The organism is Blastococcus sp. SYSU D00695 (genome assembly GCF_054050555.1).
In genome coordinates, this window is sequence record NZ_JBJGZP010000001.1 from 220036 (window position 1) to 276451 (window position 56416).

Here is a 56416-nt window from a genome sequence, read left to right on the forward strand (position 1 = left end):
GACCGGGGCCGGGCCATGGCGGCGCTGCGCCGGTACGGCCTGGCCGATCAGGGCGACCAGCCCTTCCGCACCCTGTCGGGCGGCCAGCAGGCGCGCTTCCAGGTGCTGATGCTGGAGCTGTCGGGCGCCACGCTGCTGCTGCTGGACGAGCCGACCGACAACCTCGACGTGCTCTCGGCGGAGTCGCTGGAGGAGGCGCTGGCCGCCTTCGACGGCACCGTGCTCGCCGTGACCCACGACCGGTGGTTCGCCCGCTCCTTCGACCGGTTCCTGGTCTTCGGTTCCGACGGGCGGGTGTACGAGTCGGGTGAGCCGGTGTTCGACGAGACGCGGGTGGTGCGCGCCCGCTGACGCCGGTCAGGCCGGCGGGCGCCGCCCGGACCGGAGCACGGCGCGGACGGCGAGGCCGGCGACCAGCGCCCAGAAGGCGGCGCTGACCCCCGCGATCGCGAGGCCCGACGCGGCGGTGGCGAAGGCGACGACCGCGGGGACCCGGTCCGCGGGCTCGTCGAGCGCGGCCTGCAGCGACGCGGCCAGCGTGCCGAGCAGGGCCAGGCCGGCGACGGCGGGGACGACCCCGGCGGGTGCGAGGGACACGAGGGTGCCGAAGGCGGCCGACGCGATGCCGAGGACGACCAGGACGGTCCCGGCGGTCACGCTGGCCACCCAGCGCCGGGAGCGGTCGGGGCCCGCGTCGGGGCCGGCCGCCAGGGCCGCGCTGATGGCGGCGAGGTTCACGGCGTGCCCGCCGGCCGGGGCGCCGGCGATGGTCGCGGTGCCGGTCACCAGCATCGAGCGCCGCCACGGCACCCGGTAGCCCAGGCCCGCCATCACCGCGACGCCGGGGACGTTCTGCGAGGCCATGGTCACGAGGAACAGCGGCAGGGTGATCCCGACCAGGCCGCCGAGGGTGAACGCCGGCGCGGTGAGCTCGACCCGCGGCAGCAGCGATCCGGCGTCGACCGTCGCGCCCGACGTGGCGACGTGCACGGCGATGACGACCGTGGCGGTGGCGAACGCGGCCGGGGCGGACCAGCGCGGCGCCAGGCGCAGGGCGAGCAGCCACGCGAGGACGACGGGGGCGACCGCGGCGGGGTTGACCGACAGGCCGGTGACCGGGCCCAGGCACAGCTGGAACAGGACGCCGGCGAGCATCGCCTGGGCCACCGGCACGGGGATCCGGGCGATCAGCGCCCCGAGCGGCGGCACGAGGCCGGTCGCCAGGACGAGCACGCCGGTGAGGAGGAAGGCGCCGACCGCGGCGGGCCAGCCGCCGTCGACCACCCCGGTGGAGGCCAGCAGCGCCGCTCCCGGGGTGGACCAGGCGACGGTGATCGGCGTCCGCGTCCAGGTCGCCAGCAGCACCGAGGACAGGCCCACCGTCACCGTCACCGCGAGCAGCCCGCTCGCGGCCTGGTCGGCGTCGGCGCCCACGCCCGTGAGCCCGCCGAGCACGACGACGAAGGCGCTGGTGAAGCCGACCAGCGCGGAGACCACGCCCGCGGACACCGGCCGGGACAGGCCCTCCGCGCGCGGACTCACCGCCGCGACGGTAGTGGCCCGTGGGGGCGGCCCCCGCCCCGAGGGGTGGGGTGTCGCGGGGCGGCGGGGATGCGGCAGTATGGGAGTGAGAATCATTCCCATACCGTTGGAGCACCCACATGCGTCGCCGTCCCACCGTCCTGGCCCTCACCGGGGCCGCCGCCCTGCTGCTCTCCGCCTGCGGCAGCGACGACGGCGGTCCCTCCACCAGCGCGGGCGACGCCGAGGCCTGCCCCGGCGAGGTCGTCGACGTCGTCGTCTCCGTCGGGCAGTGGGGCGACGTCGTCCGCAGCCTCGGCGGCGACTGCGCCTCGGTGACCACGGTGGTCGACTCGGTGGCCGTCGACCCGCACGACTTCGAGCCGACGACGGGTGACGTCGCCGCCTTCGAGGACGCCGACCTGGTCGTCCTCAACGGCGCCGACTACGACCACTGGGCGGCCGACGCCGCCGGCAACGTCGACCCGGCACCGGTCGTCCTCGACCTCGCCGACGCCGTGGGCGCGGAGTCCGGTGAGCGCGCCGGGGAGACCGGCGCCGCGGTCGAGCACGCCGAGGAGGACGAGGAGGAGCACGGGCACGGCGGGGTGGACCCGCACCTGTGGTACTCGCCGGAGCTCGTGCAGCAGGCGTCCGCCGCGGTCACCGCGGAGCTCACCGAGCTCTCGCCCGACGCCGCCGGCTACCTCGCCGAGCGGGCGAGCGCCTGGGGCGAGCAGCTCGCGCCGTACCGGGCCGAGGTCGAGGCGCTGCGGGTCGTGGCCGCGGGGCGCACGTATGCGGCCACGGAGTCCGTCTTCGACCGCATGGCCGGCGAGATCGGCCTCACCGACGTCACGCCCGAGGGCTACCACGACGCCGCCGGCAACGAGACCGAGCCGGCCCCGGGGGACGTGGCCGAGTTCGAGTCCGCGCTGCGGGGCGGCGGGGTGGACGTCCTCGTCTACAACACCCAGACCGAGGGCGGGGTCCCCGAGCGGCTGCGGTCGGTCGCGGAGGCGGCCGGGGTGCCGGTCGTCGAGGTGACCGAGTCCGTGCCGGAGGACGGCATGTCGTTCGTGGACTGGCAGCTCGCCCAGCTCCGGGCGCTCTCCGACGCCCTCGCCCGGGGCTGACCGCCCGGGGCCGCGGCGTCCACCGTGCCGGCCGGGGGGTCCACCCGGCCGGCGCGCAGGGCGAGTACGCGGTCGGCCCGCACCACGGCGGCGGGCTCGTGCGTGGCGTGCACGACCACGGCCCCCCGGCACGCCTCCTGTGCCAGGGCCTCCAGCACCACCGCCTGCGTCCCGGCGTCGACGCCCGCCGTCGGCTCGTCGACCAGCAGGACGTCGGCGCGGGCGACCAGGCCCTGGCCCAGCAGCGCCCGCTGCCGCTGGCCCCCGGAGACGGCCGACAGTGGCGCGGCCAGCAGCGGCGTGAGCCCGAGCCGCCCGGCGACCTCGGCGACCAGTGCCCGGTCGGCCGCGCGCAGCCGGCGCCACGGGCCGCGCTCCCGCCACCGGCCCATGGCGAGGGTGTCCCCGACCGTCAGGGGCAGCTGGTCGGGGACGGCGCTGCGCTGGGGGACGTAGGCGAGCGTGCGCCCGCGCAGGCCGGCCACCCCGCCCGACGTCGGGGCGCGGACGCCGGCGAGGACGTCGAGCAGCGTGGACTTGCCCGCGCCGTTCGGGCCGACCAGCGCGGTCACCGCCGAGGGGGGCAGGCGGGCGCTGACGCGGTCGAGCGCCAGGGTCTCCCCTCGGCGCACGCTGAGGTCCCGGAGGTGGATCGGCGGCACGGGGAGACGCTAGCAGTAACGATTATCGTTCCCGTTAGGCTGCCGGGGTGTCCTGGTTGCTCGAGCCCCTCGCCGTGCCCTTCATGCAGCGCGCCCTGCTCGGTGGCCTGCTGGCGGCGGTGACCTGCGCCGTCGTCGGCACCTGGGTCGTCGTCCGCGGCATGGCCTTCCTCGGCGAGGCGCTGGCCCACGGCATGCTCCCCGGCGTCGCCGTGGCCACCCTGGCCGGCTGGCCGCCGGTCGCCGGCGCGGCGGTCAGCGCCGGCCTCATGGGGCTGGGGGTCGGGGCGGTCGCCCGCCGCGCGCGGCTGTCGCCGGACACCGCGATCGGGCTGCTGTTCGTCGGCATGCTCGCCCTCGGCGTGCTGGTCGTGTCCCGGTCGCGCTCGTTTGCCACCGACGTGACGGCGATCCTCTTCGGCGACGTCCTCGCGGTCCGCCGGTCCGACCTGGTCCTGCTCGCCGCCGGGCTGGTGGGGGTCGTCGCCGTCTGCGCGGCCGGCCACCGGGCCTTCGTCGCCCTCAGCTTCGACGAGCGGACGGCGGCCACGCTCGGCCTGCGCCCGCGCCTGGCGCACGCGCTGATGGTGCTGGTCGTCAGCGCCGCCGTCGTCGTCTCCTACCAGGCGCTGGGCACCCTGCTCGTCGTCGCGCTCCTGCTGGCCCCGGCCGCGGCGGCCCGCCAGTGGACCCGCCGACTGCCCTCGACCATGGCGCTGGCCGCCGCCGCCGGTGCCCTGGCCGTCCTCGCCGGCCTGCTCGTGTCCTGGCACGCCGGCACCGCCGGCGGCGCCTCCATCGCCTCGTGCGCGGTCGCCCTGGTGGCCCTCTCGGTCGCCGTGCGCGCCGCGGTCCCGCGCTGACTCCCCCCTGACGTCAGGAGATCCCGTGTCCCGTCCCTCGCGCCGCCCACCCGGCCGGCGTCCCCTCGTTCCCGCCGGCGCCCTGGCCGGCCTCCTGCTGCTGACCGCCTGCGGCGCCGGTGACGGCGGCCCCGCCGCGACCGACCCCGCACCGACCGGCGGGCACGGCTCCGTCGCCGGCGCCGAGGAGCTCGCCGAGCCGCAGCCGCAGCTGGCCCACCTCGACGACGCCGGCTCCGTGCGCACCGTGGACCTGCTGACCGGACAGGCGGCCGAGCTGGCCGACGTCGGGGCCGTCTCCGCGGCGGCCACCGACGGCCGCTTCCTCTTCGCCGCCTCCCGGCCGTCCGGTGAGCTCACCGTCGTCGATACCGGGACGTGGACGGTCGACCACGGTGACCACGTCCACCACTACCGGGCCCCGGCCCGGGTGGCCGGCACGCTCGAGTGGTCCGGCGGCGTGCGGGCCGCCTCCTCGGAGGGCCTCACCGCGCTCTTCTCCCCCGAGACGGGCGCCGGCGTGGTGCTCGACCGCGCCGCCCTCGGCCAGGGGGAGGTCGTCGAGCTGGCCCGGGTGGAGGCGGAGCCGCACGACGGGGCGCTGGTGCCCCTGGGCGGCCGGCTGGTCGCCACGACCGCCGACGCCGTCGTGGTGCTGGACGCCGACGGCGAGCCGGTGCCCGGCGCCGAGGCCGGGTGCGCCGAGCCGCGCGGCGGGCACGCGACCCGCGTCGGGGTGGTCGTCTCCTGCGCCGACGGCGCCGTCCTGGCCACCGGGACCGGCGACGACGTCGCGTTCGAGCGCATCGCCTACCCGGCGCCGGTGCCGACCGGGGAGCGGGCCGGTGTCCTCGCGAACCGGTCGGGCCGGCCCGCGGTCGCCGCACCCGCGGGCGGGCGGGGGGTCTGGCTGCTCGACACCCGGGCCCGCACCTGGCGGTTCCTCCCCACCGACACCCCGTGGGTGCAGGCGGTGGCGGCCGACGACGACGCCGACCGGGTCGTTGGCATCGACGCCGGCGGGCGGGTCGTCGTCCTCACCCCGGACGGGCCGGCGGCGGCGACCGGGCCGCTGCTGCCGGTCGACCGGCTCGACGAGGTGGACCTGCAGGTCGACGCCGACCGGGCCTACGTCAACGACCCGGCCGGCCACCGCCTGCTCGAGATCGACTACGCCGACTCCGCCCGCCTGGCCCGCACCTTCCCCACCGAGGTCGCGCCGCTGCACCTCGCGGAGACCGGGCGGTGAGGCGGGTCCTGCCGGCCCTCGCCGGCCTCCTGCTGGCCGCCGGTGCGACGGCCGGCTGCACGGCCGGCGGCGAGGACCGGCCGCTCGTCGTCGTCACCACGAACATCCTCGGCGACGTCGTCGGCGAGCTGGTCGGCGACCAGGCCGAGGTGGTGACGCTCATGCCGCCCGGCGCCGACCCGCACTCCTTCGAGGTGTCGGCGCAGGAGGCGGCCCGCATGCGCGAGGCCGACCTGCTCGTGGCCAACGGGCTCGGGTTGGAGGAGGGCGTGGCCCGGCACGTCGACGCGGCCCGGGAGGACGGGGTCCGGGTGGTCGAGGCGACGGCCGCGATCGAGCCCCTCCCGTGGGCCACCGAGGACGACGACGGCCTGGACCCGCACTTCTGGACCGATCCGCAGCGGGTGCTGGCGGTGGTCGACGCGCTGTCGGCGGAGCTGGCCGGCGTCGAGGGCGTCGACGCCGACCGGCTGGCCGCCGACGCCGCCGGCTACCGCGCCGAGGTCGCCGAGCTGGACGCGTGGATGGCCGCGCAGTTCGCGCAGATCCCGCCCGGGCAGCGGGCCCTGGTGACCAACCACCACGTCTTCGGCTACCTCGCCGACCGGTTCGGCTTCACCGTGGTCGGCGCGGTCGTCCCCAGCGGGTCGACGCTCGCCTCGCCGAGTGCCGGGGACCTCGACGAGCTCGCCGGCGCCGTCCGGGAGGCCGGTGTCCGCACCGTCTTCGCCGACTCCTCGCAGCCGGACCGGCTGGTGCAGGTGCTCGCCGAGCAGGCGGGGGTGGACGTGGCCGTCGTCCCGCTGCACACCGAGTCGTTGACCGCCGAGGACGGGGGAGCCGGGACGTACCTGCAGATGATGCGGGCGAACACCGAGGACATCGTGGCCGGACTCCGCTGACCCGTTCACAGGAATGGGAATCATTCCCACTAGGCTTCCGGCATGACCTCCGCACGCACGTCCCTCGTCCGCCTGTCCGCGCTCGGCGCCGCCGGCCTCCTCCTGGCCGCCTGCTCGTCCGACGCCGACGCCGCCGGCTCGTCGTCCTCCCCGTCGCCGGCCGGCTCGTCCCCCGCCCCGGCCGCGACCGAGCTGGCCGCTCCGCAGCCGCGCGTCGCGCTCACCTACGACGGCGGCGTGCTGGTCCTCGACGCCGCGACCCTCGAGGTCGTCGGCGACGCGGCCGTGGAGGGGTTCCTGCGGGTCAACCCGGCCGGGGACGGCCGGCACGTGATGGTCACGACGGAGGAGGGCTTCCAGGTCCTCGACGCCGGCGTGTGGACCGACGGCGGCACCTCCTACGCCGCCGACCCCGAGCTGACCGACGACGTGTTCGAGGCGCAGGAGGCCGGGCACGTCGTCGTCCACGGGGACCGGACGGTGCTGTTCGCCGACGGCACCGGCGACATCACCTCGTTCGAGACCGCCGACCTGCTCACCGCCGACGGGCTCCCCGAGACCGAGGAGCGGACCTCCGAGGCGGCCCACCACGGCGTCGCCATCGAACTGGAGGACGGCACGCTGCTGTCCACCCTGGGGACCGCGGACGAGCGCACCGGCGTGCGGGTGCTCGACCCGTCGGGCGAGGAGGTCGCCCGCAACGAGGAGTGCCCGGGCGTGCACGGCGAGGGCACCGTCGCCGGCGAGGTGGCGGTCTTCGGCTGCGAGGACGGCGTCCTGGTCTACGACGGCGAGTTCACCAAGCTCGCCGCGCCCGACGCCTACGGCCGCACCGGCAACGTCTTCACCACCGAGTCCTCCCCGGTGGCGCTGGGCGACTACGACGCCGACCCGGACGCCGAGGGCTACCTGCTGTCGGCGGTCACGCTGGTCGACACCGCCGCCGGCCGGCTGCAGGTCGTCCCGCTGCCCGAGGGCGTGCAGTACACCTTCCGGGACCTGGCCCGTGGCCCGCAGGGTGAGGGCGTGGTGCTGGGCACCGACGGCAGCCTGCACCTGCTCGACGTGCGGACCGGGGCCGTCACGGCCTCCCACCCGGTCGTCGCCCCCTGGGCGGGGCCGGCGGAGTGGCAGGACCCGCACCCGGCCGTGCGGGTGCTCGACGGCGTCGCCTACGTGACCGAGCCGGCGGCGAACGCCGTGCACGCCGTCGACCTGGCCACCGGTGAGGTCCTCGCGACCGGCGAGCTCGACGTGACGCCGAACGAGATCGCCGTCGTCACCGGCTGACCGCCGGCCTGCCCGGCCGCGGGCCTCCCGGGAGTTCCGGGAGGCCCGCGGCGGGGTGCGGCCGGCCGTGAGTCCCGTCACCTCTCCCGCCCGCGGGAACCGCGCGGACGGCGGGGGCGACTACAGGGGGGCGCGCGGTCCCGGCACCCGGCCGGCCGGCGCCCGACGAAGGAGTCGCCCGTGCACGTCCGTCCCCTCCGCGCCGCGGTCGCGGCCACCGTCGCCACCGCCGCCGTCCTGGCGGCCGGCGTCGGCACCGCCTCGGCGCACGTCCGCGTCTCCTCGGCCGACGCGGCGCCCGGCGGCTACGGCGAGCTGACCTTCCGCGTGCCGAACGAGAGCGACACCGCCTCGACGATCTCGCTGCGCGTGCAGATCCCCGCCGACACCCCGCTCGCCTCGGTGAGCGTGAAGCCGGTGCCGGGCTGGACGGCGACGACCACCACCGGCCCGATCGACCCGCCGGTCGAGGTGCACGGCAGCGAGGTCACCGAGGCCGTCACCGAGATCACCTGGACCGCCGACCCGGGCGCGGGCATCGCGCCCGGGCAGTACCAGACGTTCTCGATCAGCGCCGGGCCCATCCCGGAGGTGGACCAGCTGGTCCTGCCGGCGGTCCAGACCTACGACGACGGCAGGGAGTCGGCCTGGATCGAGCCCACCGTCGCGGGGCAGGAGGAGCCGGAGAGCCCGGCCCCGGTCCTCGCCCTGACCGGGGAGGGCACCGACGCCCACGGAGGGGACGAGGGCGGTGACGACACGACGGGCGGGGGGGGGGGGGGGGGGGGGGGGGGGGGCGCGGGCGGGGCGGGCGGGGGGGGGGGGGGGGGGGGGGGGGGGGGGGGGGGGGGGCGGGGGGGGGTGGGGGGGGGGGCGCGGGGGGGGGTGGGGGGAGGGGTGGGTGTCGGGGGTGAGCGGGGGGGGGGGGGCGCGGTGCGGCGCGGCGGGCCGCCGGCGGCCCGCGACGAGCCGGCCGGTGGCCAGGAGCTCCTGCACCCGCCGGGCGAGCGCCGCGTACCGCGGGCCGGCCGCCGACTCGAGCGACCCGACCAGGGTGGCCAGCTCCCGGGCCGAAGTGGACTGCTCCATCCGCGGTGGCATGCAGTCCACCGTGCCGCACTGGACTCGGAAATGCCAGTCCATTCGCTGCCACCCTCCTCCCATGACCTTCGGTGGAGTCCTCGTCCTGCTGTTCCTGCTGGGTCTCGGCGCGCTGGCCGTGAGCACGCTCGTCGTGGCCGTCCGCGGCGGGCGCGGCCCGGCCGACCCGCCGGCCAGCCACGCCCGGGTCGACCCGGCCGGTTTCCCCGTGCCGCCGGCCCCGCGCGGCGCCCTCGCCCCGCGCCCGGCGCGCCTCCCGGCCGGCGGCGCCCCCGTCCCCGCGCCCGCCCGGGCCCGCCGCCGTCCCGCGTTCCGCTTGAGGTCGGCGGCCGGGATGCCGATGCACCACCGGTGAGGGAGGAGCGGCCGCTCCTCCGCTCGCGCGCTCGTGTCCGGAGGAGGGGTCGGTGGCCGACGCCCACGCACGCCCCGAGGGGCGGCCGCTCGTCCTCGTCGCCTACGCGGTCGCGCTCACCGGCGCCGCGCTGGCCTTCGGGGTCGACCCGGTGCTCGGCGTCCTGGCCGGTGCGCTCAACGTCGTGTTCGGCATCTACTTCTGCCGCCACCTGGCCTTCGCCGTCGCCGCCGCCCGCTGGGCCGAGAACGACATGCTCGCCGCCGACGTGGGCCTGGAGGGCTACCTCCCGCAGGTCGCGGTCTTCGTCGGCTGCAAGAACGAGGAACTCGTCGTCGACGGGATGGTCACGGCGCTGCTCGCCCTGGACTACCCCGCCGACCGGCTGACGCTCGTCGTCGTCGACGACGGTTCCGACGACGGCACCGGCGCCAAGCTGGACGCGTGGGCGGCGAGGGAGCCGCGGCTGCGGGTGCTGCACCGGGCCGTCGGCTCCGGCGGGGGCAAGTCCGGGGCGCTCAACGACGCGCTCGCCCTCGTCGAGGCGGAGGTCGTCCTCGTCTTCGACGCCGACCACGAGCCCGAGCCGACGGCGCTGCGCCGGCTGGTCCGGCACTTCCGCGACCCCTCGGTCGGGGCGGTCATGGGCCGCTGCGTGATCCGCAACGGCAAGGACTCGTTCATGGCCGGGACGGTCTTCGTCGACTACCTGTCCGGCTACCTCGTCAACGAGTACGGCCGGCAGGCGCTGTTCGAGCTGCCCGCCTACGGCGGCGCCAACTGTGCCGTCCGCATGTCCACGCTGCGCGCGCTCGGCGGCTGGAACCCCGAGACCGTCACCGAGGACACCGACCTCACCCTGCGCATCCTGATGGCCGGCCAGCGGGTCCGGTACGACGTCTCGGCCATCGACTACGAGGAAGCCGTCGTCAGCGCGCAGCGCTTCTGGAAGCAGCGCTACCGGTGGGCCCGCGGCCACCAGAAGTGCATGCGCGACTACTGGCGCCCGCTGATGCGCTCGCCGTACCTCTCGCTGCTCGAGAAGTTCGAGACGACGCTGTTCCTGCTCGTCTACCACGTGCCCGTGCTCAGCGGCATCGGGGTGCTGCTCACCGTGCTGCGGGCCTTCGGCATCGGCGACCTGCCGGTCGTGGCGGTGCTGCCGCTGTCGATGCTGCTGTTCGTCGGGCCGCTGGCCGAGCTCTGCGTCGGCCTGCTCATCGGCCGGGTCGAGCGCCGCTCGGCCTGGCGGCTGCTCGGCTTCCTGCCGGCGTTCGCGCTGTCGATCTGGATCACCAGCCGCGCCTACGTCGACGGCATGCTCGGCCGCCCCTACTCGTGGGTGAAGACGACCCGCTCGGGCGCCACCTCGACGGTGCGCCCCGCCGCGGCGGGGACCGCGCTCGTGCCGGCCGCGCCGGCGGCCGCCGCGACGCCCGGGAGACCGCGCAGCTTCGCCCTGACCGGACCCGCGGCCGCTGCGCCCGCCCCGCCCCGTCCCGCCGCCGGGGAGGACGGCCGGTGACCGCCGTGCCCGCCCCGCTGCGCCGGCCCGGCCTGATCCGCCGGGGGAGCGGCCGCCGGCTGCTGCCGATCCTGGCCGACCTGGTCCTCGCCGCGGCCATCTGCGTGCTGGGCTTCCGCTTCCTGTCCCAGCGCCTGCAGGACGCCGAGGCCCTCGGCCTGGCCACGGTCCTGTCCTGGATCTACCCGGGCCGCGCCTCCGACGTGGTGCCCGGCCACGTGCTGCTCTTCCTCGACGACGGGCAGATCATCGACGCCGTCGTCACCGCGTCCTGCTCCTCGATCCTGTCGGTCCTCGGGCTCACCGCGCTGACCGCCGTGGTGCTGCGCGGCCGCAAGCTGCACGCCCTCGGCGGCCTGCTCGTCGCCGTCGCCGCCCTGCTGCTGCTCAACCACCTGCGGCTGCTGCTCTCGGCGCTGGCCGGCATGTGGTGGGGCGACGGCGCCCTGGTGCTGTTCCACGACTGGGTCGGCACCCTGTGGAACCTGATCGCGACCCTGGGCGGCTTCCTGCTCATGGTGTGGCTGACCCTGCCCACGCTGGAGCGGGCCGAGCAGGACGTCGACGGCCGGCACACCGCCAAGCGCCCGGACAGCTGGGCGCGCCCCGGCCTGGGCTACCGCGTCGTCGAGGAGCAGACGGCGCCGGCGGCGGGCCGCCGCATGACCCTCACCGGGCTGCTGCACCGCTACGTCTACCCGCGGTGGCTGTCCCGGCGGCTGGCGGCGCGGCGCGAGAGCGGCCGCATCGACTACCGCATCGGGCACCTGCCCGCCCCCGCCCGCATGGACCGCGTCCGCGCGCTGGCCGCCGACGGGCTCGGCGCCCACACGGCCTCGCTGCTCGCGGTCGCCACCTACGACGAGGACCCGTTCGTCCTGGACTGCCTCGCCCAGGCCGTGGCCGCTCGGCAGTGGGAACCGGTCACCAACCACCGGGTGGCGGCGCTGCGGCTGTGGGCCCGCGGGTGGCTGCTCGCCCGGGGCCCGGAGCACGACGCCGACGGCCTGCCCGACGCGTTCACCGAGGCGTCGCCGCCCGCCGTCGACACGTCGGGGCCCGTGGCGGTCACCCGGATCGCCGTCCCCCTGCCGCCCCCGCCGCCGGGAGCCGGCCGGCACAGCCGCCGGCCGGGCCGCCGGCTCAGCTTCGCCCGTCCCCCCGCACCGCCCCACCCCGAGGAGATGCCCCGGTGACCTCCACCCTCGACGCGCGGCCGGCCCCGTCCGGCGGCGGCGCCCCGTCGGCCGGGGCCGTGCTGGTCACCGGCGCCGGCGGCCCGGCCGGGATCGCCGTGGTGCGGCGGCTCATGGCGCTGGGGCACCGGGTCGTCGCCGCCGACGCCGACCCGCGGGCCACCGGTTGCGCGCTGGCCACGGTCGGGGTCCTCGTGCCCCGGGCCGACCACGCCCACTTCGTCGCCGCGCTCGTCGGCGTCGCGCGGGCGCACGGCGTCGACGCGCTGGTCCCCACGGTCGCCGAGGAGCTGCCCGCGCTGGCCGCGGGCGCCGCGCAGTTCGCCGCGGCCGGGGTGGGCACCTGGTTCGCCGACCCGGTCAGCGTCGAGCTGTGCTGCGACAAGGCCGCCTTCGCCCGCACCCTCCGGGTGGCCGGCGTGCCGCACCCGCCCACCACCGACACCCCGGCCGGCCTCGTCGAGGTGCCCGGGCCCTGGCTGGTCAAGCCCCGCGCCGGGCGCGGCAGCCGCGGCGTGCAGGCGCTGGACAGCCGGGCCGCCGTGGTGGAGGCGCTGCGCACCGACGCCTCGCTCATCGCCCAGACCCGCCTCACCGGCCGCGAGTTCACCGCCGACGTGCTGGTCTCGCGCACCGGCGAGCTGCTGACCGTCGTCCCGCGCTGGCGGGAGGAGACGAAGGCCGGCATCTCGGTGAAGGGCACCACCTTCGACTCGCCGGCGGTGACCGACGTGGTCGCCGACGCGATCGAGGCGGTCGGGCTGACCGGCCCGGCCAACGTGCAGGGCTTCGTCGCCGACGACGGCCGGGTCAGCGTGGTCGAGATCAACCCGCGGTTCTCCGGCGGGCTGCCGCTCACCCTCGCGGCCGGTGCCGACGTGGTCAGCGCCTACCTCGCCGGGGTGCGCGAGCCCGGCCGGCAGCTGGGCCACCTGTGGTTCACGCCGGGGATCAGCATGCAGCGCTACTTCGCCGAGGTGTTCACCACCGAGGACGGCAGCCCGGTTCTCGACCCCGCCACGCCGCTGGGGGTGCGCGCGTGACCCGCCGCCGCTCGGTCCTGGTGCCCTTCGGCACCCGCCCGGAGGTCGTGAAGCTGGCGCCCGTCGTGACCGCGCTGACCGCCGCGGGCCACCGCGTCGACGTCGTCGACACCGGCCAGCACACCGACCCGGCGCTGTCGACGGAGCTGCAGGAGACCCTCGGCCTGGCCCCGACGCTGCGCTGCGCGCTGCCCACCGACTCGCCGGAGAGCCGCCTCGGCGCGCTGTACGCCGACGCCGCCCGCGCCGTCGCCCGGTTCCGCCCCGACGTCGTCCTCGCGCTGGGCGACACCAACACCGTGCCCGCGTACGCGCTGGCCGCCCGCGGCGCCGGGGTGCCCTTCGCGCACCTGGAGGCCGGGCTGCGCAGCCTCAACCCGCGCAGCGTCGAGGAGGTCAACCGGCGGGTGGCCGCCGCGGTCGCCGCGCTGCACCTGGCCCCGACCCGCCGCGCCGCGGCCTTCCTCGCCGCCGAGGGCGTGCCGGCCGAGCGGGTGTTCGTCGTCGGCAACCCCGTCGTCGACACGCTGGTGGCCCGCGGGGTCCGGCCGGTGCCCGTCGCCGACCGGCGGGGCGTGCTGGTCACCGCGCACCGCCCGACCAACGTCGACGACCCGGTGCGGCTCAAGCGCCTGGTCGGCGTGGTGCGCTCGCTGGCCGATCAGGTCGGGCCGGTGACCTTCCCGGTGCACCCGCGCACCGCCGCCCGGCTGGCCGCCACCGGCCTGGACGCCGAGCTCGACCACCCGCGGATCTCCCTGTCCGGGCCGGTCGGCTACGACGAGCTGCTCGCGGCGCTGGCCTCGGCCCGGCTGGCCGTCACCGACTCCGGCGGCATCCAGGAGGAGGCCGCCTTCCTCGGCGTCCCCGTCGTCGTCCTGCGCGGGTCGACGCCGCGCTGGGAGGGGGTCGAGGCCGGCACCACCACGCTGGCGGGCCTCGCCGACGACACCGCCGCCGACGCCGTCCTCGCCGCCGCGGCCCGGCACACCACGCCCGAGGGCCAGGCCCTCGCCGCGACCCTGCCCTGCCCGTACGGCGACGGGACGACGGGGCCCCGCGTCGCCGCGATCCTCGCCGACCCGGCGACCGACGCGCTGCTGGCCATCGAGGAGCCGGACTTCACCGACGGCCGGCTGCCGTGGTGAGGCCGCTGGGCGTCGTCGTCGACCTCGACGACACCCTCTACCCGCAGGCGGAGTACCTGGCCGGCGCCGCGCGCGCGGTCGGCGTCGCCGCGGGTCGGCTGGGCCTGGACGGCGCGGCCGTGCACGCGGCCCTCGCCGGCGAGCTGGCCGCGGGCTCCGACGCCGGCGGCACCATCGACCGTGCGCTGCTGGCCGCCGGGGTCGCGCCCACGGACCTGCCGCGCCTGGTCCCGCAGCTCGTCGCCGCCTTCACCACGCACGCGCCGGCGCGCCTGAGCCCCTACGACGGCGTCCCGGAGGCGCTGGCCGCCCTCGCCGCGGCCGCGCCGCTGGGCTGCCTCACCGACGGCAACCCGGTCATCCAGGAGGCCAAGCTGGCCGCGACCGGGCTGGGCCCGCTGCTGCCGGTCGTCCTGGTGACCGACACCCTGGGCGGGCGGGCCGCCCGCAAGCCGGCCCCGGCCGGCCTGCTCGCGCTCGCCGGGTCCCTGGGCGTCCCCGCCGACCGGCTGCTGGTCATCGGGGACCGGCCCGGCAAGGACGTCGCCGTGGCCGCCGCGGTGGGCGCGCGCGCGATCCGGATCCGCCAGGGGGAGTACGCCGCCGCGCCGGACGAGCCCCGCGCCGAGGCGGTCGTCGACTCCTTCCCCGCCGCCGCGGCGCTCGCGCTGGAGCTGCTGGCCGGCGCCGGAGCCGGGAGGGCCCTGCTCCCCTCGGGGTGAGGCCGTGCCCGGGCCCCGCCGGTCCGGTGACGCGCCGCGGCGCCTCCCTCGTCGGGGTGGGCCCGGCCCGCGGACGCTCCACTCCGGACCGGGACCGTCCGATGTCCCTCGGGTGGAGCGGGATGGCCGCTCCCGGAGCACGGGGGTCGACACCATGGCAGGGACCAGCACCACGACCGGCGCACGCATCCGCGCGCGGCTCGCGCGGCTCGCGGCGATCGGGGTGATCGCCGCGCTCGGGCTGGTCTCCACCCCAGGGACGGCGTCGGCGGCCGGCACGGTCACCCCGGTCGTGGACTGCTACCGCGACAACGGCGACGGCACCTTCTGGGTGGTCCTCGGGTACAAGAACACCGGGGACTCCCGGAACATCGCGCGCGGGGCGTCCAACCAGGTCTACCCGACCCGGCTGCAGGGTCAGCAGCCCGCCGGCTTCGCCGGCGGCACCGTGCACGGGGCGTGGACGGTGAAGCTCACGTACCAGGAGATCTTCGCCCAGAACGCCCGCTGGGTGCTGGACGGCACGACGCTGCAGTACTCGCAGTACGTGCAGTACGCGACGGTGTGCCCGCCGACCACGCAGCTGCCCGCCGACGGCAACGGCATGGGCACCGTGATGGCGCTGGGCGGGGCCGGGGTGGTCGGGGCGCTGCTGCTGGTCCGCTCCCGCCGCCGGGCGGACCGCGCCGCTGCCGGCACCGCGGCCTGACCCGTGCGCAGCGTCCTGGCGATCGGCGCCCACCCCGACGACGTCGAGCTCGGCTGCGGCGGCACGCTGCTGGCCCACGCCGCGGCCGGGGACACCGTGACCGTGCTGGTCGTGACCGGCGGGGAGAGCGGTCCCGGGGAGCCGGAGCGCCGGCGGGAGCAGGAGGCCGCGGCCCGCAGCCTCGGCGCCCGGCTCGTCTGGGGCGGCCTGCCCGACTGCGGGCTGACCGCGGACGCGGCGACGGTGGCGCTCGTCGAGCGGGTGCTCGCCGAGACCGCCGCCGACGTCGTCTACGTGCACGCCCCCGACGACAGCCACCAGGACCACCGGGCGGTGGCCGCGGCGACGCAGGGGGCGGCCCGGCGGCTGTCACGGGTGCTGCACTACCAGAGCCCGTCGACGCTGACGTTCTCCCCGACCGTCTACGTCGACGTGACCGCGCACCTGACCGGCAAGCTGCACGCCCTGGCGGCGCACGCCTCCCAGGTGGAGCTCTCGCCGATGGTGGAGCCCGACGCGGTCGTGGCCTCCGCCCGGCACTGGGGCGCGCAGGCCCGCATCGGCTACGCGGAGGCGTTCGCGCCGACGCGGATGGTGCTGGACATGCGCCCCCGGCCCCGGCGGCGGGCCGGGGACGTGCCCGCCGGGCACCGCCTCGTGCCCGCACCCCGCCTCGCCGGCTGAGCCCGGCCCCGCCTGCGACGCACCGGCCCGGCTCTCACCCCGAGGGGGGAGGGCCGGGCCGGTGCGTTGCAGGCAACCGAACCGCGTGCCGATGCACCTGTGACGGGCGGGACGACCCCGCCGGTGGAACGGGAGGACACGGGGCCATGGACGACACGGGGAGCGCGGGACTGAACGTCCTGGCCATCGGGGCGCACCCCGACGACATCGAGCTCGGCTGCGGCGGGGCGCTGCTCGCCCACGTGGCGGCCGGGGACTCCGTGACCATGCTGGTCGTCACCGGCGGCGAGAACGGCCCCGGCGACGGTGCCCGGGGCGCCGGCCGCCGCGAGGAGCAGGAGACCGCGGCGCGGATGATCGGCGCCCGGCTGGTCTGGGGCGGCCTGCGCGACTGCGAGGTCGTGCCGGACTCCGCGACCGTGCGGCTGATCGAGCGGGTGCTGCGCGCCACCGCCGCCGACCTCGTCTACGTGCACGCCCCCGACGACAGCCACCAGGACCACCGCGCCGTCGCCTCCGCCACCCTGGGCGCCGCCCGCCGCCTGCCCCGGGTGCTGCACTACCAGAGCCCCTCGACGCTGTCGTTCACGCCGACCGTCTACGTCGACGTCACCGCCCACCTGTCGGGCAAGGTCGCGGCGCTGGCCGCGCACGCCACCCAGGTGGAGATGTCGGCGATGGTCGAGCCGGACGCCGTCGTGGCCTCGGCCCGGCACTGGGGGTCGCAGGCCCGGATCGGCTACGCCGAGGCCTTCCAGCCCACCCGGCTCGTCCTCGACCTCTCCCCGCTGCCGGGCAGCGGCGCGGTGGCCGCCGTCCCCGCCGCCTGGCAGCTGACGCCGTCGCCGTTCGCCGCGACGTCCTGACCGCCCCGCCCCCGCGCCGGCGGGCGGGCGGTCACCGGCCCGGCGCGCGCCGCCGGAGCCGGGCGAGCGTCGCCAGCACGGCGGCGGCGGTCCACACCGCCCGGGACAGCCGCACCGCCCGCGGGACGTCGGCGGCCAGCGGCGGCCGCCCGTCGCCCAGGTGCGGGCGCACCTCGACCCGGCTGCCGTAGACGTTGCGGCCGCCCAGCCGCAGCCCCAGCGCCCCGGCGAGGGCGGCCTCGCACCGCCCCGAGTTCGGGCTCGGGTGGGCCGCGCCGTCGCGCCACCACGCCCGCAGCGCACCGGTCGCCGACCCGCCCACCAGCGGGGCCGCGGCCACCGTCAGCGCCGCCGTCAGCCGCGCCGGCAGCCAGTTGGCGACGTCGTCCGCGCGCGCCGACGCCCAGCCGAACCGCGCGTACCGCGGCGAGCGGTGCCCGACCATCGCGTCGAGGGTGTTCACCGCCCGGTAGGCGGCCAGCCCCGGCAGCCCCGCCACCGCGCCCCAGAACAGCGGCGCCACCGCCGCGTCGGATGTGTTCTCCGCGACCGACTCGACCGTCGCCCGGGCGAGCTCGCCGGCGTCCAGCCCGGCCGGGTCGCGGCCGGCGAGGGAGGGCAGCTGCGCGCGGGCCGCGGGCAGGTCGCCGCGGACCAGCGGCACGTACACGCCGCGGGCGGCGCGGCCGAGCGACGTCCCGCCCAGCACGGTCCAGGTCACCGCGGCGGTGACCAGCGTGCGGGCGGCCGCCCGGCCCCGGGTCGCGCGGTCCAGCGCTCCGCCGAGCGCCCCGGCGGCGCCGACCAGCACCGCCGCGTACCCGGCCCCGGCGGCCCGGGAGTCGCGCCAGGCGCGCCGCTCCAGGGCCGCCGCCGCGCCGCCGAAGCCGGCCACCGGGTGCCACCGGCGCGGGTCGGCCAGCAGGAGGTCCGCGGCGGCGCCCAGCGCCAGGCCGGCCGCGGTCGCCCCGTCCCGGTCCGCGCGCACGGGGGCCATCCTGCCAACCGCCGGTCCCTAGGATCGCCGGCATGCGTCTGCCCGGCCGTTACGACGGCGTCGCCCGGCCGATCGTCACCTACGGCAGCGACCCGGTCCTGCACCGGGCGTGCGCCCCGGTCACCGAGTTCGGGCGGGACCTGCGCCGCCTCGTGCTCGACATGTTCGCCAGCATGGAGGCCGCCGACGGGGTGGGCCTGGCCGCCAACCAGATCGGCGTCGACGCGCGGGTGTTCGTCATCGACTGCCCCGACGCGGCCGGGGAGGACGTCGTCGGCTACGTGGTCAACCCCGTGCTCACCATCCCCGAGCCGGTGGGGGAGGAGCCGGCCGAGGAGGTCACCGAGGAGGGCTGCCTGTCGGTGCCCGGCCCCTACGCCGAGCTGCCGCGGGCCTTCCGCGCCCGGGTCGACGGCGTCGACGCCAGCGGCGACCCGGTGAGCATCGAGGCGACCGGGATGGCCGCGCGCTGCCTGCAGCACGAGGTCGACCACCTCGACGGCACCGTCTACGTCGACCGGCTGCCCGCCGAGCAGAAGGAGCGGCTGCTCGCGGAGGCCGGCCGGTGACCGCCGCACCCGTGCACACGCCGGTCGTCGTCGTCGGCATCGGCGCGGACGGCTGGGAGGGGCTCGCGCCCACCTCCCGTGCCGAGGTGGAGCGCGCCGACGTCCTGCTGGGCAGCGAGCGGCAGCTGGACCTGGTCCCCGCCGAGGTCGCCGCCGAGCGGGTGCCGTGGCCCTCGCCGCTGACCGAGGCGCTGCCCGAGCTGGTCGAGCAGTACGCCGCGCGGGCCGTCGTCGTCCTGGCCAGCGGCGACCCGATGCTGTCGGGCATCGGGACCACGCTCACCCGGCTGCTGGGCGCCGAGCGGGTGCGGGTGCTGCCGGCGCCGTCGTCGGTGTCGCTGGCCTGCGCCCGGCTGGGCTGGGCCGTCGAGGACACCTGCGTGGTGAGCCTGGTCGGCCGGCCGCTGGAGCTGCTGCACCCGCACGTGCAGCCCGGCGCCCGGCTGCTGGTGCTGGGGTCGGACGGCGACACCCCGGCCCACGTCGCCCACCTGCTGGCCGAGCGGGGCTACGGGCAGAGCCTCGTCACGGTCCTCGGCGGGCTGGGCGGCCCGGAGGAGACGGTGCGCACCGGCACCGCGGCCACCTGGTCGCAGCCGGCGCCGGCGCTGGTGGTGACCGCCGTCGAGTGCCGGGCCGAGCGCGGCACGATGCCGCTGCCCACCACCCCCGGCCTGCCCGACGCCGCCTACGAGTCCGACGGGCAGCTCACCAAGTCCGAGGTCCGGGCGGTCACGCTGTCCCGGCTGGCCGCCGTCCCGGGCCAGCTGCTGTGGGACATCGGCGCCGGCGCGGGCTCGATCGGCATCGAGTGGATGCGCGCCCACCCGACCTGCCGCGCGGTCGCGGTGGAGGCCGAGGAGGACCGGGCCGCCCGGATCGCCCGCAACGCCGCCCGCCTCGGCGTGCCCTACCTGCGGGTCGTGCACGGCTCCGCGCCCGACGTCCTGGGCCGCCTCGGCCGCCCGGACGCGGTGTTCGTCGGCGGCGGGCTCACCACCCCGCTGCTGCTGGAGACCTGCTGGGACGCGCTGCCGCCCGGCGGCCGGCTGGTGGCCAACGCGGTGACCGTGGAGAGCGAGGCCGTGCTGGCGTCCTGGCACGCGCGGGTCGGGGGCGAGCTGGTGCGGGTGTCGGTGCAGCGCGCCGAGCCGGTCGGGACGTTCACCGGCTGGCGGGCCGCGATGCCGGTGACCATCTGGAGCGTGACCCGCTGACCGTCTTCTTCATCGGGGCGGGCCCCGGCGCGCCCGACCTGGTCACGCTGCGCGCGGCCCGGCTCATCGCCTCGGCCCCGGTCTGCCTCTACGCCGGGGCGCTGGTGCCGCGCGAGCTGCTGGACACCGCCCCCGCCGGGGCGCGGCTGGTCGACACCGCCGACCTCGACCTCGACGCCATCACCGCCGAGCTGACCGCCGCGCACGAGGCCGGGCACGACGTCGCCCGGCTGCACTCGGGGGACCCGTCGGTGTACAGCGCGATGGCCGAGCAGATGCGCCGGCTCGACGCCGCGGGGGTGCCCTACGAGGTGGTCCCCGGCGTCCCGTCGTTCGCCGCCGCGGCCGCCGCGCTGAAGCGGGAGCTGACCGTGCCGGGGGTGGCGCAGACCGTCGTCCTCACCCGGACCTCGGCGCGCTCCACCCCGATGCCGCCGGGCGAGCAGCTGTCGGCCTACGCCGCGACCGGCGCGACGCTCGTGCTGCACCTGGCGGTGCAGCGGCTGGACGAGCTGGCGCCGCAGCTGGCCGAGCACTACGGCGCGGGGTGCCCGGCCGCCGTCGTCGCGTACGCCAGCCGCGCCGACGAGGTGGTGCTGCGCGGCACGCTGGCCGACATCGCGGGGCAGGTGGCCGAGGCGGGGATCCGGCGGACAGCGATCGTCGTCGTCGGCCCGGCGCTGGCCGCGGGTCAGTTCCCCGACAGCCACCTGTACTCGACGACGCGTGCGCGTTAGCCGGGACCGGTCCTCAGGCGCGGCCGACGATCGTGCCGGCGCGGTCGATCACCACGACGTCCACCTCGACGGGCGCGCCGCGCAGCACCCCCAGCGCGGTGTCCCGGGCGCCCGCGGCCACCAGGTCGCCCAGCGGGAAGCCGGCCCCGGCGCACTGCTGCAGCGCGTCCAGGGCGGTGTTCGCCCCGCGCACGCCCTCGACCAGCCCCGGTGCGCCGCCGCCGTCGCGGACCAGCGCCGCCAGCGCCTCGAACGACACCTGCGAGCGGCCCGAGTGCAGGTCCAGGTGCCCCTCGGCGAGCTTCGCGAGCTTGCCGATCCCGCCGGCCACGGTCAGCCGCGGAACCGGGTGCCGGCGCAGGTACTTGAGGACGGCGCCGGCGAAGTCGCCCATGTCCAGCAGCGCGTCCTCGGGCAGCCCGTGCAGCTCCTGCGCCACCCGCTCGCTGGTCGAGCCGGTGCAGCCGGCCACGTGCGTCCGCCCGGCCGCGCGGGCGACGTCGATGCCGCGGCGGATCGAGTCGATCCACGACGAGCACGAGTAGGGGACGACGACGCCGGTCGTGCCGAGGATCGACAGCCCGCCGAGGATCCCCAGCCGCGGGTTCCAGGTGCGCCGGGCCAGCTCCTCACCGTGCTCCACGGACACCTCGACGACGACGTCGCCGGTGCCCCCGTGCCGCGCCGCGACCGCCGCGACGTGCTCGCTGATGAACGTGCGGGGCATCGGGTTGATCGCCGGCTCGCCGACCGCCAGCGGCAGGCCCGGCTTGGTCACGGTGCCGACGCCGGGGCCCGCGCGGAAGACCACCCCGGTGCCGGGTGCGCCGAGCAGCACCCGGGAGGAGACCAGCGCGCCGTGGGTGACGTCGGGGTCGTCGCCGGCGTCCTTGACGATGCCGACGGTCGCCTCGGCCCCGGGCACCAGCGCCTCGCGGGCCAGCGCGAACGAGGGGTGCCGGTCGTTCGGCAGGTCGATGGTCACCGGGTCGGGGAACTCGCCGGTCAGCAGCGCGGTGTAGGCGGCGGTGGCCGCGGCGGTCGCGCAGGCGCCGGTCGTCCAGCCGTGCCGCAGCCCGCTGCCCTCCCTGCTCACGGGTCCAGCATGCACGGGGGTCGCGGGGCAGTGGGGGACCGCCCGGATGCGCCTGGCGGCGGCCACGCCCGCCCGGGAGACCGCCGCGATGCGCATGCGGGCGCGCACCGCCGCCTTCGCGCGCTCCCGCGCCCCAGCGCAGCCCCCCGTTGCCACCTGCGGGACGACGCCCGGGGGAGCGCGTGACCCGCCGGGTGCTGGTCCTCGGGGGCACCGGCGAGGCGCGGCGGCTGGCCACCGCGCTGGTCGAGCGGGGGGACGACGTCCTGAGCTCGCTCGCCGGGCGGGTGGCCGACCCGGTCCTGCCGCCGGGACGGGTGCGGGTCGGCGGGTTCGGCGGCGTCGAGGGGCTGGCGCAGGCCCTGGCCGAGGTGGACGCCGCCGTCGACGCCACGCACCCCTTCGCCGCCGGCATCACCGCGAACGCCGCCGCCGCGGCCGCGACCACCGGCACCCCGCTGCTGCGGCTGCAGCGGCCCGGCTGGACGGCCGGCCCCGGCGACGACTGGCGCTGGGTGGACTCGCTGGACGAGGCAGCCGCGGCGGTGCGGGCGGCGACCTCGGTGTTCGTCACCACCGGCCGGCAGGGGCTCGCCGCCTTCGCCGGGCTGCCGGGGGCGGTGCTCGTCCGCTCGGTCGACCCGCCGCAGGCGCCGCTGCCGGCCCGCTGCACCGTCGTCCTGGCGCGGGGGCCGTTCACGGTCGAGGAGGAGACGGCGCTGATGCGCGAGCACGCCGTCGACGTGCTGGTCACCAAGGACAGCGGCGGGTCGATGACCGCCGCGAAGCTGACCGCGGCCCGGGACCTCGGCGTCCCGGTGGTGCTGGTCCGCCGCCCGCCGCTGCCCGCCGGCGTCCCGGTCGCCGCGACCGTCGCCGAGGCGCTGACCTGGATCGCGGAAAAGGACTCGCGCCCGGGGGGAGACTGAGCCGGTCCCTCCCCGCGACACCAGGAGCGCAGCACCCGTGGAACCCCTGACCGAGCAGCAGGTACGCCGGTCGTTCGTCAACTGCTCCAAGGGCGAGGCCACCGCCATGACCCTGCCGCGGGACTTCGACGTCCTCCCGTGGGAGGAGCTGGAGCTGCTGGGCTGGCGGGACCCCAAGGCGCCGCTGCGCGGCTACCTCGTCGTCCCCCGGGAGGGCCGGACCGTCGGCGTCGCGCTGCGCGCCGCGGACACGAGGATGTCCAGCCGGACGGCGGCGATGTGCCTGCTGTGCCAGACCCCGCAGACCGGCGACGCCGTCTCGCTGTTCACCGCCCGCCGGGTCGGCGAGGCCGGGCGCAACGGCAACACCGTGGGCACCTACATCTGCGCCGACCTGCAGTGCGCCCAGCGGACCCGCACCGAGATCCCGCCGTGGCTGGCCGAGCGCGACCCGGACGAGGTCGTCGCCGAGCGGTCGCTCGAGCTGCGCCAGCGCGTGCAGGGCTTCCTCGACTCGGTGCACCGGCCCTGACCGCCCGGCTGGTGCTGTTCGACCTCGACGGCACCCTGGTCGACTCCACGCCGGGCATCTGGGCGTCGGTGCGGGTGGCGGCGGAGGCACTGGGCCTGCCGGAGCCGACGCCGGCGCAGCTGCGCGCGATGGTCGGCCCGCCGCTGCAGGACGGGTTCGCGATCGTGCTCGGCGTCGCCCCGGACGACGTCCCGCGGGCGGTCGCGGCCTACCGGGCGCACTACGCCGCCGGGGCGCTGCTCGACGTCACCGTGTACGACGGCGTCCGGGAGCTGCTGGCCGGCCTGCGGGAGGCCGGCGCGGTCCTGGCGGTCGCCACCAGCAAGCCCGAGCCGTTCGCCGTCCGGGTGCTCGAGCACACCGGGCTGCTCGGGGCCTTCGCCTCGGTGCACGGGGCCACCCTCGACGGCCTGGTCCGGCACAAGGACCAGGTGGTCGCCGCGGCGCTGGCGGCCCACCCCGGCGGGCGGGCGCCGGTGCTCGTCGGCGACCGGGAGCACGACGTGCTGGGCGCCGCGGCGCACGGGCTGCCGTGCATCGGCGCGGGCTGGGGCCCGACACCCGACGAGCTGCGCGCGGCCGGCGCCGTGGCCGTGGCGAGCACCCCGGCCCAGGTCAGGGCACTGCTCGGCGACGTGTGACGCCCAACCGGATCGGGCAGGAGGCGGTCATGACCGAGACCGCGCCGCCGCTGTCCGCCCTCGCCCTCGTCTGCACCCTCTCGCCGTCGCCGAAGCCCTCCAGCAGCGAGAAGATCGCCCGCGAGGTGCTCGACGCCCTCGCCGCGCACGGGGTGAGCGGCGACGTCGTCCGCGTCGTCGACCACGACGTGAAGCCCGGCGTCGAGGTGGACATGGGCGACGGCGACGCGTGGCCGGCGATCCGCGAGCGGATGATGGCCGCCGACATCCTCGTCGTCTCCACGCCCACCTGGGTCGGGCACATGAGCAGCGTCGCGCAACGGGTGCTGGAGCGGCTGGACGGCGAGCTGTCGGAGACCGACGACTCGGGCCGCCCGCTGGTCACCGGCAAGGTCGCGGTCACCGCCGTCGTCGGCAACGAGGACGGCGCCCACAAGATCACCGCCGACCTCATGCAGGGGCTCAACGACATCGGGTTCACGATCCCCGCGCAGGGCGGCACCTACTGGAACGACGAGGCGATGGGCAGCCGCGACTACCTGGACCTCGACGAGACCCCGGAGGCGGTGGCCTCGACGACGGCCACGCTCGCCGAGAACGCCGCGCACCTGGCGCGGGCGCTCAGGGCGACCCCGTACCCGTCGAGCTGACCGTGGCCAGCCGGCGGGCGGGCTCGGGGGCGTCGGCCTCCCCGCCCGCCCGTCGCAGGGACCGCCGGCGCAGCCGCACCCCGGCGACCGCACCCAGCGCCAGGACCACGAGCACGGCGGCGTACACCTCGGCGACCGTCTCCAGCCCGACCGAGGAGGAGACCGTGCCCGCGACGATCGCCGGGATGCTGAAGCTCAGGTAGCCGACGACGAACACCGCCGACAGCAGCCCGGCCCGCTCGGCCGGGGACACGCCGGCGGTGATGACGGCGACCGCGCCGAGGAACGCCATGCCGAAGCCGATCCCGGAGACGACCGCGGAGACGAACAGGACCGCGACGGAGCCGGTGACCAGCGCGGCGATCGTGCCGAGCACGCCGGCCGCGAACGCCAGCGCGCCGCCGACCATCGCGCCCTCCGGCGCCAGCGGCCGGCCGAGCACCGCGCCGACCGCGGCCGACCCCTGCATGGCCAGCACCAGCAGGCTGCCGACCAGGTGGTCGTCGATGCCGAACACGGTCGCGGTGAGCGACGGGCCCAGGGAGAGGTACAGCCCGCCCAGCGCCCAGGCGGCCACCATGACCGGCAGGGCCAGCAGGAAGCCGGGCCGCTGCGGCCGGGGGACCCGCACCGAGGGTCGCAGGGAGGCGAGCGCGCCCGGGGCGCGCGGCGAGGTCTCGGGGAGCAGGAGCACGCACGCGGCGGCCAGCACCAGCGCGACCGTGAGGACGGCGAACACCCAGCGGGTCGGCTCGGCGACGTACTCGACCACCAGACCGGCGCCGACGGCCCCGAGGGACAGCCCGAGCCCCGGTGCCGCGCTGTTGACCAGCGCCCCGAGCGGGCGGTCCGCGCGCTGGGAGTCCAGCAGCGCCGCCCCGAGCGTGCCGGTCAGCCCGCCCATGGACACGCCCTGCACCACCCGCGCGACCAGCAGCCAGCCGACGCCGTCCGCGGCGAGGAACAGCACCATCGCGACCGCCATGAGCAGCAGCCCCCCGGCGAGCACCGGGCGGCGGCCCACGTGGTCGGACAGGCCGCCCACCACCAGCAGCGCGGCGAGCAGCGCGAACGCGTAGATCCCGAAGACCACCGTCAGCGTGCCGGGCCCGAAGCCGAAGCGCTCGGCGTACACCCGGTACAGCGGCGTCGGCACCCCCGAGGCGGCCAGCGCGAGCAGCAGCAGGCCCGCCGCCGTCCAGAACGCGGGTGTGCGCGGGAGCGTGGGGAGGGGCACGACCGTTCGCAAGGGGAACGACCTCGGCCGCATTCCCGCCCCGGGCGTGTCCCCGGTCCCGGTGCAGGACCGCGGTCCCGCACCGGGAGGGGTCAGTAGGTGCGCGGGGTGTAGACGGCGCCGTTCGGGCCGACCCGGGTGCGGGAGGAGCCGACGAGCACCAGGCAGCGCATGTCGACCGTCTCGGGGTCCAGCTCGCCGAGCGTCGTCACCCGCACGCTCTCCTGCGGCCCGCCGACGTCCCGGCCCACCACCACGACCGTGCCGGCGTCGCGGACCTCCAGCAGCGCCGCGAGCGCCTCGCCCAGCTGGTGCGGGCGCGCCTTGGACCGCGGGTTGTACAGCGCCAGCACGAGGTCGGCCTGCGCCGCGTGCCGCAGCCGGTCCAGGACGACGTCCCACGGCTTGAGGACGTCGGACAGGCTGACGACCGCGAAGTCGTGGCCCAGCGGCGCGCCCACGCGGGAGGCGACGGCCTGCGCGGCGGTCAGCCCGGGCAGCACGCGGACCGCGACGCCGTCGTACTCCGGGCGCTCGGCGACCTCCAGCACCGCGGCGGCCATCGCGAAGACGCCGGGGTCGCCGCTGGAGACGACGGCGACCCGGCGCCCGGAGCGGGCCAGCTCCAGGGCGTGCGCGGCCCGCTCGGCCTCGACGCGGTTGTCACTGGCGTGGCGGGTCTGCCGCGGGTTGGCCGCGACCCGGTCCAGGTAGGGGCCGTACCCGACGAGGTCGTCGGCGGCCGCCAGCGCCGCGGCGACCTCGGGCGTCGTCCAGGAGCGCTGGCCCGGGCCCAGGCCGACCACGACGACCTCGCCGGTCCGCGGCAGCGCGTCGTCGTGCTGCTCGGGGCCGGGCGCCGGCTCGGTCAGCGGGCTGGGCAGCAGGGCGAGGGAGAAGTAGGGGACGGTCTCGGGGGCGACCTCGGCCAGCGGCATCGTGCGCTGCCGGTCGGTGGTGGCCCGCTCGACGTAGAGCGCGCGGTCGAGCACCCCGGCCGCGTCGAAGGCGTCGCGCACGGAGCGGAAGGTCCGCCCGAGCTTCATCACCGCCGCCGAGTCGGTGGTCGCCAGCCACTCGGCCAGCTCGTCGGTGGGCAACGTGCCGGGCAGCACGGTGAGCACCTCGTCGCGCTCGACCAGCGGCCGGCCGGTGACCGCCGCGGCGCCGCTGACGCTGGTCACGCCGGGGACGACCTCGGTCGGGTACCGGTGCGCCAGCCGCTTGTGCATGTGCATGTAGGAGCCGTAGAAGAACGGGTCGCCCTCGGCGAGGACGACGACGTCGCGCCCGGCGTCCAGGTGGGCGGCGAGCCGGGCGGCGGCCGCCTCGTAGAACTCGTCGATGGCGCCCTGGTAGCCGCCGGGGTGGTCGGTGGTCTCGGTGGTGACCGGGTAGACCAGCAGCTCCTCGACCTGGCCCTCGCGCAGGTAGGGGGCGGCCAGCGCGCGGGCGACCGACCGGCCGTGCTGCGCGGCGTGGAAGGCGACGACGTCGGCGGCGCCGATCAGCCGGGCCGCCTTGACGGTGACCAGCTCCGGGTCGCCGGGCCCGAGCCCGACCCCGTAGAGACGCCCGCTCACCGCACCCTGTCCGCTCATTCCGCGTCGCTCGCGATCGCGTTGACGGCGGCCGCGGTCATCGCGCTGCCGCCGCGCCGGCCGCGCACCACCAGGTGCTCCAGGTCGGTGGCGGCCAGCGCGTCCTTGGACTCGGCGGCGCCGATGAAGCCGACCGGGATGCCGAGGACGGCGGCCGGCCGGGGCGCGCCGGCCTCCACCATCTCCAGCAGGTGGAACAGCGCGGTGGGGGCGTTGCCGATCGCCACGACGGCACCCTCGAGCCGGTCGCGCCACAGCTCGAGCGCGGCCGCGGTGCGGGTGGTGCCGAGCTCCTGCGCGAGCGCGGGCACCCGCGGGTCACCCAGCGTGCACACCACCTCGTTGTCCCGCGGCAGCCGCGCGCGGGTGATGCCGGAGGCCACCATGCGGGCGTCGCACAGCACCGGGGCGCCGGCGTCCAGGGCGGCCCGGGCGCGGGAGACGACGGCGGGGGAGAAGGCGACGTCGGGCACCAGGTCGACCTGCCCGCAGGCGTGGATCATCCGCACGACGACCCGGGAGACGTCCTCGGGGAGAGCGGCCAGGTCGGCCTCGGCGCGGATCGTGGCGAACGACTGCCGGTAGATCTCGGCGCCGTCCTTCTCGTAGGCGTACATCGGCCAGCAGGCTACGTCGTGGGGTTCGGCGCCCCGTCGCCTGCGGGTAGGGGCGCCCGCATGGCGCTCCCCAGGGTCCTCGTGCTCGTGCTCGCCGGCGGGAAGGGCAACCGGCTGGAACTGCTCACCGAGACCCGGGCCAAGCCCGCCGTCCCCTTCGCCGGGGTGTACCGGCTGATCGACTTCCCGCTGTCCAACTGCCAGCACGCGGGCATCGCCGACGTGTGGGTGTCGGTGCAGTACCAGCCGCAGTCGGTCGCCGAGCACCTGGCCAACGGCCGGCCGTGGGACCTCGACCGCACCACCGGCGGCCTGATGCTGCTGCCGCCGTTCCAGGGCAACGAGCGCGGCGGGTGGACCGAGGGCACCGCCGACGGGCTGTGGCGCCAGGCCGAGCACGTCCGCGGGTTCGACCCCGACGCGCTCGTCGTCGTCAGCTCCGACGCCGTCTACCGGCTCGACTACCGCGAGGTCGTCGACGCCCACCTGGGCTCCGGCGCCGAGGTCACGATGGTCACCACCGAGGTCGCCGCCGACGACGCCGCCCGCTACGGCATCGTCGAGGTGGCCGACGACGGCCGGGTCGCCGGCTACGCCTACAAGCCCGACGAGCCGGCGACGACGACGGCGACCAACGAGGTCTTCGTGTTCAGCCCGCGGGAGACCCTCGACCGGCTGGAGGCGCTCGCCGCCGAGGTCGGCGACGAGGGACTGGAGGACCTCGGCACGCACCTGCTGCCGGCCCAGACCCGCGACGGCGCCGCCCGCGCGTACCCGCTGGCCGGCTACTGGCGCGACGTCGGCACGGTGACCGCGTACTGGGAGGCCCACCAGGACTTCCTCACCGACGACCCGCCGCTGGACCTCGACGAGCGCTGCTGGCCGGTGCACACCCGCGGCGGCCGGCACAGCGCGGCCCGGGTGCTCGACGACGGCCGGATCGAGAACAGCCTGCTGTCCGGGGGCACGCGGGTCTCCGGCGACGTCCGCGGGTCGGTGCTGTCGCCGGGGGTCGTCGTCGAGCGCGGCGCGACGGTCGTGGACTCGGTCCTCCTGCCGGGCGTGCGGGTGCGGGCCGGCGCCACGGTGACGAGGGCGGTGGTCGACGACGCCGTCGACGTCGGGGAGGGCGCCACGGTCGGCGGGGACGGTGAGATCGCGCTGCTCGGTCGCGGCGTGCGGATCGACGACGGGGCGCAGGTCCCGGCCGGCGCCCGGTTCCCTGACCCCGAGCAGGACTGACCGCGCCGTGCGCGCTCTGCCACTGCCCCGCCCCGGTGGGCAGTGGCAGAGCGCCCGAGGTGCATCCTGCCGCCCGAGGGGTCAGCCGCGGGACGGGTCCAGGTCGTAGCCGCTGCCGTTCGCGACGACGTCGACGACCTCGCCGCGCGGCCGGCCGCAGCGGCGCGCGCACCCGGCCCAGTGCTGGCGGGCGCCGCCCGCGGGCAGCGTGCCGGTGACGACGGCGTGCGCGGCGTCGGCCCGGACGTCGGCCAGCGACTTCGCGCAGCCGGGCCGCCCGGCGCAGGCGGTGACCTGCAGCCACGGACTACCGGGGTCGAGCACCAGCCCGGCGGCGGTCAGCGCGGCGGCCGCCGAGGCGTCGGGCAGGTCGGGGACGGCGACCGCGCGGCCCGGTGTGACCTGCAGGCCGCTCGTCGCGGTGTCGGCGAGCAGCTCGGCCTGCCCGGCGGGGAGCCGGCCCAGCGGCACGAGCGCGACGAGCGCCGTCCGCCCGTCCGTCTGCGGGTGCACCCCGGCCGCCGGGGAGGCCGACGCGTGCGGGAGCACTCCCGCGGGCGGGGCGCCGGGGGCTCCGAGCCGGGCGGCGACGCGGGCCGGGCCGTCGTCGAGCTCGGCCAGGCGCCAGGCAGTGCTCTCCTGGGCGGTGCGCTCGGCGAGGAAGGCGCGGGTGGCGGCGAGGGCCAGCGCCACCGCGCCGTCCGGGCCGGCGCGCAGCCCGGTGTCGGCGCCGGCCAGGGTCAGCGCCACCGTCCGTTCGTCGAGCGCGACCAGGCCGACGTCCCCGCCGAGGCCGGCGACGTCCCCGCGGCCGTCGTCCAGCGTGGCCAGGTAGCGGCCGGGCAGGCCGGCCAGGGCGGGGTCGGCGCACAGCCCGGCGTCCAGCGCCGCCACCCACGGGGTGACGTCGAGGACCCCGCCCGCGGTGCGGCCCGACAGCGCGCTGGCCAGCACGTTGCGCACCCGCTCGTGGGTGGCGCTCGGCAGCAGCCCGGCCGCGGCGAGGCGGTCGCCCAGCTCGGTCTCCGCGCCCGCCGCGAGCCCGCGCAGCTGCAGGTTCGCGCGGCTGGTCAGCTCCAGCGCGCCGTCGCCCAGGTCGCGGGCGGCGGCCGCCAGCGCCCGCAGCTGCGCGGCCGACAGCAGCCCGCCCGGCACCCGCACCCGGGCCAGCGCGCCGTCGGCGGCGGCGTGGGTCTGCAGCGCGCCCGGGCAGGCGTCGGGACGGGAGCGGGAGGTCATGGCGGCCGCGAGACTACGTCGCCGCGGCCGCCCCGGGTCAGCGGTCGAAGGACATCCAGACCTGGCGCCGCTCCGCCCTGCCGCGGACCTCGGCCATCGCGGCCACCCGGCGCTGCTGGTCGGGGGTCGCCAGGTGCTGGACGACGGCGACCTCGGCGTCGCGCATCGCCTGCTCGGCGGCGTACTCCGCCGGCGTCGACGGTGAGTCGTCGACCGGCTCGGGCTCGTCGTCCTGCGGCCGGGCGTAGGGGCTGTCGGCCGGCAGGTTGCCGCTGACCCGGCCGTAGGCGCCGAGCACCAGCAGCACCAGGCCGGCGACGACGGAGAACACGACGTTGGCGAACCGGAACGCCAGGATGTTCCAGTCGGTGCGCAGGACGGCGAGGTTGGCCAGCGCCGACAGCAGGAACAGCGAGCCGACGACGATCATCACCGTCGAGGCGGTGCGGGGGCTGCGGAAGGCGGCGACCACCAGGACCGCGGCGGTGACCACCGAGATCGTCGACAGCAGGCCGTTGGAGCTCAGCCCGAGGACGCGGTCGCCGTCGGTGGAGAAGAAGTCCAGCCCGTTGAGGAAGCCGAGGACGCCGAAGACGGCGATCACGGCGGCCACCGCCAGGGCGCCGACGCGGTGCACCACGGGCACGCGCTGCCCGGGGGTGAGCGCGGTGGCTCCCGACGACGGGGTCCGGTGCGGGCGGGAGAGGTGCAGGGTCATGGCGGTCTCCTCGCGGTGGTTCGGGACGACACCCGTCCTTCCGCGGGGCCTCCTACCCCGGATGCGCCCGGATAGGACGTGTGCCACGAAATTGTTCGCCACCCGGGCGTGTTGTCCGGGCATGACCCAGCCGTTCGAGCTCGACCTGCACTCCGAGTACCTGCGCGCGGACCTGTTCCTCTCCCTGGGGCAGCCGACCGAGGCCGCCCGGATCCTGGTCCCGGTGGTCGAGGCCGAGCCGGCCAACGAGGCCGCGCTCGAACTCCTCGCCCGCAGCTACTTCGCCTCCGCCCAGCTGGCCCGCGCCGAGGAGGCGCTCGGCCGGCTCGTGGAGCTGGCCCCGGCCAACGCCTGGGCCCGCCGCGCCCTGGCCCGCACCCTCGAGCGGCGGTCCCGGGCCGAGGACGCCGCCGTCCACCACCGGCTGGCCGACGCCCTGGGCGCCGCCCGCTGACCCCCGGACCCACGGGCCCGTGACCGGCCGGACACGGGCCCGTGGGCTCCTCCCCGTCGGGGGTCGGGGTGAGGCGCACGAGCGAGATCCGCCGGGAGACGCGGGCCTGGTAGTCGTCGTAGGTGGCGCACCGGGCCATGAGGGCGTCCCACAGCCGCTGCCGGTCGGCCTCGGCGACCTGGCTCGCCCGCACCTCGGTACGTACCCCGCCGACCTCGACGGCACCTCGCGGGTCGGCCTGCAGGTTCAGCCACCACTGCGGCTCGGCGTCGATGCCGCCGTTGGACGCGGCCACGACGTAGTCCGTCCCGTCGCGCACGAACAGGGCCGGCGTGGTGTACGTCCGCCCCGACGTCCGCCCCGTGTGGGAGAGCAGCAGGAGGTCCCCGCCGCGGAAGGTGCGCACCAGCCGGCCGCCCGAGCGCCGCACCAGCCCGACGTGCACCTTGGCCGCGTACCTGCTGACGACGGTCAGCGCGCGGTCCCGGCGCGTGGCGCGCGTCGCCGTCGTCACCGGGCACCGCCGAACACGCGCGCGTCGCGGCGGGCGGCGCGGCGGCCCATGACCCGGGCGATCGCCAGCAGGACGGGCCCGCTGTCGGGCATCCGGCGCAGGACGTCGTCGGTCAGGCCCTGGGCGACCCAGCCGGCCACCGCCGGGATCTCGCGCGGGGCGTAGTCCTTCTTGAACACCTCGCGGTCCAGGCGCTCCCAGTCCTCCTGGGTGAGGTGCTGCTGCACCAGGGCCATGCCCTCGCTCTCCTCGCGGGCGAGGTGGGTCTTCAGCGAGTCGCGCAGCCCGACGGCCGTGGCGGTGAACCGGTCGCGGACCTCGGTGCCCGCGCCGGCGGCCAGGGCGTCCAGGTCGGCGCGCATCGCGTCCAGCAGGGGGTCGATGCCCGCGTGGTCGGCCTCCAGCGCGGCGAGCACCGCGGGGTCGGCGCCGCGCTCGGCCAGCAGTGGCCACATCGCCCGGTCCTCGCCGGAGTGGTGCCGGTGCAGCACCGAGCAGAAGAACGCGAAGCGTCCGGCGACCCGCCGCCAGCGCCGGCGGTCCCCCGCGGTGATGGTCGGTCCCACGGCGGCGAAGGCGTCGACGTCGCGGCGGAAGGCGTGGTGCATCAGGTGCATGGGCGCGATGTCGACGGGACCCGCGGGGGCGGCGGCCTGGCCCGGGAGCAGCAGCTGCGGGACGGCGGTCGGGAACGTGGCGGTCATGGTCCTCACCTTATTGAGTAGAGTGGCGCTCTAACGAACAGCGGCAGGCTAGGGTGAATCCATGACGGAGCGCAAGAGGTCCTACAACTCGCCGCTGCGGGCCGAGCAGGCGCTGCGCACGCGGGCCGCCGTCCTCGACGCGGCGGGCGCCTGCTTCCTGGAGGCGGGGTACGCGGCCACGACCATGAAGGACGTCGCCGCGCGGGCCGGCGTCTCGGTGCAGACGGTGTTCGGCCAGGGCACCAAGTCGTCACTGCTGCTGGCCTGCGTGGACCGGGCGGTCGTCGGCGACGACGAGGAGGCGCCCCTGGCCCAACGGGAGCTGTTCGTCCGGCTGGTCGAGGCGCCGGACCGGGCGGGGAAGCTGGCGGCGGTGCGCGAGCTCGTCCTGCGCTACGTGCCGCAGACCGTGCCGATGATCCAGGTCTTCGCCGCCGCGGCCGCCGGTGACCCGGAGGTCGCCGAGGCCTGGGCGGAGTACGAGCGGCGCCGCTACACCGACCAGCGGGTGCTGATCGGCTCCCTCGGACCGGAACTGCGCGACGGGCTCGACGTCGACCGCGCCACCGACATCGCGTGGGGCCTGTTCACCCACGCGCCGATCGCCAACCTCGTGGGCGTGCGCGGGTGGAGCGTCGAGCAGTACGCGGACTTCCTCGCCGACGCCCTGGAGCGGCTGCTCCTCCGCTGATCGCGCGAGACCCGGGGCGGGCCGGGGCGCCGGGGGTGGGGGGTGGGGCGTCCTGAGGCAGGGGTTGACCGCCGGGATGCGCATGACGGCGGTCTCCGGGCTCGGGTTGACCGCCGTCGTGCGCATGGGGGTGAGGGGGCCGGGGGGTGAGGCGGGCTCGCGGGCGCCGGGGTGCGGGCGAGGGCGCCAGGGGGCCCGCCCGCCGAGGGGCCCCGAGGGGTCAGCCCACGGCGTCGGGGACCGGGGCCAGCGCCGCCAGCACCTCCCGGTCGAGGAAGGCCAGCCGGGCGCGCTTGTGCTCCAGGTCGACCTCCGGCCCGAGCTCGAAGCCGGTGCGGCCGGCGCGGCCGATCGCCCGGTCGTTGGCGGCGTCGGGCTCGACGACGACGCGCCGCACCGCCGGGTCGCGCAGCACCACCGCGCCCAGGGCGGCGACCAGCCGCTCGGTGAAGCCCGGCTCCGGCGCGTCGGCCGGCGCGAGGAGCAGGTGGACGCCGAGGTCGCCGTCCTGCACCGGGTAGACCTCCGCCACCGGGTCGTGCTCGGGTTCGTAGGTCTGCAGCAGCGCGACCGGCGTCCCGTCGACGTGCAGCAGGTAGGCGTGGTGGGTGTCCAGCGAGTCGACGAAGCCGTAGATCTCGCGCACCTGCTCGACGGTGTGGTCGGTCATCCCCCAGAACCGGGCGCGCTCGTCGCGGACCCAGGAGTGCACGAGCGGCGCGTCGTGCTCGGGGTCCAGACGGCGCACGGTCAGGGTGCGGCCGTCGCCGAACGGGGCGTCACCCTCGGGCAGGCGGGCGTCGGTCACGGGTTCTCCTCGGATCGGTCGGGAACGGGGTCGGACGGCGGGACGGGGACGAGCGACCCGGCGGCCCACAGCGGCGCCTGGTCCTCGGCGTGCGGGCCGGGGACGCCGTCGGCGCCGAGCGGCACCACCCAGCGGCCGGCGTCGCGGTCGGCGAGGTCGAAGACGTAGCGGGCGACCGGGCCGCGCAGGCACAGGTCGGTGAGGCCGGGCAGGCTGACCGTGGCGCGGACGCAGTCGGTGTCGCCGTCCAGCGGCGTGCCGTCGGCGTCCCGGGCGACGGTCTCCTCCCAGGCCGTGCCGTCGAGCGAGTGCACGGTCCGCAGCCGGTGCGTCGCCCCCCACGTGGGCGCGGCGGTCGCGTCGGCCAGCGCCCCGGCCACCAGCGCGCCGACGTGGACCCCGTGCCCGGGCAGCACCGCGAGCAGCGCGGCCAGCCCGGTGCCCACGCGCTCGACCGGCGAGAGCCACGGCGCCAGCACCGCGGGCGCGCCGGCCGGCTCCTGGAGCGGGGCGAGCAGCGGCAGCCCGACCACCCGCTGCACCAGCGCCGCGCGCCAGGCCGCGAACGCACCCGCCCCGGCGCTGCCGGCGTCCATCCGGCCGTCCCAGGCCAGCACCCGGTCCCGCAGCGCGGCGGCCGGGGTGCCGGGCGCCGGCGGGTCCGTCGCGCGCAGGAGGTCCAGCAGGCCCGCGGCGGGGGCAGCCGTGTCCAGCAGCACCGCGGCCAGGTCGTCGGCGGTGAGGCCGGTGCGGTCGCCCAGCAGCGCGCGGATCCGCTCCGCCCGGTGCGGCGGGGCGAACACCGAGCCGTACGCCGCGGTGTCGGGTCGCTCGTCGTTGGCGGTCACGGCCACGCCGTCGGTCACCCGCAGCCCGGCCGGCAGGCGGCAGGTGCCGCGCCAGGCGTGCACGGCGTCCCAGGCGGGCACCGGCCGCCACCGGTTGGCCGCGGCCCGGTCGGGGACCCGGCCGGCCACCAGCTGCCGCACGTCGCCGGCCGCGTCCGCGACGAGCACCGCGTTCACCGGTTCCACCCACGACTCCAGCGCCGCCTCGACGTCGCCCGCGGTCCGCGCCCGCAGCAGCCGCGGCAGCGCATCGAAGCCGAGCGCGGCGTCGACCCGGCTGGGCGCGCGGAGGCTGAGCGCCTCCGGCTCGCCGCCGGGCACCGCCCAGGTGGGGACGACGACGGGGCCGCGCGCGGTCTCGACGGTCAGCACGTCGACCGGCTCGCCGTCGCGGACGTGCAGCCGCACCGTCGCGACGTCGGTCTCCTCCTCGCCGGCGGGCCCCAGCGCGAGCAGCCGGTCGCCGTCGGGCCGCAGCCGCTCCCGGTAGAGGTCCTGGTGGTCGGCCATCGCGTTGGTCACCGCCCAGGCGACGGTGCCGGTGTGGCCGAAGTGCGCGACGCCGGGGACGCCGGGGAAGGCCAGCCCGACCACGTCCACGTCCTCGTCGGTGGCGACCAGCCGCACCTGCTGGTAGATGCCGGGGCGTTCCAGCAGCCGATGCGGGTCGCCGGCGACCAGCGGCAGCCCCGACGCCGTCCGCGAGCCGGTCACCGCGACGGCGTTGCTGCCGTCGGGCGGGCCGAGTCCCAGGGCGGCGGCCAGGTCGCGGCCGAGGCCCGGGCCGAAGACGCGCAGCAGGTGGCCGCGCCACACCTTCGACCCGAGCGAGCCGAACAGGACGTGGTGCACGAGGAAGACCCCCAGCGGGGTCCACGGCCGCCAGCCGCCGTGCCCGCCGGCGGGGAACCCGAGCGCCTGCAGCTCGGGGGAGCGCGCCGCCCCCTCGGGCAGGCCCGCGCGGACGCCGTCGGCGTAGGCGGTGACCCAGCGCCGGGTGTCCGGGTCGAGGGCGTCGAAGCAGCGGCGGGCGGTGTCGTCGAGCCGGGCGCGGGCGGCGAAGGTGTCCCACTCCAGCCCGGGCGCGCCGACGTGCGCGGCGAGCGTCGCCTCGCTGCGCCAGCGCTCCACCTCCAGCTGCCAGGCCCGGTCGACGGCGGTGACCCGGCCCTGCTCCCGGGCCAGGCCGTCCAGCGTCGCGGCGCGGACCGTCGGCACCCCCCAGGCGTCGCGGGTGACGGTCACCGGACCGCGACCGGGTTGGCCAGCGTGCCGGCGTAGAGCAGCGAGGACGCCTGGTCGGCCAGGTCCACCATCTGCAGCGTGTTGCGCAGCTGCAGCCGGTTCAGGCAGGAGTGCGCGAACTCGGGGGTGAACAGGTCGAACCGGCGGTGCGGGACCGGGTGGGCGTCGCGGTGGGCGCGCAGGCAGTCGGCGACGCACCGCCACACCTCGTCGGCGCCCAGCAGCCCGTCGGTGTCCAGCACCGTCGCCAGGTAGCGGAGGAACCCGTCGAAGACGTCGGTGAACACCGACAGCAGCCGCTGGTCGTCAGGCAGGTCCACGCGCACCCGCTCGACGCCGGCGGGCAGCGGCGCGTCGCCGAAGTACGCGACCTCCTCGCCGATGTCCTTCATCAGCGCCCGCACCGGCGTCGCGCCGTCGAGCACGAGGATCACGTTCTCCCCGTGCGGCATGAACGCCAGGTCGTGGGTGATCAGGCAGTGCACGACCGGGCGCAGGTAGACGTCGAGGTAGCGGCGCAGCCAGTCGGCCGGGGCCAGGCCCGAGTCGGCGACCAGCCCGGCCACCAGCGAGCGGCCGTCGGCGTCGCGGTGCAGCAGCGCGGCCATCGTCATCGCCCGCTCGCCCGGTGCCAGCCGGGGGACGGGGCTCTCCCGCCACAGGGCCGCCACCATCCGCTGGTAGGGCGAGCGCACGCTGCGGGCGGCCATGCGCTGGTAGACGTCGCCGGTGTAGCCGATGGAGGCGAGCTCGCGCAGCACGCCGAACCCGGCCAGCTCGGGGTCGCCGGCCACGACCTGCGCCACCCAGTCGTTGATCGCCGGGGTCGCCCGCATGTAGGCCGGGGACAGCCCGCGCAGGAACCCCATGTTCTGGATCGCCAGCGCCGTCTTCACGTAGTGGCGGTCGGGCCGGTCCAGGTCGAAGAGGGTGCGGATCGACTGCTGCGGCTGGTAGCGGTCCTCGCTCTCGCCCAGCGGCACGAGGTCGCGCCGGCCGACGTCGGCGGCGAAGGTCACCGCGATCCGGTGCTCCCACTGCCACGGGTGCACGGGCAGGTACAGGTACTCCTCCGGGGCGAGGCCCAGCGACCGCAGGCGGGCGGCGAACCGGTCGAGCAGTTCCGGTCCCAGCTGCCCGGCGTAGAAGGTCGCCTCGTCCAGGCCGGCCCCCAGGGCCAGGTGGGTGTGCTCGCGGCGCGCGGCCACCCACACCAGCCGCACCGGCGTGCCCGCCTCGGGCGCATAGGCGGCGGAGTCGGCCAGGCCGAAGCCGATCCGGCCGTTGTTGGCGACGAAGGCCGGGTGGCCCTCGGTCATCGACCGCTCGACGGTCTGCAGGTCGGCGCGGGCCAGCTCGCGGGCGTCGGCGCGCCGGTGGTGCAGCTTCCAGGCCGCGCCGGCGAGGGTCGCGCTGACCTCCTCCAGGTAGGTGCCCAGCAGCGCGTCGGGGATCCCGAGGGCGTGCTGCAGCTCGTCGACCAGCGCCAGGGCGTCCAGCGCCGCGCCGGCGCCGTCCACGGTCCGGGTGACCGAGGCCGGGTCGACGTCCCAGTGCTCCAGCGGCAGCACCCGGGCGGCGAAGCGGTAGGCGACCCCCGGGGCGGTGGTCAGCACCCACCAGGTGCGCCCGAGCGGGTCGGCCGGACCGTCGGCGGGGTCGGAGGCGGGCTCGGGGGTGACGAGGCGCTCGTGGGCGAACTCCGACAGCGCCTTGGTGACGACGTGGCGGTGCGCCCGGCCCATCGCCGCCGGCTCCAGGTGCCCGGCCGGCTCCGGGTGCCCGGCCGGCTCCGGGTGCCCGGCGGCCTCCGCCCGCTCGGCGGTCGCGGTCACGACAGCACCCGCCCCAGCTCGCTGGCGGCGAAGGCGGCAGGGGTGCAGGTGCTGAGCATCGCCGTCTTGTGCCCGAGGTCGAGCGGCCCGTGCTCGACGAACCCCGCGGCGCGGTTCTTCGCGCGGATCGCGGTGTTGCGCGCGTCGGGCTCGACGACGACGCGGCGGGCGCCGGGCCGGTCCAGGCAGAAGCGCACGACCGCCGCCATCACCGCGGCGGTGAACCCGGGGACCGACGGGAGGCCGTCCGCCGGCGGCGCGACCAGGACGTGCATGCCGACGTCCCCGGGCTCGGCGGCCCAGTGGCCGGGCAGCTCGCGGGTGCGCGGGTCGTAGGTCTCGGTGAGGAACGCCGGCACGCCCGCGATGCGGCCGAGCCACGCGTCGTGGTCGGGGTCGGCGGTGATCGCGGTGTACGCGGCGCGGACGTCGTCGCGGCCGGCCCCCTGCATGAGCCAGTAGGCCGACCGGGGGGAGGTGACCCACGGGTGCAGCAGGTCCAGGTCGCGGTCGACGACCAGCGGCTCGATGCTCACGCGGCCCAGCGGGGTGCCCACGGTCCAGGGCCTCGCCGCGCTCACCGGGCCGCCCCGGCCACGGCCGGCCGCGGGTCGGCGACCGCCCCGGCAGCGTCCCCGGTGGCGACGTCGGCGGCGTCGTCGGCGAGCCCGAACTCCTGGTAGGCCACGTGCCGCTCGACCGGGTACACCTCCCGGCCGCACATCGCGTTGACGATCACCGAGTTCCGGTGGGCGCCCATCCCGAGGTCGGGGGCGGTGAGCCCGTGGGTGTGCTCCTCGGCGTTCTGCACGAAGACCTCCCGGCCGGTCACGTCCACGGCGTGGTCGAGGGTGACGTCGTAGCGGCCGCGGGCGTCCCACCGGATGCGGTCGCGGACCGGGTCGAGGAACGCCGGCACCGTGGCCCGGTAGCCGGTGGCCAGCACGAGGCCGCGGGTCGTGCGGGTCGCCGTCCGCCCCTGGTCGGCGTGGTGCAGCCGCAGCGCGTACTCGCGCCGGCCGGCGTCCCACCCGGCGCCGACCACCTCGACGCCGGTCAGCAGCGCCGTCGGCACCTCGCCGCGGGCGCCCAGCCGGTAGAGCGTGTCGTGGATGGTGGCGACCAGCCCGGCGCTGATGCCCTTGTAGAGGGAGCGCTGCTCGCGGGCGAGGGCGTCGCGGCGGGCCATCGGCAACCCGTGGTGGTAGCGCTGGTACTCCGGGGAGGTCATCTCCAGGGTCAGCTTGGTGTCCTCCATCGGGAAGAACCGCGGCGACCGCGTGACCCAGTCGACCCGGTACCCCAGCCGTCCGGCGTCGGTGAGCAGGTCCAGGTAGACCTCGGCGGCGCTCTGCCCGCTGCCGACCACGGTCACGTGGCCCAGCGCCTGCAGCTCCTCCCGGTGCTGCAGGTAGGACGACGTGTGCCAGGCCGGTCCCGGCAGGTCGCGCAGCGCCGGCGGGACGTCGGGGGCGGTGCCGACCCCGAGGACGAGCCGCCGGCCGCGGTGCACCTCGACCGCCCCGGTGCGGACGTCGCGGGCGTGCACCGCGTAGACGCCGTCGGCCGTCTCGTGCTCGACCCGCTCGACGCGCCGGCCCCAGCGCAGGCCGGGCAGCCGCGCGGCGGCCCAGCGGCAGTAGGCGTCGTACTCCGCGCGCAGCGGGTGGAAGTCCTCGCGGACGTAGAACGGGTACAGCCGCCCGGTCTCCTTCAGGTACGCGAGGAAGGAGTAGGGCGACGTCGGGTCGGCCATCGTGACCAGGTCGGCGAGGAAGGGCACCTGCAGGGTCGTGCCCTCGATGAGCATCCCCGGGTGCCAGGAGAACTCCTCGTGCTCGTCGAGGAAGACCCCCGACAGGTCCGGCACCGGCGCGGTCAGGGCGGCCAGGCCGAGGTTGAACGGCCCGATGCCGACGGCGACGAAGTCGTGCACCGGCGCGCTCACGCGAGCACCTGCTCGCGGGCCGCGGCCGCGGGGACGCCGAGCAGCTCGTCGCCGGCCTCCCGGACCAGGTCGACCACCCGCCGCACGTCCGCGACCGAGGTGCCCGGGTCCAGCAGGGTGAACTTCAGCCACGGCCGCCCGTCGACGACGGTGCGGGCGACCAGCGCCTCGCCCTCGTCGAACAGCCGCTCGCGGATGCCGGCGACCAGCCCGTCGGCGGCGGCCGGCGTCAGCGGCCCGCCGGCGCCGGCCGGGCGGTAGCGGAACAGGACGGTGCTCAGCGTCGGCGCGCTGTGCACCTCGAGGTCGGGGTCGGCGCGCAGCTCGGCGTGCACCTGCTCGGCCAGGTCCAGGCAGGCGTCGAAGGCGTCGCCGATGGCGTCGGCGCCCATGGCGCGCAGCGTCACCCAGAGCTTGAGGGCGTCGAAGCGACGGGTGGTCTGCAGGCTGCGGTCGACCTGGTTGGGGGCCCGCTCGCCGCGGGGGTTGAGGTAGGCGGCGTGGTGGGTGACGTGGCGCAGGGTGGCGCCGTCGCGCACCAGCACCGCGGAGCTGGCCACGGGCTGGAAGAAGCCCTTGTGGAAGTCGACGGTCACCGAGTCCGCCCGCTCGACGCCCGCCAGCAGGTGCCGGCGCCGGCGGGAGACCAGCAGCGCGCCCCCGTAGGCGGCGTCCACGTGCAGCCACGCCCCGGCCTCGGCGGCGACGTCGGCGACGGCGGCGAGCGGGTCGATCCGGCCGAGGTCGGTGGTGCCGGCGGTGGCGACGACCGCCATGACGACGTCGCCGGCGGCGCGCACCCGGGCGACGGCCTCGCGCAGCGCGGCCGGGTCCATCCGGTGGCCGGCGTCGGTGGCCACGGGGACGACGGCGTCGGCGCCCAGGCCCAGCAGGCGGGCGGACTTGGCCACGCTGAAGTGCGCCTGCCCGGTGGCCAGGACCCGCAGCCGCGCCCCGGCCGGCAGGGCGCCGCCGGGCAGCCGGGCGAGCGTCTCGTCGCGGGCCAGCAGCAGCGCCTGCAGGTTGGACTGGGTGCCGCCGCTCGTGAAGACGCCGTCGGCGTCGGGACCCAGGCCCGCGCGGGCGGCGGTCCACGCGACCAGCCGGCGCTCCATCAGCGTCGCGGTCGTGGACTGGTCGTAGGTGTCCACGGAGGTGTTCACCGCCGAGGCCAGCAGGTCCGCGGCCAGCGCCGGGATCGCCACCGGGCAGTTGAGGTGCGCGACGTAGCCGGGCTCGTGGAACCACACCGCGTGCTCCAGGTACAGCCGCGAGGTCTCCTTGATCGCGGCGAAGGTGTCGCCGAGCGGGGCGTCCAGGTCGACCCCGGCGACGAGGTCCTCCAGGTCGTCCTGCGGCGCTCCCGACCGGGGCCGGCGGACCACCCGCACGCGGTCGGCCAGCGCGCCGAGCGTGGCGGTGACGACGGCGGCGTAGTGGTCGACGGTCGCCCCCGAGAACAGGTGCGGAGTGGGTGTGTGCTCGCTCACCGACGGTCCCCTCAACTAGGTTAGCCTCACCTAACTGCGGCGGGACCCTACACAGCCGCGGACGAGGGCGGCCAGGGGGTCGTCCCAGGTGGACGGAGGGATGCAGCGGTGCAGCACGGCTGGGAGGGCGTGGTCCTGCGGGCCCTGCGCGGCAAGGACTTCGTCCTGACCGTGCGCGGGGCCGAGCGGGTGTCGGAGGGGTGCGCGAGGGTGCGGGTGGACGACGGCGGGCTGCTCGCGGCCTGCCCGCCGCACCCGGCCATGTGGGTCCGGCTGTGGTTCGCCGACGGCGGCCGGCCGCACCAGCGGGCGTTCACGCTCGTCGACCCCGACCCCGCCGCCGGGACCTTCGACCTGGAGTTCGCCCTGCACGACGGCCCGGCCGCGCGGTGGTCGCTGGCGGCGCGGCCCGGCGACACGATCGAGGCGACCGTGCAGGGCACCCGCGACGAGCGCCCGCCGGCCGGGACTCGGCTGCTGCACCTGGTCGGCGACCCGGCGTCGCTGCCCGCGGTGAACTCGCTGCTGGACGCGCACGCCGCGCTGCCCGCCCGCGTCTGGCTCGAGGCCGCGTCGCCGGCCGACCGCGAGCTGCCGGTCCGCACGCGGCCCGGCCAGGAGGTGGTCTGGGTCGACGCCGACGGCGCCCCGGGGCGGGCGGTCACCGCCGCGGCGCAGGCGGCGTGGGCCGCTCCCGGCGGCGCCGATCCCGCCCGGGACTGGTTCTGGGTGGCGTGCGAGGCCGCCGCCACCCGCGACCTCGGCCGGCACCTGCGCCGCGAGCTCCGGGTCGGCAAGGACCGGGTGAGCGCGCTGGGCTACTGGCGCAGCTCCTGACCTGCGGCTCCGCCCACCCGGCGGACGTTGTTGCCAACACCTTGCAATAGGGTCCTCCCCGGTCGGACCGAGGAGGAACGCGGGGCATGGGGCGGCGGAGGACGGCGGCGCGGACGGCGGCGCGGACGAGGGTGCGCACGGTGGCGGGGGCGGTGGCCACGGTGCTGCTCGTCGGGGCGTGCGGGACCGGGCCGGCCGACGCCGGCGCGGACGGTGCCCCGGCGGAGCTGCGCCTGGCCATCGGCGGCGAGCCGGAGGACGGCTTCGACCCGACGCTGGGCTGGGGCCGCTATGGCTCGCCGCTGTTCCAGTCGACCCTGCTCGCCCGCGACGCCGACCTCGACGTCGTCCCCGAGCTGGCCACCGACTGGTCGGTCAGCGAGGACGGGCTGGTGTGGACCGTCGACATCCGCACCGACGCCGTCTTCACCGACGGCGAGCCCGTGACACCCGAGGACGTCGCGTACACGTTCACCACGGCCAGCCGCAGCGGCGGCCTCACCGACGTCACCGCGCTGGCCGACGCCGTCGTCGTCGACGAGGACACCGTCGAGCTGCGCCTGGACCGGCCGCAGAGCACCTTCGTCAACCGGCTGGTCTCCCTCGGCATCGTCCCCGCGCACGCCCACGGCCCGGACTACGCGCGGCAGCCGGTCGGGTCGGGCCCCTTCCGCCTGCTGCAGTGGGACCCCGGGCAGCAGCTGATCGTCGAGCGCAACGAGGACTTCCACGGCCCGCGGCCGGCCTTCGACCGCATCGTGTTCCAGTTCACCGGCGAGGACGCCTCGGTGGCCGCCGCCTCGGCCGGCCAGGTGCACATGGCCGCCGTGCCCGCCCAGCTGGCGGGCACGCAGGCGCCCGGGATGCGGCTGCTGCCGGTGCCGTCGGTCGACAACCGCGGCATCGTCTTCCCCTACGTGCCCGACACCGGCGGGACCACCGACGACGGCCGGCCGGTGGGCGACGACGTCACCTCCGACCTCGCGGTCCGCCGGGCCGTCAACGTCGCCCTGGACCGCGATGCGCTGGTCGACGGCGTCCTGGAGGGCCACGGCACGCCCGCCACCGGCCCGGTCGACGGGCTGCCCTGGTACGAGCCGGCCTCCGCGGTGGCCGACGCCGACCCGGCGGCCGCGCGGGAGCTGCTCGAGGACGCGGGCTGGGTGGACGGCGACGGGGACGGCGTCCGCGAGCGGGACGGCGTCCGCGCGGCGTTCGACCTGCTCTACCCGGCCGACGACTCGCTGCGCCAGGGGCTCGCGCTCGCGGTCGCCGACATGCTCGCCCCGGTCGGTCTCGACGTCACCGTGCGCGGCGAGAGCTGGGACGTGATCGAGCAGCGCATGCACGCCGACGCCGTCCTGTTCGGCTGGGGCAGCCACGACCCGACCGAGATGTACACGCTGTACTCCTCCACCCAGGCGGGGGTGGGCTACTGGAACCCCGGCTTCTACGCCGACGCCGAGGTCGACGCCCACCTCGACGCCGCGATGGCGGCGACGGACCAGGAGACGGCGAACCGGGAGTGGCGCGCCGCGCAGGCCGACGGGCGGGGCGGCGGCTTCGGCCCCTCCGGCGACGCCGCGTGGGCGTGGCTGGTGAACCTCGACCACACCTACCTCGTCGACGAGTGCCTCGACGTGGGCACCCCGCAGATCGAGCCGCACGGGCACGGCTGGCCGATCACCGCCGGCATCACGGGCTGGCAGTGGAGCTGCTGAGCCGGCCGTCGTCCCTGCTGCGGGCCGCCGGCGCCCGGCTGCTGCGGCTGCTGCTGCTGCTGGCCGCCGTGGCGACGGCGACCTTCACCCTCATGGCGAACTCGCCGGTGGACCCGGTCGACGCCTACGTGGGCGGGGACCTCGCCGCCGTCGGGCCCGAGCAGCGGGAGCAGATCGCGCAGCGCTGGGGGCTGGACCAGCCGCCCCTGGAACGGTTCGCCGCCTGGCTGGGCAACGTCGTGCAGGGCGACCTGGGGCGCTCGCTGACGTTCAACCAGCCGGTGACCGAGGTGATCGGGGAGCGCTTCCTCAGCAGCCTCGCGCTGATGGCGGTCGCCTGGCTGCTGTCCGGGCTGATCGGCTTCGCCCTCGGCGTGGTCGCCGGCGTCCGGCGCGGCCGGCTCGCCGACCGGGCCGTCTGCTGGTGGGCCTACACGCTGGCCTCCGCGCCGACCTTCTGGGTCGGGATGGTGCTGCTCTACGTCTTCTCGGTCTCCCTGGGCTGGACGCCGGTCTGCTGCGCGGCCCCGGTGGGCGTGCTGGCCGAGGACGTGACCCTGCTCGACCGGCTGCACCACCTACTGCTGCCGGCGCTGACCCTCTCGGTCGTGGGCGTCGCCCCGGTGGTGCTGCACACCCGGCAGGCGGTCGTGGAGGCGCTGGGCAGCGAGCACGTGGCCTTCGCCCGCTCGCAGGGGGAGTCGGGGACCGGCCTCGTGGTGCACCGGGTGCTGCGGCACGCCGCGGCCCCGGCCGTGCTGCTGCAGTTCGCCTCGCTCGGCGAGCTGTTCGGCGGCTCGGTCCTCGCCGAGCAGGTCTTCTCCTACCCCGGGCTCGGGGCGGCGACGACGGCCGCCGCGCTCGGCCAGGACGTGCCGCTGCTGCTGGGCATCGCGCTGGCCACGACGGTGTTCGTCTTCGCCGGCAACCAGCTGGGGGACGTCGTGCACGCCCGGCTCGACCCGCGGGTCGCCGCCGGTGCGCGGCCGCGGCGGCGCGCGGCGGTGGCGCCGTGACGGCCGCGGCGGCCGGCGCCCCCGGACTGCTCGGCGGCCCGCTCGGCGACCGCCGCCGGCGCACCCTGGCCTACGTCGGGCTGTCGCTGCTCGTCGTCGTCGGCGTCCTCGTCGCCGGCGGGCTCGCCGCCGAGGCCGCGCAGCGCACCGACCTGGCCGCCCGCAACCTCGCCCCGTCGGCCGGGCACTGGTTCGGGACCGACCGGCTCGGCCGCGACATGCTGGCCCGCACGCTCGCCGGGCTGCGGCTGAGCCTGCTGGTCGGCACCGCCGCCGCCCTGGTGTCCGCCGTGATCGCCCTCCTGCTCGCCGCGCTGGCCGGCGTCGTCGGCGGGCTCGCCGACCGCGCCGTCGGCTGGCTGGTCGACCTGTTCCTGGCGCTGCCGCACCTGGTGCTGCTGGTCCTGCTGGCGTTCGCGCTCGGCGGCGGGACCGGTGCGGTGGTGCTGGCGGTCGCGCTGACGCACTGGCCCACCCTCACCCGGGTGCTGCGCGGCCGGGTGCGGGCGGTGGCGGCCTCGGACGCCGTCGCGGTGTCCCGGCAGCTGGGGCGGGGGCGCGGCTGGATCGCCCGCCACCACCTCGCCGGGCACCTGACCGGGCACTTCCTGGTCGGCGCGGTGCTGCTGTTCCCGCACGCGATCCTGCACGAGGCCGCGCTGTCGTTCCTCGGCCTCGGCGTCGACCCCGGGGAGCCCTCGATCGGCGTGCTGCTGGCCGAGTCGATGCGGCACCTGGCCGCCGGCGCCTGGTGGCTGGCGGTGCTGCCGGGCCTGTGCCTGCTCGTCGTCGTGAAGCTCGTCGACACCATCGGCGAGAACGTCCGCGCGCTGCTCGACCCGCGGAGCGCGCACCTGTGACCGGGCCCCTGCTCGAGGTGCGCGGCCTGGAGGTCGACTTCGTCCAGTACGAGCGCGGCCTGCGGCGGCGGGTCGTGCCCGCGCTGGCCGGCATGGACCTCACCGCCGCGCCCGGCGAGCTGGTGGCGCTGGTCGGCGCCAGCGGCGCCGGCAAGTCGCTGCTGGCGCACGCCGTCCTCGGCCTGCTCCCGCCCAACGCGGTGGAGCGCGGGACGGTGCTCGTCGACGGCGTGGCGCTCGACGCGGCGGGCCGCCGGCGGCTGGCCGGGCGGGAGACGGCGCTGCTGCCGCAGTCGGCGTCGGCCCTGGACCCGCTCAGCCGGGTGGGCGCCCAGCTGCGCCGGGCGGCCCGGCTGGCGGGGCGGCCGGACCCGCGGCGGGCGGCGGCCGACGCGCTGGCCCGGCGCGGGCTGGGGGAGGAGGTGCTGCGGCGCTACCCGCACGAGCTGTCCGGCGGCATGGCCCGCCGGGTGCTGCTCGCCGTCGTGGCCATGGGCCGCCCGCGCCTGGTGGTCGCCGACGAGCCGACCACCGGGCTGCCCGCGGACGGCGTCCGCGCGGCGCTGGCGGGGTTCCGCGCGACCGCCGACGAGGGCCGCGCCGTCGTGCTGGTCACCCACGAGCTGCAGGCGGTGCTGGACGTCGCCGACCGCGTGGTCATCTGCGACGGCGGCCGCACCGTCGACACCGTCGTGCCCGCGGCGTTCGCCGGCGACGGCGCCGGCCTGCACCCCCGCACCCGGGCGCTGTGGCAGGCGCTGCCGGTGAACGGGTTCCGGGTGCCCGCGGAGGAGCCGTGCTGACCGCCGAGGACCTCTGGGTCCGGTACGGGCCGCGGGGGCCGTGGGTGCTCGCGGGGGCGGACCTCACCCTGCGGCCGGGGGAGGTGACCGGCCTGTGCGGGCCCAGCGGCTGCGGCAAGAGCACCCTCGGGCGGGTCCTCGCCGGGCTGCTGCGCGCCGACCGCGGCCGGGTGACCGTGGCCGGGCCGGCGCGCCGGCGCGGGGAGCCGCACCCCGTGCAGCTGGTGCTGCAGCACCCCGACCTCGCGATGGACCCGCGGTGGACCGTGCGCCGGGTGCTCGCCTCCACCGGCGCCGGCCCCGCGGCGATCGCCGCGCTGGACCCCCGGCTGGTCGCGCCGGCCTGGCTGGACCGCCGGCCGCACGAGATCAGCGGCGGCGAGCTGCAGCGGGTCAACCTCGCCCGGGCGCTGCTGGCCCGGCCCCGGTACCTGGTCGCCGACGAGATCACCGCGAGCCTGGACGCGGTCACCCAGGCCCGCATCTGGCGGCTGCTGCTGGAGCACGCGCGGGCCGCCGGGATCGGCGTCCTGGCCGTCGCCCACGACCGGCCGCTGCTGGAGGTGGTGGCCGACCGCGTCGTCGACTGGCCGCCGCCGTCCGCCGGGCCGGGCGGGCGTACCGGCCGGGTACCGTCGCCGCACCACGACTCCACACCGGCACCACCCCGGGGAAGCCGGTGCGACACCGGCGCGGTCCCGCCACTGTGAGCCCCTCCGCGGGCGCAGCCAGACACCCGGTCCTGCCGGAACCGACGACCCGGGGCGCGGACCCCGAGTGAGGAAGCGCGCGTGTTCGTCCTGCTCTCCACCAGCGACACCGACCTGCTCTCGGCCCGGGCCAGCGGCGCGCCGTGGCGGCTGGGCAACCCGGTCCGGCTCGGCGGGGAGGGGATCGCGGCGCTCGTCGAGGGCGCGCAGCTCGTCGTCGTCCGGATCCTCGGCGTGCGCCGCCAGTACGAGGAGATGCTCGCGCCGCTGCTGGCCGGGCCCGCCCCGGTCGTCGTCCTCGGCGGGGAGCAGGTGCCCGACGCCGAGCTGATGGAGCTGTCCACCGTGCCGATGGGCGTGGCCACCGAGGCGCACGGCTACCTCGCGCAGGGCGGCCCGGACAACCTCGTCCAGCTGCACCGCTTCCTGTCCGACACCGTGCTGCTGACCGGCGAGGGCTTCGAGCCGCCGTCGGTGGCGCCGGAGTGGGGCGTTCTGGAGCGGAAGTCCACCGGCGCGGGTCCCCGGATCGCCGTCCTCTACTACCGGGCCCACCACCTGGCCGGGAACACGGCGTTCGTCGAGGAGCTGTGCACCGCGATCGAGGCGGCCGGCGGCTCGGCGCTGCCGGTGTTCGTCAGCTCGCTGCGCAGCGTCCCCGACGAGCTGCTCGACGTGCTGCGCGGCGCCGACGCCATGGTGGTGACCGTGCTCGCCGCCGGCGGCGCCCGCCCGGCGACCGCGCAGGCCGGCGGGGACGACGGCGCGTGGGACGTGGGCCAGCTGGCCTCGCTCGACGTCCCGGTGGTCCAGGGGCTGTGCCTGACCCGGTCGCGGGAGGAGTGGCTGGCCGACGACGACGGGCTCTCCCCGCTCGACGTCGGCAACCAGGTGGCCATCCCCGAGTTCGACGGCCGGCTGATCAGCGTGCCGTTCTCCTTCAAGGAGACCGACGCCGACGGCCTGACCTCCTACGTCGCCGACCCCGAGCGGGCGGCCCGGGTCGCCGGCACCGCGGTCGCGCACGCCCGGCTGCGGCACACGCCGCCGGCCGAGCGGCGGATCGTCGTGATGCTGTCGGCCTACCCGACCAAGCACGCCCGGATCGGCAACGCCGTCGGCCTGGACACCCCCGCGTCGGTGGTGCGGCTGCTGGCCGCGATGTCCGGCGCCGGCTACGACATCGGCCCGTTCGACGGGCCCGGGGCGCTGCCCGGGCTCGCGGAGCTGGACGGCGACGCGCTGGTGCACGCGCTGATCGCCGCCGGCGGGCAGGACGCCGACTGGCTGACCGCCGAGCAGCTGTCGGGCCAGCCGGTGCGGATCGCCGCCGCGGAGTACCGGGCCTTCTTCGCGACGCTGCCCGAGGACCTGCGCGAGGCGATGGTCGAGCACTGGGGGCAGCCGCCGGGCTCGCTGTTCGTCGACGAGACCGACGACTCGATCGTCTTCGCGGCCCTGCGGGCGGGCAACGTCGTCGTCATGGTGCAGCCGCCGCGCGGCTTCGGCGAGAACCCCATCGCGATCTACCACGACCCGGACCTGCCGCCGTCGCACCACTACCTGGCCGCCTACTGGTGGCTGCGGTCGGTGTTCGGCGCGCACGCGCTGGTGCACGTCGGCAAGCACGGCAACATGGAGTGGCTGCCCGGCAAGACCGTCGGCCTGTCGGCCTCGTGCGCGCCGGACGCCGCGATCGGCGACCTGCCGCTGGTCTATCCGTTCCTCGTCAACGACCCGGGGGAGGGCTCGCAGGCCAAGCGCCGCGCGCACGCCACCCTGGTCGACCACATGGTGCCGCCGATGGCCCGGGCCGACACCTACGGCGACATCGCCCGGCTGGAGCAGCTGCTCGACGAGCACGCCAACGTCGCGGCGATGGACCCGGCGAAGCTGCCGGCGGTGCGCGCGCAGATCTGGACGCTGCTGCAGGCGGCCAAGCTGGACTCCGACCTGGGGCTGAACGAGCGCCCGGCCGACGAGCACTTCGACGAAATGATCCTGCACGTCGACGGGTGGCTCTGCGAGATCAAGGACTCCCAGATCCGCGACGGCCTGCACGTGCTCGGCTCGCCGCCCGAGGGCGACGACCGGGTCGGGCTGGTGCTGGCCATGCTGCGGGCGCGCCAGATCTGGGGCGGATCCGTCGCGCTGCCGGGCCTGCGGGAGGCGCTGGGGCTGACCGAGGACGGGTCCGCCGGGCTGCGCGCGACCGATGCCGTCGAGGAGCTGGCGACGGCGCTGGTCACGGGCATGGAGTCGGCGGGCTGGACGGCGGACGCGGTGCCGGCCGTGGTGCGCGACGTGCTGGACGGGGTCGACGGCGTCGACGCGGACGCGGTCGCCGCGGTGCTGCGGTTCGCCGTCGACGAGGTCGTGCCGCGGCTGGCCCGCACCACCGACGAGCTCGACGCCACCCTGCACGCCCTCGACGGCGGGTACGTGCCGGCCGGCCCGTCGGGCTCGCCGCTGCGCGGGCTGGTCAACGTGCTGCCGACCGGCCGGAACTTCTACTCCGTCGACCCGCGCGCGGTGCCCTCCCGGCTGGCCTGGGAGACCGGCCAGGCGATGGCCGAGTCGCTGGTCGCCCGCTACCTGGCCGACACCGGCGAGTACCCGCGCTCGGTGGGCCTGTCGGTGTGGGGCACCTCGGCGATGCGCACCTCCGGGGACGACGTGGCCGAGGTGCTGGCGCTGCTCGGCGTCCGCCCGGTCTGGGACGACGCCTCCCGCCGGGTGACCGGTCTCGAGCCGATCCCGCTCGACGAGCTGGGCCGCCCGCGGATCGACGTCACCGTGCGGATCAGCGGCTTCTTCCGGGACGCCTTCCCGCACGTGGTGACGATGCTGGACGACGCGGTGACGCTGGCGGCGGGCCTCGACGAGTCGCCCGAGCGCAACCACGTCCGCGCGCACGTCGACGCCGATCTCGCGGTCCACGGCGACCGGCGGCGGGCGACCACCCGCGTGTTCGGCTCCAAGCCCGGCGCCTACGGGGCGGGGCTGCTGCCGCTGATCGACAGCCGGGACTGGCGCGGGGACGCCGACCTCGCCGAGGTGTACGCGGTGTGGGGCGGCTACGCCTACGGCCGCGGGCTGGACGGCGTGCAGGCGCGGCCGGACATGGAGGCGGCGTACCGGCGGATCGCGGTGGCGGCGAAGAACGTCGACACCCGCGAGCACGACATCGCCGACTCCGACGACTACTTCCAGTACCACGGCGGGATGGTCGCCACGGTGCGCGCGCTGACCGGGTCCGCGCCGCGGGCCTACATCGGCGACTCGACGCGGCCGGAGGCGGTGCGCACCCGCTCGCTGGGGGAGGAGACCGCACGGGTCTTCCGGGCCCGGGTGGTCAACCCCAAGTGGCTGGCGGCCATGCGCCGGCACGGCTACAAGGGCGCGTTCGAGCTCGCGGCGACCGTGGACTACCTGTTCGGCTACGACGCCACGACCGGCGTCGTCGACGACTGGATGTACGAGAAGCTCACCCAGACCTACGTGCTCGACCCCGAGCAGCGGGAGTTCTTCGAGACGTCCAACCCGTGGGCGCTGCACGGCATCGCCGAGCGGCTGCTGGAGGCCGTCGACCGGGGCCTGTGGGCGCAGCCGGACCCGGCGCTGCTGGCCGAGCTGCGGCAGGCGTACCTGGACACCGAGGGCGACCTCGAGGGCGGCGAGACGCCGGCGCAGCAGGGGTCGCCCGCCTGATGCAGGAGGGCCGATGAGGGGTTCCCCGGACCCGTCGTCGGGTACCCGTGGGCGATGAGCATCCTCAACCGACTGATGGGCACGGCAGAGTCGACGGCGCGGGGGGCGGCGCGTGGCGCGGCCCGTGGCGGCCGCGCGAGCACCCGCCCCACCCGGGGCACGGGCCGCTCGGCCGGGACGACCACCGGCCGCCGGATGGGCCGCGGGCGCGCGGCGGCACCGGCGCCCGCCGGGGGTCTCGGCGGGCTGGTGAACAGCCTCCTGCGCCGGCACTGAGCAAGGCCCCCCCTGCCCCCGGCACTCGCAGGCTCGCGCCGGGTCCCTGCAGGGGGGCCGTCAGCCGAGGGCGGCGGCGACCAGCAGGACGGTCGTCGCCGCCACCTCGCCCATCGCCCCCATCACGTCCCCGTTCACCCCGCCGAGCCGCCGGGCCGCCCGCGCCCGCAGCGCCTCGGCGGCGACCAGGCCCGCCGCGGCCGCGGCCAGCAGCCGCACCGCGTCCGCCGGCCCGCCGGCCGCCCACGCCGCGCCCCCGGCCAGCGCGGCCACCACGACCAGCCAGCCGGCCAGCCAGGACCGGGACACCGTGCCGGCCACCGCGCGCCCCAGCGACGAGCCCTCCGCCGTGGGCACGCCCGGCAGCCCGGTGCGGGTCATCGCCAGGCGGGCCACGACGACCGCCGTCCACACCGCCGGCCAGCCGCCGGTGGCCAGCAGCGCCGCGCCGGTGGCGACCTGCAGCAGCAGGACCAGCACCAGGGTGAGGACGCCGAACGGGCCGACGTCGCCCTGCCTCATCACCTGCAGCGCGCGCTCGCGCCCACGCAGCGGGCCCAGCCCGTCGGCGGTGTCGGCCAGGCCGTCCAGATGCAGGCCGCGGGTGAGCGCGGCCCCGAGCGCGACGGCGAGCACGGCGCCGGTCAGGGGCGAGACCAGGTGGGTGCCCGCGACGCCGACCCCGGCGGCGAGCCCGCCCAGCACCAGCCCGACCAGCGGTGCCCACGGCAGCACGCCGCGGGCCGAGGCCGCCGCCCCGGCCGGCACCCGCAGCACGGTGAGCAGCGCGGCGGACTCCAGCGGCCCGGTCCACCTCATCGCAGGCGCTGGGGCAGGCCGGCCACGACGAACCACACCTCGTCGGCGGTGGCCGCCAGCCGCTGGTTCACCGCGCCCAGGGTGTCCCGGAACAGCCGCCCGGACCGGGTCTCGGGGACCACGCCGAGGCCCACCTCGTCGCTGACGGCCACCACGTGCGCCGGCGTCGTGGCCCACGCCTCGACGAGCGCGTCGCAGCCGCGGGCCAGCCGCCCGGCCGACCCCGGCTCGTCGGTCCACACGCCGGCCTCGTCCATCAGGGCGGCCACCCAGGTGGTGACGCTGTCGACCAGGACGGTGCCCGGACGCACGAGGTCGGCGGGCGCGGTGGTCTCCAGCGTCGTCCAGCTGCCGGGACGCCGGGCGCGGTGCGCGGCGATCCGCTCGGCCCACTCGGCGTCGCCGGGCACCGGCGCCGACGCCGCCAGGTAGACGACGCCGGGCCGGCCGGCGACCAGCGACTCCGCGTGCGCGGACTTCCCGGAGCGGGAGCCGCCGAGCACCAGCACCCGGCTCACCGGCAGATCTCCAGGCGGGTCACGGTGCCGTTGTGCGGGGTCACCGCCGGCATCGCGTCGGGGCCGAGGCCCGCGGCGACCGCCTGCGCGGCACGGATCGTGTCGCCGTGCGTCACCAGCGCGACGAGCTCCGCCGGCCGCTCCGCGCACAGGTGGTCCAGGTAGGCCGCGACCCGGGCGTGCAGCTCGGCGAGGCTCTCCCCGCCCTCGGCCGCCCAGTGCGGATCGGTCCAGTCCACGACGTCCCACAGCTCCCGGCTCGGCCGGCCCTCGAGCACGCCGTAGCCCTGCTCGCGCAGGGCGGGGGTCGTCCGCAGCGGGAGCCCGGTGGCGCGCGCGCAGTGCTCCGCGGTCTGCACGGCGCGGCGCAGGTCGCTGGAGACCAGGACGCCGGGCTGCAGCTCCGCCAGCTCGCGGGCGGCCGAGGCGGCCTGGGCGTGCCCGAGCTCGGTGAGCGGGACGTCGGCGGTCTGGCCCTGCATCAGGCCGGCGGCGTTCCACTCGCTCTGCCCGTGGCGGACGAGCAGGAGGGTGAGGGGTCGCATGGCAGGCGGGAGCCTAGGCCGCGGCTGGTGCGCCCCTCGCCGCGGGCCCGTCCGGCTCCCCGCCCGCCGCCCACCCCGGGACCGCCGGCCGACGGGCACCGCACCGCCGGTCGCGGCACTCGCGTCCTGCCCGCCGGGCCGCGGGACGAGGCCGGTTCCGTGCGCCGCCGCGGCCGCCTCGTACCGTCGTCGCCGTGACCATCCCCGTCCGCCCCGGCGCCGCGTCCCCCCGTCCCGGTGCGCCCGACCCGCTGGCCCCGCTGCTGGAGCTGCCCGGGGTCCGCGACGCCGCCGAGGAGGCCCGGTCGGCGATCGACCGGCTGCTGCGGCACCGGCTCATGCGCAACCGGTCGGCGGAGGTCAGCGCCGAGTCCGCGCTCCGCGGTGCGCGCGCCTCCGCCGCGCTCGAGGGGGTAGACGTCCCGCTGGCCGAGCTCCGCGCGGGCGAGGTCGACGACCCGGTGGTGCAGGGGGCGCTGCGCGCCTCGCTCGCGCTGGGCTCGCTGGTGGACACCTGGTCGCGGGCACCGGGCCAGGTGCTCGCCCGGCTGCACGTGCTGGCCGCCGCCGATCTGGCCGACCGCACCGACCTGGGGCGCCCCGGTCCGCACGCGGGGCCCCGGCTGACGGGGCTGTTCACGGTCGTCACGGGGACGAGCACGGTGCCCGCCGTCCTCGTCGCCGGACTGGTGCACGGCGAGCTGGCGGCGCTGGCGCCCTTCGGCACCGCGAACGGCGTCGTCGCCCGGGCCGCGGGCCGGCTCACCGGCATCGCCCGCGGGCTGGACCCCAAGGCCGTCTCCGTGCCGGAGGTCGGCTTCGCCGAGTTCGGCCGGGCCGCCTACGACGAGGCGCTGGCCGGCTACGCCGCCGGGACCCCCGAGGGCCTGGCCGGGTGGCTCGTGCACTGCTGCCGGGCGACCGGGTACGGCGCGGTCGAGGGCCTGGCGGTCGCGGAGGCCATCCTCCGCGGCTGACGGCGCCTCGCGGGCGGCGCGGCGGCGCGGCGCCGCGGCGCCGCGCAGGCTGCGCGGCGGCGGCGCTACGCCGCTCAGGCCCCGCGGCGGCGGCGCCGGCCGGTGGCCGGGACCGGTGTCTCCGGGGCGCCGGCCAGCGTGCGCAGGGAGCGGCGGCGGGCGTACCAGGCCAGGCCCACGACCGCCGCGCCCACCCCCATCGCGGCACCGGTGACGACGGGGGCCGCCGGCACGGTGGAGCGCGACCGCATCGACACCGGCCGGCTGAACTCGCGCACCGGCCAGCTGTGCTCGGCGGCGGCCCGGCGCAGCCCCCGGTCCGGGTTGACCGCGGTGGGATGGCCGACGGCCGAGAGCATCGGGAGGTCGGTGACGGAGTCGCTGTAGGCGAAGCAGTCGGCCAGGTCGTAGCCGCCCTCGGCCGCGAGCGCGCGCATCGCGGCCGCCTTGTTCTCCCCGTAGGCGTAGAAGTCGATCTCGCCGGTGTAGCGCCCGTCCTCGACGACCATGCGGGTGGCGACCACCCGGTCGGCCCCGAGCATCTCGCCGATCGGCTCGACCATCTCCGCGCCGCTGCTGGAGACGATGACGACCTCCCGCCCCGCGGCCCGGTGCTCCTCGACGAGGTCGGCCGCCTCCGCGTACACCAGCGGGTCGACGATCTCGTGCAGCGTCTCCCGGACGATGTCGTGCACCGTCGCGACGTCCCACCCGGTGCACATGCGGGTGATCTGCGCCCGCATCCGCTCCATCTGGGCGGCGTCGGCGCCGGCCAGGGAGAAGACGAACTGGGCGTAGGCGCCCTTCAGCACGGTGCGCCGGTTGATCAGGCCGCCCTCGAAGAAGGGCCGCCCGAAGGCCAGGGCGCTGGACTTGGCGATGATCGTCTTGTCCAGGTCGAAGAACGCCGCTGAGCGGGTCACGGTTCACGACTGTAAGGGGACTCCCCGGGTGTGACGGGGCTCGCTGGCCCGTCCACACCCGATCGGGTCGTCCACAGATCCCACCGGCCCCTCGCGCCCCCGGCCTGCGGGGTCGTGGGGTGGCGGGGTGCCCACCGCCGTTCCCGACACCGCCCACCCCGCCCGGCCCCTCCTCGTCAGCGGGGACGACGACCTGCTCGACGAGGCCCTGCGCCTGCTCGCCGCGGCCGGCGCCGAACCGGAGGTCGCCACCACCGGGCCGGCGCTGCGGCGCGCGCACCGCGAGGCGCCCCTGGTCCTGCTCGGCGCCGACGTGCTGGCCAGTGGCCCGGTCCGGGTCCTGCCCCGCCGTCCCGGGGTCGTCGTCCTCGCCCGCGGGGAGCTGCCGGCGGCCGGCTGGGCCGCCGCGGTGGAGCTGGGCGCCGAGCGGGTGGCGGTGCTCCCCACCGACGAGGCGTGGGTGCTGCAACGGGCCGGGGCCGCGCTGCGCGATCCGGTGGAGCGCGGCGGGCTGGTCGCCGTCGGCGGCGCCTGCGGCGGGGCCGGGGCCAGCACGCTGGCGGCCGCGGTCGCCCTCACCGCCGCCGCGGCCGGCCGGGGCGCGCTGCTGGTCGACGGCGACCCCTCCGGCGGCGGGCTGGACCTGCTGCTCGGGGCCGAGACCCACGAGGGGCTGCGCTGGCCGGACCTGCACGGGCTGCGGGGGAGGGTCTCGGGCGAGGCGGTGCTCGCGGCGCTGCCCTCGGTGGCCGGGGTCGGTGTGCTCGCCGCCTCCCGCTCGGCGCCGGGGGCGCCGCCGCCCGAGGCCGTGACCGCGGTGGTGGAGGCCGGCCGGTCCGGCGGCTGGCCGGTGGTCGTCGACCTGCCGCGGGGGCCCGTCCCCGGCGTCGAGGCGGTCCTCGCCGAGGCCGACCTCGCCGTCCTCGTGGTGCCGGCGCGGGTCCGCGCCGCGTGTGCGGCCCGGGCGCTGGTCGACGGCGACGGCGCAGCGGACTCCCCGTGGGCGCGGGCCCGGCTGGTCGTGCGGCGGGTGCCGGGCGGGCTGGCCGCGGCCGAGGTCGCCGACGTCGTCGGCCGGCCGCTGGTCGCCGTCCTCGGCCACGACCGGTCCGCCGTCGCCCGCAGCGAGCGCGGGGTGCCGCCCCCGACCGGCCCGCGGACGCCGTGGG

The 56416-nt window shown here is 77.4% G+C and carries 53 protein-coding genes, 3 pseudogenes and 1 riboswitch (2 of these 57 running past the window's edge); of the genes and pseudogenes, 35 read left to right on the top strand and 21 right to left on the bottom strand.

Annotated features, from left to right (window positions below):
• Window positions 1-351: the 3' end of an ABC-F family ATP-binding cassette domain-containing protein gene (locus tag ACI781_RS01185; RefSeq protein WP_456564239.1), read on the top strand. The gene continues 1269 nt to the left of window position 1, outside the view; only the last 351 of its 1620 coding nucleotides appear in the window; its start codon lies off the left edge, out of view; the stop codon is at window positions 349-351.
• A 6-nt stretch (window positions 352-357) separates the two neighbouring features.
• Here ACI781_RS01185 and ACI781_RS01190 read toward each other — a convergent pair whose 3' ends face one another.
• Window positions 358-1542, bottom strand: a complete 1185-nt coding sequence (locus ACI781_RS01190) for a benzoate/H(+) symporter BenE family transporter (RefSeq protein WP_456564240.1) — start codon at window positions 1540-1542, stop codon at window positions 358-360.
• Window positions 1543-1661: 119 nt separating this feature from the next.
• Between ACI781_RS01190 and ACI781_RS01195 the strand changes: the two genes are divergently transcribed.
• Window positions 1662-2657, top strand: coding sequence for a metal ABC transporter solute-binding protein, Zn/Mn family (locus tag ACI781_RS01195; RefSeq protein ID WP_456564241.1), 996 nt, complete (start codon window positions 1662-1664; stop codon window positions 2655-2657).
• Between the two features lie 68 nt (window positions 2658-2725).
• Here the strand turns inward: ACI781_RS01195 and aztA are convergent.
• A pseudogene (gene aztA / locus ACI781_RS01200) lies at window positions 2726-3319 on the bottom strand (zinc ABC transporter ATP-binding protein AztA); the annotation flags it as partial.
• A 47-nt stretch (window positions 3320-3366) separates the two neighbouring features.
• Between aztA and aztB the strand changes: the two are divergent.
• The 14 genes and pseudogenes from aztB to ACI781_RS01270 all read left to right on the top strand — a co-directional run bounded on the left by aztB (window position 3367) and on the right by ACI781_RS01270 (window position 16972).
• A complete protein-coding gene (aztB, locus tag ACI781_RS01205) occupies window positions 3367-4182 on the top strand; it encodes a zinc ABC transporter permease AztB (RefSeq protein WP_456564242.1) in 816 nt (271 codons plus the stop codon).
• A 25-nt stretch (window positions 4183-4207) separates the two neighbouring features.
• Entirely contained in the window at window positions 4208-5431 is a 1224-nt protein-coding gene (locus tag ACI781_RS01210) for a hypothetical protein (protein WP_456564243.1), read from the top strand.
• Complete coding sequence (gene aztC / locus ACI781_RS01215) at window positions 5428-6333, top strand: zinc ABC transporter substrate-binding protein AztC (protein WP_456564244.1); 906 nt, start codon at window positions 5428-5430, stop codon at window positions 6331-6333. The genes ACI781_RS01210 and aztC overlap by 4 nt, the downstream gene beginning before the upstream one ends.
• A gap of 42 nt (window positions 6334-6375) precedes the next feature.
• A complete protein-coding gene (gene aztD, locus ACI781_RS01220) occupies window positions 6376-7623 on the top strand; it encodes a zinc metallochaperone AztD (RefSeq protein ID WP_456564245.1) in 1248 nt (415 codons plus the stop codon).
• Between the two features lie 327 nt (window positions 7624-7950).
• Window positions 7951-8274, top strand: a pseudogene (locus ACI781_RS01225) (YcnI family copper-binding membrane protein); the annotation flags it as partial.
• Window positions 8275-8785: 511 nt separating this feature from the next.
• Window positions 8786-9079, top strand: a complete 294-nt coding sequence (locus ACI781_RS01230) for a hypothetical protein (protein WP_456564246.1) — start codon at window positions 8786-8788, stop codon at window positions 9077-9079.
• 52 nt (window positions 9080-9131) lie between these two features.
• Complete coding sequence (locus ACI781_RS01235; RefSeq protein ID WP_456564247.1) at window positions 9132-10604, top strand: glycosyltransferase; 1473 nt, start codon at window positions 9132-9134, stop codon at window positions 10602-10604.
• Window positions 10601-11800 carry a hypothetical protein gene (locus ACI781_RS01240; protein WP_456564248.1) on the top strand — a complete coding sequence of 400 codons (1200 nt, stop codon included), beginning with the start codon at window positions 10601-10603 and terminating at the stop codon, window positions 11798-11800. The genes ACI781_RS01235 and ACI781_RS01240 overlap by 4 nt, the downstream gene beginning before the upstream one ends.
• Window positions 11797-12843 (top strand): ATP-grasp domain-containing protein, encoded by a 1047-nt coding sequence (locus tag ACI781_RS01245; protein WP_456564249.1) that lies wholly within the window; start codon window positions 11797-11799, stop codon window positions 12841-12843. Before ACI781_RS01240 ends, ACI781_RS01245 begins: the two co-directional genes overlap by 4 nt.
• On the top strand, window positions 12840-13991 hold the full coding sequence (gene wecB, locus ACI781_RS01250) for a non-hydrolyzing UDP-N-acetylglucosamine 2-epimerase (RefSeq protein ID WP_456564250.1): 1152 nt from the start codon (window positions 12840-12842) through the stop codon (window positions 13989-13991). Before ACI781_RS01245 ends, wecB begins: the two co-directional genes overlap by 4 nt.
• A complete protein-coding gene (locus ACI781_RS01255) occupies window positions 13988-14713 on the top strand; it encodes an HAD family hydrolase (protein ID WP_456564251.1) in 726 nt (241 codons plus the stop codon). Before wecB ends, ACI781_RS01255 begins: the two co-directional genes overlap by 4 nt.
• Window positions 14714-14867: 154 nt before the next feature.
• Entirely contained in the window at window positions 14868-15422 is a 555-nt protein-coding gene (locus tag ACI781_RS01260) for a hypothetical protein (RefSeq protein ID WP_456564252.1), read from the top strand.
• A gap of 3 nt (window positions 15423-15425) precedes the next feature.
• Complete coding sequence (locus tag ACI781_RS01265; RefSeq protein WP_456564253.1) at window positions 15426-16106, top strand: PIG-L deacetylase family protein; 681 nt, start codon at window positions 15426-15428, stop codon at window positions 16104-16106.
• A 146-nt stretch (window positions 16107-16252) separates the two neighbouring features.
• On the top strand, window positions 16253-16972 hold the full coding sequence (locus tag ACI781_RS01270) for a PIG-L deacetylase family protein (RefSeq protein ID WP_456564254.1): 720 nt from the start codon (window positions 16253-16255) through the stop codon (window positions 16970-16972).
• A gap of 31 nt (window positions 16973-17003) precedes the next feature.
• Here ACI781_RS01270 and ACI781_RS01275 read toward each other — a convergent pair whose 3' ends face one another.
• The gene (locus tag ACI781_RS01275) at window positions 17004-17960 is read right to left on the bottom strand and encodes a cobalamin biosynthesis protein (RefSeq protein WP_456564255.1); all 957 of its coding nucleotides are present in this window, start codon (window positions 17958-17960) and stop codon (window positions 17004-17006) included.
• A 41-nt stretch (window positions 17961-18001) separates the two neighbouring features.
• On the opposite strand from ACI781_RS01275, the gene def reads away from it, so the two are divergent.
• The 3 genes from def to cobM are packed head-to-tail and all read left to right on the top strand — an operon-like array spanning window position 18002 to window position 20492.
• Entirely contained in the window at window positions 18002-18538 is a 537-nt protein-coding gene (gene def, locus ACI781_RS01280; protein WP_456564256.1) for a peptide deformylase, read from the top strand.
• Complete coding sequence (gene cbiE / locus ACI781_RS01285) at window positions 18535-19755, top strand: precorrin-6y C5,15-methyltransferase (decarboxylating) subunit CbiE (protein WP_456564257.1); 1221 nt, start codon at window positions 18535-18537, stop codon at window positions 19753-19755. Before def ends, cbiE begins: the two co-directional genes overlap by 4 nt.
• An 11-nt stretch (window positions 19756-19766) precedes the next feature.
• Window positions 19767-20492 carry a precorrin-4 C(11)-methyltransferase gene (gene cobM, locus ACI781_RS01290; protein ID WP_456564304.1) on the top strand — a complete coding sequence of 242 codons (726 nt, stop codon included), beginning with the start codon at window positions 19767-19769 and terminating at the stop codon, window positions 20490-20492.
• Window positions 20493-20505: 13 nt separating this feature from the next.
• Here cobM and ACI781_RS01295 read toward each other — a convergent pair whose 3' ends face one another.
• On the bottom strand, window positions 20506-21588 hold the full coding sequence (locus ACI781_RS01295; RefSeq protein ID WP_456564258.1) for a cobalt-precorrin-5B (C(1))-methyltransferase: 1083 nt from the start codon (window positions 21586-21588) through the stop codon (window positions 20506-20508).
• 182 nt (window positions 21589-21770) lie between these two features.
• Between ACI781_RS01295 and ACI781_RS01300 the strand changes: the two genes are divergently transcribed.
• The 4 genes from ACI781_RS01300 to ACI781_RS01315 are packed head-to-tail and all read left to right on the top strand — an operon-like array spanning window position 21771 to window position 24340.
• Window positions 21771-22517 carry a cobalt-precorrin-6A reductase gene (locus ACI781_RS01300; RefSeq protein WP_456564259.1) on the top strand — a complete coding sequence of 249 codons (747 nt, stop codon included), beginning with the start codon at window positions 21771-21773 and terminating at the stop codon, window positions 22515-22517.
• A 37-nt stretch (window positions 22518-22554) separates the two neighbouring features.
• Window positions 22555-23049, top strand: a complete 495-nt coding sequence (locus ACI781_RS01305) for an FBP domain-containing protein (RefSeq protein WP_456564260.1) — start codon at window positions 22555-22557, stop codon at window positions 23047-23049.
• An 11-nt stretch (window positions 23050-23060) separates the two neighbouring features.
• Window positions 23061-23690 carry an HAD hydrolase-like protein gene (locus ACI781_RS01310; protein ID WP_456564261.1) on the top strand — a complete coding sequence of 210 codons (630 nt, stop codon included), beginning with the start codon at window positions 23061-23063 and terminating at the stop codon, window positions 23688-23690.
• 29 nt (window positions 23691-23719) lie between these two features.
• Window positions 23720-24340 carry a flavodoxin family protein gene (locus ACI781_RS01315; RefSeq protein ID WP_456564262.1) on the top strand — a complete coding sequence of 207 codons (621 nt, stop codon included), beginning with the start codon at window positions 23720-23722 and terminating at the stop codon, window positions 24338-24340.
• Here the strand turns inward: ACI781_RS01315 and ACI781_RS01320 are convergent.
• The 3 genes from ACI781_RS01320 to ACI781_RS01330 all read right to left on the bottom strand — a co-directional run bounded on the left by ACI781_RS01320 (window position 24312) and on the right by ACI781_RS01330 (window position 27795).
• Entirely contained in the window at window positions 24312-25577 is a 1266-nt protein-coding gene (locus ACI781_RS01320) for an MFS transporter (RefSeq protein WP_456564263.1), read from the bottom strand. The two genes, ACI781_RS01315 and ACI781_RS01320, sit on opposite strands and share 29 nt — an antisense overlap.
• Window positions 25578-25669: 92 nt before the next feature.
• Window positions 25670-27160, bottom strand: coding sequence for a precorrin-2 C(20)-methyltransferase (locus ACI781_RS01325; protein ID WP_456564264.1), 1491 nt, complete (start codon window positions 27158-27160; stop codon window positions 25670-25672).
• Window positions 27161-27174: 14 nt separating this feature from the next.
• Complete coding sequence (locus tag ACI781_RS01330; RefSeq protein ID WP_456564265.1) at window positions 27175-27795, bottom strand: precorrin-8X methylmutase; 621 nt, start codon at window positions 27793-27795, stop codon at window positions 27175-27177.
• Window positions 27796-27855: 60 nt separating this feature from the next.
• On the opposite strand from ACI781_RS01330, the gene ACI781_RS01335 reads away from it, so the two are divergent.
• Entirely contained in the window at window positions 27856-29037 is a 1182-nt protein-coding gene (locus ACI781_RS01335; protein ID WP_456564266.1) for a glucose-1-phosphate adenylyltransferase family protein, read from the top strand.
• An 81-nt stretch (window positions 29038-29118) separates the two neighbouring features.
• On the opposite strand, the gene cobG is transcribed toward ACI781_RS01335, so the two are convergent.
• Window positions 29119-30276 carry a precorrin-3B synthase gene (gene cobG, locus ACI781_RS01340; RefSeq protein ID WP_456564267.1) on the bottom strand — a complete coding sequence of 386 codons (1158 nt, stop codon included), beginning with the start codon at window positions 30274-30276 and terminating at the stop codon, window positions 29119-29121.
• A gap of 37 nt (window positions 30277-30313) precedes the next feature.
• Window positions 30314-30994, bottom strand: a complete 681-nt coding sequence (locus ACI781_RS01345; RefSeq protein ID WP_456564268.1) for a DUF4383 domain-containing protein — start codon at window positions 30992-30994, stop codon at window positions 30314-30316.
• A gap of 121 nt (window positions 30995-31115) precedes the next feature.
• Here ACI781_RS01345 and ACI781_RS01350 point away from each other — a divergent pair, with 121 nt between their 5' ends.
• Entirely contained in the window at window positions 31116-31448 is a 333-nt protein-coding gene (locus tag ACI781_RS01350) for a tetratricopeptide repeat protein (protein WP_456564269.1), read from the top strand.
• A 79-nt stretch (window positions 31449-31527) separates the two neighbouring features.
• On the opposite strand, the pseudogene ACI781_RS01355 reads toward ACI781_RS01350, so the two are convergent.
• Window positions 31528-31962 (bottom strand): annotated as a pseudogene (locus tag ACI781_RS01355) (nitroreductase/quinone reductase family protein); the annotation flags it as partial.
• Window positions 31959-32666 carry a hemerythrin domain-containing protein gene (locus ACI781_RS01360; RefSeq protein WP_456564270.1) on the bottom strand — a complete coding sequence of 236 codons (708 nt, stop codon included), beginning with the start codon at window positions 32664-32666 and terminating at the stop codon, window positions 31959-31961. The gene ACI781_RS01360 and the pseudogene ACI781_RS01355, both read right to left, overlap by 4 nt.
• Window positions 32667-32727: 61 nt before the next feature.
• On the opposite strand from ACI781_RS01360, the gene ACI781_RS01365 reads away from it, so the two are divergent.
• Entirely contained in the window at window positions 32728-33357 is a 630-nt protein-coding gene (locus tag ACI781_RS01365) for a TetR/AcrR family transcriptional regulator (RefSeq protein WP_456564271.1), read from the top strand.
• A 220-nt stretch (window positions 33358-33577) separates the two neighbouring features.
• Here the strand turns inward: ACI781_RS01365 and ACI781_RS01370 are convergent, their stop codons facing one another.
• Genes ACI781_RS01370 through ACI781_RS01395 form a run of 6 tightly spaced genes read right to left on the bottom strand, consistent with a single transcriptional unit; the run spans window position 33578 to window position 41531 of the window.
• Window positions 33578-34165 carry a GNAT family N-acetyltransferase gene (locus ACI781_RS01370; RefSeq protein WP_456564272.1) on the bottom strand — a complete coding sequence of 196 codons (588 nt, stop codon included), beginning with the start codon at window positions 34163-34165 and terminating at the stop codon, window positions 33578-33580.
• Entirely contained in the window at window positions 34162-36258 is a 2097-nt protein-coding gene (locus tag ACI781_RS01375; protein ID WP_456564273.1) for a penicillin acylase family protein, read from the bottom strand. Before ACI781_RS01375 ends, ACI781_RS01370 begins: the two co-directional genes overlap by 4 nt.
• Window positions 36255-38093, bottom strand: coding sequence for an IucA/IucC family protein (locus ACI781_RS01380; RefSeq protein ID WP_456564274.1), 1839 nt, complete (start codon window positions 38091-38093; stop codon window positions 36255-36257). The genes ACI781_RS01375 and ACI781_RS01380 overlap by 4 nt, the downstream gene beginning before the upstream one ends.
• Window positions 38090-38629 carry a GNAT family N-acetyltransferase gene (locus ACI781_RS01385; protein ID WP_456564275.1) on the bottom strand — a complete coding sequence of 180 codons (540 nt, stop codon included), beginning with the start codon at window positions 38627-38629 and terminating at the stop codon, window positions 38090-38092. The genes ACI781_RS01380 and ACI781_RS01385 overlap by 4 nt, the downstream gene beginning before the upstream one ends.
• Window positions 38630-38670: 41 nt before the next feature.
• The gene (locus ACI781_RS01390; RefSeq protein WP_456564276.1) at window positions 38671-40041 is read right to left on the bottom strand and encodes a lysine N(6)-hydroxylase/L-ornithine N(5)-oxygenase family protein; all 1371 of its coding nucleotides are present in this window, start codon (window positions 40039-40041) and stop codon (window positions 38671-38673) included.
• Window positions 40038-41531 (bottom strand): pyridoxal phosphate-dependent decarboxylase family protein, encoded by a 1494-nt coding sequence (locus ACI781_RS01395; protein ID WP_456564277.1) that lies wholly within the window; start codon window positions 41529-41531, stop codon window positions 40038-40040. Before ACI781_RS01395 ends, ACI781_RS01390 begins: the two co-directional genes overlap by 4 nt.
• 108 nt (window positions 41532-41639) lie before the next feature.
• On the opposite strand from ACI781_RS01395, the gene ACI781_RS01400 reads away from it, so the two are divergent.
• The 7 genes from ACI781_RS01400 (at window position 41640) to cobN (ending at window position 51189) form a co-directional block, all read left to right on the top strand.
• Window positions 41640-42368, top strand: coding sequence for a siderophore-interacting protein (locus ACI781_RS01400; RefSeq protein ID WP_456564278.1), 729 nt, complete (start codon window positions 41640-41642; stop codon window positions 42366-42368).
• 86 nt (window positions 42369-42454) lie between these two features.
• On the top strand, window positions 42455-44089 hold the full coding sequence (locus ACI781_RS01405; protein ID WP_456564279.1) for an ABC transporter substrate-binding protein: 1635 nt from the start codon (window positions 42455-42457) through the stop codon (window positions 44087-44089).
• Window positions 44077-45105 (top strand): ABC transporter permease, encoded by a 1029-nt coding sequence (locus tag ACI781_RS01410; protein ID WP_456564280.1) that lies wholly within the window; start codon window positions 44077-44079, stop codon window positions 45103-45105. The genes ACI781_RS01405 and ACI781_RS01410 overlap by 13 nt, the downstream gene beginning before the upstream one ends.
• On the top strand, window positions 45102-45965 hold the full coding sequence (locus ACI781_RS01415) for an ABC transporter permease (RefSeq protein ID WP_456564281.1): 864 nt from the start codon (window positions 45102-45104) through the stop codon (window positions 45963-45965). The genes ACI781_RS01410 and ACI781_RS01415 overlap by 4 nt, the downstream gene beginning before the upstream one ends.
• A complete protein-coding gene (locus tag ACI781_RS01420; protein WP_456564282.1) occupies window positions 45962-46768 on the top strand; it encodes an ATP-binding cassette domain-containing protein in 807 nt (268 codons plus the stop codon). The genes ACI781_RS01415 and ACI781_RS01420 overlap by 4 nt, the downstream gene beginning before the upstream one ends.
• A gap of 44 nt (window positions 46769-46812) precedes the next feature.
• On the top strand, window positions 46813-47478 hold the full coding sequence (locus ACI781_RS01425) for an ABC transporter ATP-binding protein (RefSeq protein ID WP_456564305.1): 666 nt from the start codon (window positions 46813-46815) through the stop codon (window positions 47476-47478).
• Window positions 47438-47506, top strand: a riboswitch (cobalamin riboswitch). (Overlaps the previous gene by 41 nt.)
• 53 nt (window positions 47507-47559) lie before the next feature.
• The gene (gene cobN / locus ACI781_RS01430) at window positions 47560-51189 is read left to right on the top strand and encodes a cobaltochelatase subunit CobN (protein WP_456564283.1); all 3630 of its coding nucleotides are present in this window, start codon (window positions 47560-47562) and stop codon (window positions 51187-51189) included.
• A 336-nt stretch (window positions 51190-51525) separates the two neighbouring features.
• On the opposite strand, the gene ACI781_RS01435 is transcribed toward cobN, so the two are convergent.
• Genes ACI781_RS01435 through ACI781_RS01445 form a run of 3 tightly spaced genes read right to left on the bottom strand, consistent with a single transcriptional unit; the run spans window position 51526 to window position 53347 of the window.
• Window positions 51526-52284 (bottom strand): adenosylcobinamide-GDP ribazoletransferase, encoded by a 759-nt coding sequence (locus ACI781_RS01435; RefSeq protein WP_456564284.1) that lies wholly within the window; start codon window positions 52282-52284, stop codon window positions 51526-51528.
• The gene (gene cobU, locus ACI781_RS01440) at window positions 52281-52802 is read right to left on the bottom strand and encodes a bifunctional adenosylcobinamide kinase/adenosylcobinamide-phosphate guanylyltransferase (protein WP_456564285.1); all 522 of its coding nucleotides are present in this window, start codon (window positions 52800-52802) and stop codon (window positions 52281-52283) included. The genes ACI781_RS01435 and cobU overlap by 4 nt, the downstream gene beginning before the upstream one ends.
• A complete protein-coding gene (locus ACI781_RS01445; protein ID WP_456564286.1) occupies window positions 52799-53347 on the bottom strand; it encodes a histidine phosphatase family protein in 549 nt (182 codons plus the stop codon). Before ACI781_RS01445 ends, cobU begins: the two co-directional genes overlap by 4 nt.
• A gap of 194 nt (window positions 53348-53541) precedes the next feature.
• Between ACI781_RS01445 and ACI781_RS01450 the strand changes: the two genes are divergently transcribed.
• Window positions 53542-54324 carry an oxidoreductase gene (locus ACI781_RS01450; protein WP_456564287.1) on the top strand — a complete coding sequence of 261 codons (783 nt, stop codon included), beginning with the start codon at window positions 53542-53544 and terminating at the stop codon, window positions 54322-54324.
• A 74-nt stretch (window positions 54325-54398) separates the two neighbouring features.
• Here the strand turns inward: ACI781_RS01450 and ACI781_RS01455 are convergent, their stop codons facing one another.
• Complete coding sequence (locus ACI781_RS01455; protein ID WP_456564288.1) at window positions 54399-55247, bottom strand: HAD family hydrolase; 849 nt, start codon at window positions 55245-55247, stop codon at window positions 54399-54401.
• A gap of 127 nt (window positions 55248-55374) precedes the next feature.
• Here ACI781_RS01455 and ssd point away from each other — a divergent pair, with 127 nt between their 5' ends.
• Window positions 55375-56416 carry the 5' portion of a septum site-determining protein Ssd gene (gene ssd, locus ACI781_RS01460; protein WP_456564289.1) on the top strand. The gene runs 56 nt beyond the window's last position, so 1042 of the gene's 1098 nt are visible here — the first part of the coding sequence; the start codon lies at window positions 55375-55377; its stop codon lies off the right edge, out of view.

Coding starts and splice junctions, on each gene's coding strand:
- ACI781_RS01435 (WP_456564284.1), bottom strand. CDS start 52,284: ATGAGGTGGACCGGGCCGCTGGAGTCCGCCGCGCTGCTCACCGTGCTG.
- def (WP_456564256.1), top strand. CDS start 18,002: ATGCGTCTGCCCGGCCGTTACGACGGCGTCGCCCGGCCGATCGTCACC.
- ACI781_RS01270 (WP_456564254.1), top strand. CDS start 16,253: ATGGACGACACGGGGAGCGCGGGACTGAACGTCCTGGCCATCGGGGCG.
- ACI781_RS01330 (WP_456564265.1), bottom strand. CDS start 27,795: ATGTACGCCTACGAGAAGGACGGCGCCGAGATCTACCGGCAGTCGTTC.
- ACI781_RS01315 (WP_456564262.1), top strand. CDS start 23,720: ATGACCGAGACCGCGCCGCCGCTGTCCGCCCTCGCCCTCGTCTGCACC.
- ACI781_RS01260 (WP_456564252.1), top strand. CDS start 14,868: ATGGCAGGGACCAGCACCACGACCGGCGCACGCATCCGCGCGCGGCTC.
- ACI781_RS01195 (WP_456564241.1), top strand. CDS start 1,662: ATGCGTCGCCGTCCCACCGTCCTGGCCCTCACCGGGGCCGCCGCCCTG.
- ACI781_RS01335 (WP_456564266.1), top strand. CDS start 27,856: ATGGCGCTCCCCAGGGTCCTCGTGCTCGTGCTCGCCGGCGGGAAGGGC.
- ACI781_RS01345 (WP_456564268.1), bottom strand. CDS start 30,994: ATGACCCTGCACCTCTCCCGCCCGCACCGGACCCCGTCGTCGGGAGCC.
- cobG (WP_456564267.1), bottom strand. CDS start 30,276: ATGACCTCCCGCTCCCGTCCCGACGCCTGCCCGGGCGCGCTGCAGACC.
- ACI781_RS01350 (WP_456564269.1), top strand. CDS start 31,116: ATGACCCAGCCGTTCGAGCTCGACCTGCACTCCGAGTACCTGCGCGCG.
- ACI781_RS01360 (WP_456564270.1), bottom strand. CDS start 32,666: ATGACCGCCACGTTCCCGACCGCCGTCCCGCAGCTGCTGCTCCCGGGC.
- ACI781_RS01445 (WP_456564286.1), bottom strand. CDS start 53,347: ATGCGACCCCTCACCCTCCTGCTCGTCCGCCACGGGCAGAGCGAGTGG.
- ACI781_RS01230 (WP_456564246.1), top strand. CDS start 8,786: ATGACCTTCGGTGGAGTCCTCGTCCTGCTGTTCCTGCTGGGTCTCGGC.
- aztD (WP_456564245.1), top strand. CDS start 6,376: ATGACCTCCGCACGCACGTCCCTCGTCCGCCTGTCCGCGCTCGGCGCC.
- ACI781_RS01405 (WP_456564279.1), top strand. CDS start 42,455: ATGGGGCGGCGGAGGACGGCGGCGCGGACGGCGGCGCGGACGAGGGTG.
- ACI781_RS01365 (WP_456564271.1), top strand. CDS start 32,728: ATGACGGAGCGCAAGAGGTCCTACAACTCGCCGCTGCGGGCCGAGCAG.